General features: G+C 66.5%; 48 protein-coding genes and 1 rRNA gene. 36 read left to right on the top strand and 13 right to left on the bottom strand.

Translation table 11 applies throughout. The features are described 5' to 3' along the window. Positions 1-25 precede the first annotated feature (25 nt). The 3 genes from L1892_RS08190 to L1892_RS08180 are packed head-to-tail and all read left to right on the top strand — an operon-like array spanning position 26 to position 2,666. Positions 26-940: an ABC transporter substrate-binding protein gene (locus tag L1892_RS08190; RefSeq protein ID WP_235723258.1), complete on the top strand. Its 915-nt coding sequence runs from the start codon at positions 26-28 to the stop codon at positions 938-940. A 3-nt stretch (positions 941-943) separates the two neighbouring features. Further along, a complete protein-coding gene (locus tag L1892_RS08185) occupies positions 944-1,906 on the top strand; it encodes an amino acid ABC transporter permease (RefSeq protein WP_235723098.1) in 963 nt (320 codons plus the stop codon). After that, positions 1,893-2,666, top strand: a complete 774-nt coding sequence (locus L1892_RS08180) for an amino acid ABC transporter ATP-binding protein (RefSeq protein ID WP_272492741.1) — start codon at positions 1,893-1,895, stop codon at positions 2,664-2,666. Before L1892_RS08185 ends, L1892_RS08180 begins: the two co-directional genes overlap by 14 nt. Before the next feature lie 89 nt (positions 2,667-2,755). Here L1892_RS08180 and L1892_RS08175 read toward each other — a convergent pair whose 3' ends face one another. Then, positions 2,756-3,598, bottom strand: a complete 843-nt coding sequence (locus L1892_RS08175) for a class I SAM-dependent methyltransferase (RefSeq protein ID WP_235723097.1) — start codon at positions 3,596-3,598, stop codon at positions 2,756-2,758. Positions 3,599-3,669: 71 nt separating this feature from the next. Between L1892_RS08175 and L1892_RS08170 the strand changes: the two genes are divergently transcribed. Next, complete coding sequence (locus tag L1892_RS08170; protein WP_235723096.1) at positions 3,670-6,624, top strand: ATP-binding protein; 2,955 nt, start codon at positions 3,670-3,672, stop codon at positions 6,622-6,624. Here the strand turns inward: L1892_RS08170 and L1892_RS08165 are convergent. Next, entirely contained in the window at positions 6,611-7,765 is a 1,155-nt protein-coding gene (locus tag L1892_RS08165) for a class I SAM-dependent methyltransferase (protein ID WP_235723095.1), read from the bottom strand. The two genes, L1892_RS08170 and L1892_RS08165, sit on opposite strands and share 14 nt — an antisense overlap. Before the next feature lie 57 nt (positions 7,766-7,822). Then, the gene (locus L1892_RS08160; RefSeq protein ID WP_235723094.1) at positions 7,823-8,380 is read right to left on the bottom strand and encodes a 2'-5' RNA ligase family protein; all 558 of its coding nucleotides are present in this window, start codon (positions 8,378-8,380) and stop codon (positions 7,823-7,825) included. A 384-nt stretch (positions 8,381-8,764) separates the two neighbouring features. Between L1892_RS08160 and rpsA the strand changes: the two genes are divergently transcribed. Next, entirely contained in the window at positions 8,765-10,228 is a 1,464-nt protein-coding gene (gene rpsA / locus L1892_RS08155; protein WP_235723093.1) for a 30S ribosomal protein S1, read from the top strand. Between the two features lie 140 nt (positions 10,229-10,368). Here the strand turns inward: rpsA and L1892_RS08150 are convergent, their stop codons facing one another. After that, positions 10,369-10,809: an Rv1443c family protein gene (locus tag L1892_RS08150; RefSeq protein ID WP_235723092.1), complete on the bottom strand. Its 441-nt coding sequence runs from the start codon at positions 10,807-10,809 to the stop codon at positions 10,369-10,371. A 135-nt stretch (positions 10,810-10,944) separates the two neighbouring features. Between L1892_RS08150 and aztD the strand changes: the two genes are divergently transcribed. The 4 genes from aztD (at position 10,945) to L1892_RS08130 (ending at position 15,071) form a co-directional block, all read left to right on the top strand. Continuing rightward, on the top strand, positions 10,945-12,186 hold the full coding sequence (gene aztD, locus L1892_RS08145; protein WP_372474985.1) for a zinc metallochaperone AztD: 1,242 nt from the start codon (positions 10,945-10,947) through the stop codon (positions 12,184-12,186). Between the two features lie 116 nt (positions 12,187-12,302). Then, positions 12,303-13,490 (top strand): dephospho-CoA kinase, encoded by a 1,188-nt coding sequence (coaE, locus tag L1892_RS08140; protein ID WP_235723091.1) that lies wholly within the window; start codon positions 12,303-12,305, stop codon positions 13,488-13,490. A 266-nt stretch (positions 13,491-13,756) separates the two neighbouring features. Further along, complete coding sequence (locus L1892_RS08135; protein ID WP_235723090.1) at positions 13,757-14,170, top strand: hypothetical protein; 414 nt, start codon at positions 13,757-13,759, stop codon at positions 14,168-14,170. Between the two features lie 460 nt (positions 14,171-14,630). Next, positions 14,631-15,071, top strand: coding sequence for a hypothetical protein (locus tag L1892_RS08130; RefSeq protein WP_235723089.1), 441 nt, complete (start codon positions 14,631-14,633; stop codon positions 15,069-15,071). A gap of 4 nt (positions 15,072-15,075) precedes the next feature. Here the strand turns inward: L1892_RS08130 and L1892_RS08125 are convergent, their stop codons facing one another. Beyond that, complete coding sequence (locus tag L1892_RS08125; RefSeq protein ID WP_235723088.1) at positions 15,076-15,621, bottom strand: DUF402 domain-containing protein; 546 nt, start codon at positions 15,619-15,621, stop codon at positions 15,076-15,078. Positions 15,622-15,690: 69 nt separating this feature from the next. Here L1892_RS08125 and uvrB point away from each other — a divergent pair, with 69 nt between their 5' ends. Both uvrB and L1892_RS08115 read left to right on the top strand, forming a co-directional pair. After that, the gene (gene uvrB, locus L1892_RS08120) at positions 15,691-17,847 is read left to right on the top strand and encodes an excinuclease ABC subunit UvrB (protein ID WP_235723087.1); all 2,157 of its coding nucleotides are present in this window, start codon (positions 15,691-15,693) and stop codon (positions 17,845-17,847) included. Positions 17,848-17,976: 129 nt separating this feature from the next. Beyond that, a complete protein-coding gene (locus tag L1892_RS08115) occupies positions 17,977-18,420 on the top strand; it encodes a universal stress protein (protein WP_235723086.1) in 444 nt (147 codons plus the stop codon). Between the two features lie 56 nt (positions 18,421-18,476). On the opposite strand, the gene L1892_RS08110 is transcribed toward L1892_RS08115, so the two are convergent. Beyond that, positions 18,477-19,376, bottom strand: coding sequence for a hydroxymethylglutaryl-CoA lyase (locus tag L1892_RS08110; RefSeq protein WP_235723085.1), 900 nt, complete (start codon positions 19,374-19,376; stop codon positions 18,477-18,479). A 129-nt stretch (positions 19,377-19,505) separates the two neighbouring features. Here L1892_RS08110 and L1892_RS08105 point away from each other — a divergent pair, with 129 nt between their 5' ends. The 5 genes from L1892_RS08105 to L1892_RS08085 all read left to right on the top strand — a co-directional run bounded on the left by L1892_RS08105 (position 19,506) and on the right by L1892_RS08085 (position 26,097). Then, complete coding sequence (locus L1892_RS08105; protein ID WP_235723084.1) at positions 19,506-20,198, top strand: GntR family transcriptional regulator; 693 nt, start codon at positions 19,506-19,508, stop codon at positions 20,196-20,198. 1 nt (position 20,199) lies between these two features. Then, positions 20,200-21,399 (top strand): CaiB/BaiF CoA transferase family protein, encoded by a 1,200-nt coding sequence (locus L1892_RS08100; RefSeq protein WP_235723083.1) that lies wholly within the window; start codon positions 20,200-20,202, stop codon positions 21,397-21,399. Between the two features lie 37 nt (positions 21,400-21,436). Further along, complete coding sequence (locus L1892_RS08095) at positions 21,437-23,506, top strand: hydantoinase/oxoprolinase family protein (RefSeq protein WP_235723082.1); 2,070 nt, start codon at positions 21,437-21,439, stop codon at positions 23,504-23,506. 72 nt (positions 23,507-23,578) lie between these two features. Then, the gene (locus L1892_RS08090) at positions 23,579-25,468 is read left to right on the top strand and encodes a hydantoinase B/oxoprolinase family protein (RefSeq protein ID WP_235723081.1); all 1,890 of its coding nucleotides are present in this window, start codon (positions 23,579-23,581) and stop codon (positions 25,466-25,468) included. After that, the gene (locus L1892_RS08085) at positions 25,465-26,097 is read left to right on the top strand and encodes an isochorismatase family protein (RefSeq protein WP_235723080.1); all 633 of its coding nucleotides are present in this window, start codon (positions 25,465-25,467) and stop codon (positions 26,095-26,097) included. The genes L1892_RS08090 and L1892_RS08085 overlap by 4 nt, the downstream gene beginning before the upstream one ends. 13 nt (positions 26,098-26,110) lie before the next feature. Here the strand turns inward: L1892_RS08085 and L1892_RS08080 are convergent, their stop codons facing one another. The 4 genes from L1892_RS08080 to L1892_RS08065 form a co-directional block, all read right to left on the bottom strand. After that, positions 26,111-28,417 carry a HelD family protein gene (locus tag L1892_RS08080; protein ID WP_235723079.1) on the bottom strand — a complete coding sequence of 769 codons (2,307 nt, stop codon included), beginning with the start codon at positions 28,415-28,417 and terminating at the stop codon, positions 26,111-26,113. Continuing rightward, positions 28,414-29,049 carry a hypothetical protein gene (locus L1892_RS08075; protein WP_235723078.1) on the bottom strand — a complete coding sequence of 212 codons (636 nt, stop codon included), beginning with the start codon at positions 29,047-29,049 and terminating at the stop codon, positions 28,414-28,416. Before L1892_RS08075 ends, L1892_RS08080 begins: the two co-directional genes overlap by 4 nt. A gap of 83 nt (positions 29,050-29,132) precedes the next feature. Then, the gene (locus L1892_RS08070) at positions 29,133-30,239 is read right to left on the bottom strand and encodes a DoxX family protein (RefSeq protein ID WP_235723077.1); all 1,107 of its coding nucleotides are present in this window, start codon (positions 30,237-30,239) and stop codon (positions 29,133-29,135) included. A 132-nt stretch (positions 30,240-30,371) separates the two neighbouring features. Then, positions 30,372-31,055, bottom strand: coding sequence for an MBL fold metallo-hydrolase (locus L1892_RS08065; RefSeq protein ID WP_235723076.1), 684 nt, complete (start codon positions 31,053-31,055; stop codon positions 30,372-30,374). Positions 31,056-31,291: 236 nt separating this feature from the next. Here L1892_RS08065 and uvrA point away from each other — a divergent pair, with 236 nt between their 5' ends. Then, entirely contained in the window at positions 31,292-34,174 is a 2,883-nt protein-coding gene (gene uvrA, locus L1892_RS08060) for an excinuclease ABC subunit UvrA (protein WP_235723075.1), read from the top strand. Positions 34,175-34,236: 62 nt separating this feature from the next. Here uvrA and L1892_RS08055 read toward each other — a convergent pair whose 3' ends face one another. The 3 genes from L1892_RS08055 to L1892_RS08045 form a co-directional block, all read right to left on the bottom strand. Beyond that, positions 34,237-35,118: a DUF559 domain-containing protein gene (locus L1892_RS08055; protein WP_235723074.1), complete on the bottom strand. Its 882-nt coding sequence runs from the start codon at positions 35,116-35,118 to the stop codon at positions 34,237-34,239. 102 nt (positions 35,119-35,220) lie between these two features. Continuing rightward, entirely contained in the window at positions 35,221-35,532 is a 312-nt protein-coding gene (locus L1892_RS24865; protein ID WP_235723073.1) for a PspA domain-containing protein, read from the bottom strand. Positions 35,533-35,541: 9 nt separating this feature from the next. Next, the gene (locus tag L1892_RS08045) at positions 35,542-35,985 is read right to left on the bottom strand and encodes a DUF1844 domain-containing protein (protein WP_235723072.1); all 444 of its coding nucleotides are present in this window, start codon (positions 35,983-35,985) and stop codon (positions 35,542-35,544) included. A 299-nt stretch (positions 35,986-36,284) separates the two neighbouring features. Between L1892_RS08045 and infC the strand changes: the two genes are divergently transcribed. From infC to L1892_RS07950, 19 genes are all read left to right on the top strand, one after another. Next, on the top strand, positions 36,285-36,881 hold the full coding sequence (infC, locus tag L1892_RS08040) for a translation initiation factor IF-3 (protein WP_235723255.1): 597 nt from the start codon (positions 36,285-36,287) through the stop codon (positions 36,879-36,881). A gap of 107 nt (positions 36,882-36,988) precedes the next feature. Further along, positions 36,989-37,183, top strand: a complete 195-nt coding sequence (gene rpmI / locus L1892_RS08035; RefSeq protein WP_235723071.1) for a 50S ribosomal protein L35 — start codon at positions 36,989-36,991, stop codon at positions 37,181-37,183. Positions 37,184-37,245: 62 nt separating this feature from the next. Further along, entirely contained in the window at positions 37,246-37,626 is a 381-nt protein-coding gene (gene rplT, locus L1892_RS08030) for a 50S ribosomal protein L20 (RefSeq protein WP_235723070.1), read from the top strand. A 31-nt stretch (positions 37,627-37,657) separates the two neighbouring features. Next, positions 37,658-38,455: a TrmH family RNA methyltransferase gene (locus tag L1892_RS08025; protein WP_235723069.1), complete on the top strand. Its 798-nt coding sequence runs from the start codon at positions 37,658-37,660 to the stop codon at positions 38,453-38,455. A gap of 100 nt (positions 38,456-38,555) precedes the next feature. Next, positions 38,556-39,875 (top strand): acyltransferase family protein, encoded by a 1,320-nt coding sequence (locus tag L1892_RS08020; protein ID WP_235723068.1) that lies wholly within the window; start codon positions 38,556-38,558, stop codon positions 39,873-39,875. 105 nt (positions 39,876-39,980) lie between these two features. Beyond that, positions 39,981-41,042 (top strand): phenylalanine--tRNA ligase subunit alpha, encoded by a 1,062-nt coding sequence (gene pheS, locus L1892_RS08015; RefSeq protein ID WP_235723067.1) that lies wholly within the window; start codon positions 39,981-39,983, stop codon positions 41,040-41,042. Between the two features lie 61 nt (positions 41,043-41,103). After that, positions 41,104-43,575 carry a phenylalanine--tRNA ligase subunit beta gene (gene pheT, locus L1892_RS08010; RefSeq protein WP_235723066.1) on the top strand — a complete coding sequence of 824 codons (2,472 nt, stop codon included), beginning with the start codon at positions 41,104-41,106 and terminating at the stop codon, positions 43,573-43,575. Between the two features lie 187 nt (positions 43,576-43,762). Beyond that, positions 43,763-44,800 (top strand): N-acetyl-gamma-glutamyl-phosphate reductase, encoded by a 1,038-nt coding sequence (argC, locus tag L1892_RS08005; RefSeq protein ID WP_235723065.1) that lies wholly within the window; start codon positions 43,763-43,765, stop codon positions 44,798-44,800. Beyond that, entirely contained in the window at positions 44,797-46,035 is a 1,239-nt protein-coding gene (gene argJ / locus L1892_RS08000; protein WP_235723064.1) for a bifunctional glutamate N-acetyltransferase/amino-acid acetyltransferase ArgJ, read from the top strand. Before argC ends, argJ begins: the two co-directional genes overlap by 4 nt. Further along, the gene (argB, locus tag L1892_RS07995; RefSeq protein WP_235723063.1) at positions 46,032-46,934 is read left to right on the top strand and encodes an acetylglutamate kinase; all 903 of its coding nucleotides are present in this window, start codon (positions 46,032-46,034) and stop codon (positions 46,932-46,934) included. The genes argJ and argB overlap by 4 nt, the downstream gene beginning before the upstream one ends. Then, entirely contained in the window at positions 46,931-48,118 is a 1,188-nt protein-coding gene (locus tag L1892_RS07990; protein ID WP_235723062.1) for an acetylornithine transaminase, read from the top strand. The genes argB and L1892_RS07990 overlap by 4 nt, the downstream gene beginning before the upstream one ends. 2 nt (positions 48,119-48,120) lie before the next feature. Further along, entirely contained in the window at positions 48,121-49,041 is a 921-nt protein-coding gene (gene argF, locus L1892_RS07985) for an ornithine carbamoyltransferase (protein ID WP_235723061.1), read from the top strand. Continuing rightward, positions 49,041-49,586, top strand: coding sequence for an arginine repressor (locus L1892_RS07980; RefSeq protein WP_235723060.1), 546 nt, complete (start codon positions 49,041-49,043; stop codon positions 49,584-49,586). The genes argF and L1892_RS07980 overlap by 1 nt, the downstream gene beginning before the upstream one ends. 132 nt (positions 49,587-49,718) lie before the next feature. Further along, on the top strand, positions 49,719-50,918 hold the full coding sequence (locus tag L1892_RS07975; RefSeq protein ID WP_235723059.1) for an argininosuccinate synthase: 1,200 nt from the start codon (positions 49,719-49,721) through the stop codon (positions 50,916-50,918). Next, on the top strand, positions 50,915-52,357 hold the full coding sequence (gene argH, locus L1892_RS07970; RefSeq protein ID WP_235723058.1) for an argininosuccinate lyase: 1,443 nt from the start codon (positions 50,915-50,917) through the stop codon (positions 52,355-52,357). The genes L1892_RS07975 and argH overlap by 4 nt, the downstream gene beginning before the upstream one ends. Positions 52,358-52,437: 80 nt before the next feature. Further along, on the top strand, positions 52,438-55,449 hold the full coding sequence (locus L1892_RS07965; RefSeq protein ID WP_235723057.1) for an AMP-binding protein: 3,012 nt from the start codon (positions 52,438-52,440) through the stop codon (positions 55,447-55,449). 66 nt (positions 55,450-55,515) lie between these two features. Continuing rightward, a complete protein-coding gene (locus L1892_RS07960) occupies positions 55,516-55,743 on the top strand; it encodes a Trm112 family protein (protein ID WP_235723056.1) in 228 nt (75 codons plus the stop codon). Between the two features lie 49 nt (positions 55,744-55,792). After that, entirely contained in the window at positions 55,793-57,088 is a 1,296-nt protein-coding gene (gene tyrS, locus L1892_RS07955) for a tyrosine--tRNA ligase (protein WP_235723055.1), read from the top strand. A gap of 464 nt (positions 57,089-57,552) precedes the next feature. Further along, positions 57,553-57,671: ribosomal RNA gene (locus L1892_RS07950) — 16S ribosomal RNA — on the top strand; the annotation flags it as partial.

The raw sequence follows: 57,671 nt of genomic DNA, 5'->3' as shown, positions 1-57,671 counted from the left end.
GGGAAGAGAACAGATGGGGTATCTGATGCGTTTTCTGCGATCGTCGCGACCGGTCGGTGTGCTCATCGCACTGTTGTCGATCCTGGTCCTCGCACTGGCGGGTTGTTCGAACAACGAGGAGAGTGAGGGCCTGGGTGCCGACATCTCGCCGACCAGCGTCGAGGTGGAACCGGTGGCCGAGATCGCCGACCTGGTGCCTGCCCCGATCCGTGAGTCCGGACAGCTGATCGTCGGCGTCAATGTGCCGTACGCGCCGAACGAGTTCAAGGACGCCAATGGCGACATCATCGGCTTCGACGTCGATTTGATGAACGCGGTCGGCAGCGTGCTCGGCCTGACACCGCAATACCGAGAAGCTCAGTTCGACACCATCATTCCGTCGGTCCAGGCCGGAACCTACAACGTGGGCATGTCGTCGTTCACCGACACCAAGGAGCGCGAAGCGCAGGTCGACTTCGTCACCTATTACAGCGCGGGTGTGCAGTGGGCCCAACAGGTCGGCGCGGGTATCGATCCCAACAATGCCTGCGGCAAGCGGGTTGCGGTGCAGTCCACCACTTATGAGGACACCGACGAGATCCCGGCGAAGAGCCAGGCCTGCACCGACGCCGGTCAGCCCGCCATCGAGAAGGTGCGTTACGACAGCCAGGACGAGGCGACCAACGCACTGATGCTGGGCCGCGTCGACGCGATGTCGGCGGACTCGCCGGTCACCTCGTACGCGATCGAGCGGTCCAACGGCGAGCTCGAGCCGGCCGGTGGTGTGTTCGACTCTGCGCCGTACGGCTATCCCGTGCAGAAGGGATCGCAGCTGGCGCAGGCGCTGCAGCAGGCGGTCCAGTACCTGATCGACAACGGCCAGTACCAGACGATCGCCGAGCACTGGGGTCTCGGAGCGGGCACGATCCCCACGTCGGTCATCAACGGTGCGGTCAGCTGACCGGTGACGGCACCAGCGACTGGTCCGAGCGGGGCCGACCGCGTCTCCGCTGAGCCCGAACCCATCAAGGCGGTGCCACTGCGTCACCCGGGCCAGTGGTTCGCCGCCGCCATCGTGCTCGTGCTGGTGGTGCTGTTCGTCTACGGCGCGGCCACCAACAGCGCGTACGCGTGGAACACCTACGCCAACTATCTCTTCGACACCCGCATCCTCACGGGCATGTGGTACACGCTGGTGCTCACCGTGCTGTCGATGATCATCGCGATCGTGCTGGGCGTGCTGCTCGCCGTGATGCGACTGTCGTCGAATCCGGTGTTGCGGTCGACCGCGTGGGTCTATCTCTGGGTTTTCCGCGGCACACCGGTGTATGTGCAGTTGGTGTTCTGGGGGCTGTTGCCGGCGATCTACAAGCAGATCGACCTCGGCATCCCGTTCGTCGTGCAGTTCGCGCATTTCGATATCCAGGCACTGTATTCGGCGTTCATCTTCGCGATGATCGGCCTCGCGCTCAACGAGGCGGCCTACATGGCCGAGATCGTGCGGGCGGGTGTCTCGTCGGTCGGTGAGGGTCAGATGGAGGCCTCCGTCGCATTGGGTATGTCATGGTCGCTTGCCATGCGGCGCACGGTGCTACCGCAGGCCATGCGCGTGATCATCCCGCCGACCGGCAACGAGGTGATCAGCATGCTCAAGACGACGAGCCTCGTGGCTGCGGTGCCCTTCACCGGGGATCTGTACGGGCGTGCGCGGGACATCTCCGGGGTGAATTTCGAGCCGATTCCGCTGCTGCTGGTGGCGTCCACCTGGTACCTGGCGATCACCAGCATCCTGATGGTCGGCCAGTACTACCTCGAGCGGTACTACTCGAAGGGTGCCAGCCGGCAGATGACCGCCCGACAGCTCAAGGCCATGGCTGCCAAACCGAACACAACGATCGCGGAAGGGGAGAGCGATGAGCGTCGCTGAACGCCCCATGGTCTACGCCGACCGGGTCTGCAAGAACTTCGGCTCCCTGCGGGTGCTCAAGGGCATCACTCTCGAGGTGGGCCGTGGCGAGGTGCTGTGCCTCATCGGGCCGTCTGGTTCCGGGAAGTCGACGTTCCTGCGCTGCGTCAACCATCTCGAAGTGGTCAATGCGGGACGGCTTTACGTGGATGGTGATCTCATCGGCTACCGCGAACGTGGTGACAAGCTCCACGAGATGAGCCCGAAGGACGCAGCCAAACAGCGCCGCGACATCGGCATGGTGTTCCAGCACTTCAACCTGTTCCCGCACCGCACCGCGTTGGAGAATGTGATCGAGGCGCCGACACAGGTGAAACGGAAGAGCAAACGGGAGGCCACCGAGAGTGCCCGCACGTTGTTGGCCCGGGTGGGCTTGGCCGACAAGGCCGACACCTACCCCGCCCAACTGTCGGGCGGACAGCAGCAACGTGTCGCCATCGCCCGTGCGCTGGCGATGGAACCCAAGCTGATGCTGTTCGACGAGCCGACGTCCGCGCTGGATCCGGAGCTCGTCGGGGAGGTGCTCGGCGTGATGCGTGAACTCGCGGCCAGCGGGATGACGATGGTGGTCGTCACCCACGAGATGGGCTTCGCTCGTGAGGTCGCCGACCAACTGGTGTTCATGGACGGCGGTGTGGTGGTGGAGCAGGGTGATCCGCGTGAGGTGCTGGCCAACCCGCAACACGAACGTACTCAGGGCTTCCTGTCAAAGTTGTTGTGAGGCAACTGCTTCCGAGCGCGTCCTGTGAGTGTCACCAACTGTTGCCTGAGGAACGAGGCGCCAGCCGAGTGTCACGAAGGGCCCCGACCTCACACCTTTCGGCAGCAGAAGATCGCGGTGCCCGGGAAGTATTGTCCGCGAAAAGGACTCCACTGCCCCCACACCTCCTCGAAACCCTCCGGCCACTCCGGTTCCACGATGTCGTCGAGCACCAACCCGGCCGCGCGGATCTCCCGGACGCGATCGCCGATGGTCCGATGGTGTTCCACGTAGGTGATGGCGCCGGCGTCGTCGACCTCGGTGTAAGGGGTGCGGTCGAAGTAGGGGATCTGCACGATGAGGCCGTCGGGTCCAGGGTCGTCGAGGAACATCCAGCGCATCGGATGATTGACCGCGAAGACCCAGCGTCCTTCGGGGCGCAGGACCCGGGCCACCTCGGCCATCACATGCGCCGAGTCGGCTACAAACGGTACCGCGCCGAAGGCCGAGCACGCCACGTCGAACGAACTGTCCGCGAAGGGAAGTGCCTCGGCGGTCGCCTGCACCAGCGGGACCCGGCTGCGGTCTTGCTCCATCGCGGCGAGTCCGATGCCGAGCATGCGACGCGACAGATCGACGCCGACCGCACGAGCGCCCTGTCCGGCCAGCCACCGGGCACACGGTGCCGAGCCGCAGCCGACCTCCAGGATGTCGCGGTCTGCGATGTCACCGAGCAGGCCGATGTCAGCTTCTCGCAGGCCTTCCGGGCACCACACGAAGTCCCCGCCGGCGGCATGGGTTCCCAGGAAGGCGCCGTGTTCGGCGTGATAGTTGTCGGCGTCGTGGTCCCACCACCATCGGTTGGCGCGGTCACTCGTCGGTGAGTCGACGCGCCCGAGAATGCGCGGAGGTCGATGCGTCGAGCCGGCATCGTCGGTGCGCTCCTCACTCATGCCGGTGAGTCTAGCGACTGGTATCGGCTGGATCGGAGCCGCCAGCAGCGCACACGGTGATAAAATCGCGCGTGGTCAGCCTCCTGCTCCTGGGCCCGATCGATGTGTCGGGACCGACGGAAGCGCGCGCTGCTCAATTCGGTAGTCCACGGCTGCGGTGCCTGTTGGCCGCGCTCGGCGCCCGTGCCAATGTCGCTGCCGACGCCGACTGGCTCGCGGAGATCCTCTGGGGGCAGAGTCCGCCGACCAATCCGGAGGCTGCGCTGCACAACCTGGTGTTCCGCTTGCGTGCGCAACTGCGCGAGCACGGCGTGACAGACAAACTGGCGATCGTCACCGCCGCTCCCGGCTACTCGCTTCGGGTCGACCGCGACGAACTGGACCTCCTCGCGTTCGCCGACCGCTTCCATGCCGGGTGTGCGGTGACCGAGGCCGACCCGGGCGCTGCGGTGGCGCTGTTCGATTCTGCGGAGAGTCTTTGGCGTGGAAGACCATTCGGCGAGTTCGCCGATGAGCCATGGGTGCGTGGCGATGTCGAGGCGCTGCAGGAAACCCGGGTACGGATCGTCGAGGCGACCGCCGATGCGCTGCTGCGTTCGGGACGACCGGCAGATGCCGCGAGTCGACTCGAGCCCGCCGCCGCGGCACACCCGTACCGGGAAAGTGTGCACCAGGCGCGGATGCTCGCCCTCTGGCAAGCCGACCGCCCCGCCGAGGCGCTCGCGGTGTTCCGACGACTGCGGGCACGGCTGGCGACCGACCTCGGCACCGAACCCACCATTCGGCTCGGTGACCTGCACCAACGTATCCTCGCCGGCGAACGGGCGCCGACACCCACCGCCCCTGCAACGCCCACGGGCACCGCGCCGCCGACACGCCGCAGACCCGCACCGGAGGCGTCCGTGAGAGTCATCGGCCGTGATGTTGAGCTGGCCGATCTCGCGGCTCGAATCCGCCCGGGAACGGTGGTCACGGTAGTGGGGCCCGGCGGAGTGGGCAAGACCGCGCTGGTGCGCGAACATGCTCGTCACCAAGGGGCCACCTGGATCGCAGAGCTGTCGGGCGTGGCGTCGCCGGCCGACGTGGTACACAGCGTCGTGTCGGCAACCGGGGCCGCTCCGCGGCGGGATCTCGGCGATCTCGAGGCGCTCGTCGAAACACTCTCGGGCCGAGTCGGTTTGCTTGTCCTCGACAACTGCGAGCACGTGGTCGACGCGGCCGCCGAGCTGGTCGAATCGGTGATCAGTCGATGTGCCGACCTATCGGTGGTGGCGACGTCGCGTGTTCCGTTGGGGTTGACCGCCGAGCAGGTCAGCGTGCTGGAGCCGCTGACGGTGCCGGCGGCGAACGCGTCGTCGGCCGCCATCGCCGAGAGCCCGTCGGTGCAGCTCTTCTGTACTCGTGCGCACGCCCGCAACGATCGATTCGTGCTCACCGAGGAGAACGCCGCAGCAGTGGCCGAGATCTGCCGACGACTCGACGGGCTGCCGCTCGGCGTGGAACTCGCCGCGACCAGAGCCCGCGCCATTGCTCCGGCGGCGCTGGTGGACCGCCTTCAGTGGCGATTCCGGATTCTGCACAGTCCCCGGGACACCGACCGCCGGCACCGGAGTCTGCATGCGCTGGTCGACTGGTCGTATGCGCTGTTGAGTGATGCGGGTCGCGCTTTGTTCGATGCCCTGGCGGTGTTTCCGGCGCGCTTCGACCTCGACGACGCGGAAGCGCTCGCGGGGCACAGTGAGGTGGTACCGCGTGACGAGGTGGCCGATATCGTCAGTGAGCTCGTCGACAATTCGATGCTCTCGGCCGACGACTCCGGCTACCGAATGCTCGAGACTCTGCGCGCCTTCGGACTTCGACGACTCGACGAGAACGGTCGCCGCACATCGGCGCGAGCGGCGCATGCGCACCTGGTGGCCGATCGGATCGCGCCACTGGTCCGGGATCTCTTCGGCCCCGGCCACGTCGCGGCAGCCGGTCTGGTCGCGGCGCGCCTCGACGATGTGAGACAGGCGGTCGACCATGCCTGCGAGGTCGATCCGACGCTCGGCGACCGGATGATGGCGGGGGTGATCCCATTTCTGGAGCTGACCATGAGCACCGAGGCCACCGCCTGGTCACGCCGGCTTCGCGCAGCCGCCGATGTGTCGGTGGAAGATCCTCCGAAGTTGCCCGCGGCGTGGGCGGTGGCCGCCGCCGGGGCCCGCTTCGACGGGAATCTGTTGACCGCCAAGGAGTATGTTCGGTGTGGGCTGGCGTGCAGCCCCGCACCCGCCGTGGAGGTCTACCTGCGGATGATGCTCGTGGAGGTCGGCCTGTTCCAAGGGGATGTGACGGCGACGTCGCAGTTGGCCCGCGATTTCCGGGCAGCGGGAACGGTCGCGGGGATGGCCGGCGCGGGCCGCATGGCCGACCTCTGCGTGCTGCTGATGAACGCCTACGCCGGCGACGGGCCCGCCGCGCATCGGGCTTCGCTGCGGATCGCCGATTTATGCACCGCGGCAGGGGAGACCGTCGTCGAAGGATGGGCGCGCTACGGTGCCGGTGAGTGCATTCTCGACGACGATCCGAGTCGAGCCGGCGAGCTGCTCGACGATGCGATCGCTTCTGCTGCGCACACGGGTGACCGCTATCTGATGGGTGTGGCACTGGTGTCCCGGGCATCCATCGAAGCCCGTTGCGGGACACCGGAGGTGGCCGCTCGTCTGTTCACCGATGTGCTCAACCACTGGCGCGACGCCGGCAACTGGACACACCAGTGGGTGTCGCTGCGCACGGTAGTCGATGTGCTGCTACAACTCGATCGGCCCGAGGCGGCGGCCGAGTTGTTGGGCGCGATGCGCCGGGCCGATGAGATCACCGGGGCGGGGGCCTACGGCACCGACGCCCAACGACTCGACGCCGCGCATCGTCGATTGCGGGAGCGTCTCGGGGACCCGACGCTCGACGAGGCGATGATGCGCGGCGCCGATCGACCGCGGGTCGATGTGGTGGCCGCGGCGCTGGCAGCGCTCAGCCCGGCGTGAGTTGGTAGAACCGGAAGAAGCTGAACTCCTCGATCGGCAGCACCTCCACCTCGGCGAACCCGGCCTGCTGGGCGTAGGTGCGCAGTGTCGATGCGCGCATCACCGTTCCGGTGCCTGCCGACGGTGTCGAACTCATCCCGTCGGGCAGACAGACGAACAGCGAGAAGGCGTACATGATCTTGTCCAGATCGTCGGCGGGGCCGGCGAACTCATCGGAGACCGCCTCGTCCATGATCACCATGACACCGTCGGGCGCCAGCGCCGCCCGCGCCGCGGCCAACACCTCCACCGGGCGGGGCATGTCGTGGACGCACTCGAAGGCGAACACCACGTCGAACGGTCCGCGCTGCCCTGCGTCGGAGGCGTCGGCCAGCACGAACTCCACCCGATCGTCGACGCCGGCCTCCGCTGCTGCGTGACGCGCCATCTGCACCGACGCCTCGTCGACATCGAGGCCCACGAATGTCGCCTCCGGATAGGCCTTGGCCAGCGCGATGGTCGAGTAACCGGCGCCGAATCCGACGTCGGCGATGCGGGCGCCGGAACGGGAGAGCCGCGCGTGCAGGCCGTCGACGCCGGCGAGCGCAGGCGCGAGTTGACGGTCGAACCACGGGCGGTTGAGTGCCGCCTGGCATTCGCGGGCGTCGGCGCCCAGTTCTGCCCAGCTGACACCGCCGCCGGTGCGGTAGGCGTCGAGCAGGGCCGGAAGCTGGCCGAACGATGCGGCGAACATCCGCGGCAGCGTGCCCAAATAGGCGAGGCTGGCGGTGTCGGTGAGGGCTTCGGCCACGCCCGGTTGGATGCCGAAGCGGATCGGGTCGGCATCTAGGTCGGCGTCGAGTATCCCGAAGGCCGACTGCATCTCCAGCCATTCTCTGGCGTAGCGCCGATGAGTGCCGGTGCGGTCGGCCAACTCGTCAGCCGACACCGGGCCGTGCTGGACGAGGCAGTCGTACCACCCGAGGCGTTCGCCGAGATAGATACTCATCGTCTCGGCGGTCGCCAGTGCTGAGGTGAAGATGCGCTCGGCGAAGGCGTCGGCCGTGACCGGCCGGTCGTCGGAGTGCGTCGGTCCGGGGGAGGGGGAAGTCGTGGTCGTTGATGTGGAGGGTGTCGTTGTCGAAGGTGTTGTTGTGCTCATGGGGCAACGATGCGTCTCCTCGCTCTCAGTTCGCTCTCACGCGGTGGTGAGGTTCTCTCACGGTGTCGTCGCGGCCGGTCCGCCTGCGACGATGTGGTCGCGACGGTTGTCGGGATCCCAACGACGCACCGTGGTGAATGAGCCGGAATCCTCGAGCGAGCCGACGGCGTCGAGGACGTCGAGGACCGCGGCGAGCTGCGTGGTGTCGACGCGCCGGGCGAGTGTGATGTGCGGAGTCCAGTCGCCCGGGGCGGCATGAGCGAAGGCGCCGTTCTCACCGAGGAAAGGTGTGGCGATGTCGCACACCCGGCGGTGCACCGCCAACAGCGTGGCGCTCGGCACCACCACTCGAGCCAACGTGCGGCGGGTCCCGTGGCCGAACAGCACCGGAGCGCCGATCCGGCACGGCAGAGGCAGGTCTTTCGCACAGGCCCCGAGTGCGTCATCGACACCGCTGTCGATGTGCCCGGCCGCGATCAATGTGACGTGTGGGCGATTGGTCGAGGCGCGGATACGGGCTGCGCTGGGCAGCCCGGCGTCGGCCAGCGCCTGCCATTCGGCGCGGACACGGGCGTCGATCGACTCATCGGGCAGGAGCTCGATGGAATGCGCCACGGCGCCAGTCAACCAGAATGGCGAGCACCTGGGTATCGAGTGGGTATCGAGGTGAGGGAGCAGGCAGTGCCGGTGAGCGGTTCGTCGTGGCCGGTGAGTGTTCTCAGCCGCGCCCGATAGCTGCTGACCAGCCGAAATGAGGGACCGCCCACCTCGAGGACGGTGACCCTTCGCCTGCGAGAAGACCCCGCGGCACCGGGTCGTCGGGCGTCACCGGACCGGCCGAGGAGAGCGTATTTGCCCAGGGCAAGCGGACTGGCGTAACCTTCTACGCGCATGCGCCCTCGGCGCGTGCGGCCGTCGTGCCCGGAGTTCAGCATCCGTTCACCGACGGCGGCAACTGAACTGTACCTACAACACACCTGTCCGGAGCAACTCACAAATATGTCGTCCCCCACGATCACCTCGCCGCAAGTAGCCGTCAATGACATCGGCTCGGCTGAGGACTTCCTCGCCGCCATCGACTCCACGATCAAGTACTTCAACGATGGCGACATCGTCGAAGGCACCATCGTCAAGGTCGATCGGGACGAGGTTCTGCTCGACATCGGTTACAAGACCGAAGGCGTGATCCCGTCGCGCGAACTGTCGATCAAGCACGACGTCGACCCCAACGAGGTCGTCAACGTCGGTGACGAGGTCGAGGCCCTGGTTCTCACCAAAGAGGACAAAGAAGGCCGCCTGATCCTGTCCAAGAAGCGTGCGCAGTACGAGCGCGCCTGGGGCACGATCGAGGAGCTCAAGGAGAAGGACGAGGCCGTCAAGGGCACCGTCATCGAGGTCGTCAAGGGCGGCCTGATCCTGGACATCGGTCTGCGCGGCTTCCTCCCGGCGTCGCTGGTGGAGATGCGTCGCGTCCGCGATCTGCAGCCGTACATCGGCAAGGAGATCGAGGCCAAGATCATCGAGCTCGACAAGAACCGCAACAACGTGGTCCTGTCGCGTCGTGCATGGCTCGAGCAGACCCAGTCCGAGGTCCGCAGCGAGTTCCTGCATCAGCTGCAGAAGGGACAGGTCCGCAAGGGCGTCGTGTCCTCGATCGTCAACTTCGGTGCGTTCGTCGATCTCGGCGGCGTCGACGGTCTGGTCCACGTCTCCGAGCTGTCCTGGAAGCACATCGATCACCCGTCCGAGGTCGTCGCCGTGGGCGATGAGGTCACCGTCGAGGTCCTCGACGTCGACCTGGACCGCGAGCGTGTGTCGCTGTCGCTCAAGGCCACCCAGGAAGATCCGTGGCGTCAGTTCGCCCGCACCCACGCGATCGGTCAGATCGTGCCGGGCAAGGTCACCAAGCTGGTGCCGTTCGGTGCGTTCGTCCGCGTCGACGAGGGCATCGAGGGCCTGGTCCACATCTCCGAGCTGGCCGAGCGCCACGTCGAGGTGCCCGATCAGGTCGTCTCCGTCGGCGACGACGCGATGGTCAAGGTCATCGACATCGACCTGGAGCGTCGCCGGATCTCGCTGAGCCTCAAGCAGGCCAACGAGGACTACACCGAGGAGTTCGACCCGTCGAAGTACGGCATGGCCGACAGCTACGACGAGCAGGGCAACTACATCTTCCCCGAGGGCTTCGACGCGGAGACCAACGAGTGGCTCGAGGGCTTCGAGCAGCAGCGTGAGGCATGGGAGGCCCGGTACGCCGAGGCCGAGCGTCGCCACAAGATGCACACCGCTCAGATGGAGAAGTTCGCCGCTGCCGCCGCCGAGGCCGCCAACGCCCCGTCGGATTACTCGTCGGCATCGGAGAGCCGCAGCACCGGCAGCAGCGCTCCGGCATCGTCGGGTGGCTCGCTGGCCAGCGACGAGCAGCTCGCCGCACTGCGCGAGAAGCTGTCGGGCAACGCCTGATTCGAATCTCACTGACACAGAACTCCCCGGCTCATCACGAGTCGGGGAGTTCTGTTCTTCGTGCTGATCGTCCTGAGCCCAGGTGTCGTCGGCAGCAGCGGAGATGACCCTGATGGTGGTTGCGTCTGTACCCGACGCACTCAACCGCCAAAGTGCGCGGCCAACCGCCGGTGTCGGTGCCGGAACAGATGCTCGACGAACCGGGCGAGCAGGGGTGCGGCCGGCCTCAGCAGCAGACGTGGGCGTAACGCGACGGTGTCGACAACCTCGGTGCGCTCGAGAGTGAGCGGTGTCAGTGTTCTGGCGTGATGCCACACCCGCATGGAGGCCATCGAGGACTCTTCGCGAAATCCGCGCCCAGGTGTGAGTTCGACGATGGTCAGTTCGTCGTAGTCGAGCGGCAACAAACCGCCGAACAGCAAGCGCACCTTGCCCACGCTCGTGCCGACCTCGATGTCGGCCAGTGTTTTCCCGCGATGCCGGCGCGGCAGCATCATCTTGAGGTAGGGCATCAGCTCATCGTTGATGCCCTCCATTCGGCTGACGCGATCCCACACCGCGTCGATCGGTGCCGGTATCACGGACCGCTGAGTTAGTGACCGGAGCGGAGCATCGCTACCCACTCGACCAACCTGCCAATGCTGGTCGACCTGGGTCAGCGGAATCGAACCATTAGCAGTTGACAATAATTTTCATTAACACGTTGACTGTCTCCCGTGCATGTGAAGAAGACAAATCTGACAAGGGTGGCGGCGCTGTGTGCTGCCGCATCGTTCGCGCTGGTCGCGTGTGGCACCGATAGCACCGACGATGCTGCGCCGAGCAGCACTGCCGACGCTTCTGGTGAACGAGTTGAACAGCAGAGCGCCACACCGCGTCTGGCGCTCACCTACGACGGCGGCATCCTGGTGCTGGACGCGGAAAACCTGGAGCAGGTGGCCGACATCCCCACCGAGGGGTTCATCCGACTCAACAGCGCCGACAACGGACGCAACGTATTCGTCTCGGAATCGGGCGGTTTCCGCGTTCTGGACATGGGGACCTGGACCGTCCAGCACGGCGACCACGGGCACTACTACACATCAGAACCCGAGCTGACCGACATGACCTTCGGTGGCGAGGAACCGGGCCATGTGGTGCCGCACGATTCCCGCATCACGCTGTTCAGCGACGGCACGGGGGAGGTCGACATCGTCGAACCGGCGGAGCTGCTGCGCGGCAATGCGAAATCGACCGAGTACACGGTGCCTGAGCCTCATCATGGCGTGGCGGTCTTCCGCGCGGACGGCAGCCTGGTGGTGACACGAGGAAACGAGGATGAGCGCAGCGGCATCGCGATCCTCGACAAGGAGCGCAACGAGATCGCGAGCACCGACGAGTGCCCCGGGGTCCACGGTGAGGCCGCCGCCGCCGACGGTGTCCTCACCTTCGGCTGCCAGGACGGCATTCTCGTCGTGCGCGGCAACGAGATCGAGAAGGTGGCCAGCCCCGACGGCTACGGACGCATCGGCAACCAGGCCGGCTCGGCAACATCGCCGATCGTCCTGGGTGACTACAAGACCGACGAGGACGCCGAACTCGAGCGGCCGAACCGGTTCACTCTCACCGACACTCGGACCGGCGATCTTCGCATTGTCGACTTCCCGGCCAGCTACAGCTTCCGGTCGATCGAACGCGGACCCGATGGTGAAGCCGTGATCCTCGGCACCGATGGTGCACTGTACGTCTATGACCCGATGACCGGGGATCAGGTGCGCAAGATCGACGTCATCGACGCGTGGACCGAGCCCGATGAATGGCAGTCGCCGATGCCGAACGTTCATGTGCAGGAGGGCGTCGCCTACGTCACCGACCCGAATGCGAGGACCGTGACCGCGGTCGATCTGGCCACCGGAGAGCAGACGGCGCAGGCCGAACTGCCGCAGCCGACCATCGAACTCACCGGTGTCACCGGCTGAGCTCGAGCAGCGCTGATCGTCGCCCCCTCCTTTCGTTCCACCTGCTCGGAACGATGCAGCGCGAACGAAACGAGGGAGCGGTGATCGGTTCGCGGAGGATTTGTCAGACTGGTCGGGTGATCAGACTGGGGCTGTCCGGCGGAATCGGGGCCGGCAAATCAACCGTGGCCACGACATTCATCCACCGCGGTGGCTACCACATCGACGCCGACAAGATCGCGCGTGAAGTGGTGGAACCGGGGACACCGGGACTGGCCGCCCTGGTGGAGGCATTCGGCGACGAGATCCTGGCCGATGACGGCAGCCTGGATCGACCCGCGTTGGCCGCCCGGGCCTTCGTGGACGACGAACAGCGCCAGAAGCTGAATTCGATCACCCATCCGCTGGTGGGTGCGCGCACCCAGGAGTTACTCGAGGCCGCGCCGGACGACGCCATCGTGGTGCAGGACATCCCGTTGCTCGTAGAGGGCAACATGGCTCCGTTCTTCCATCTCGTGCTGATCGTGCACGCCGACGCTGAGACACGTGTGCAGCGTCTGACCACGGCGCGCGGCATGCCAGAAGATGACGCGCGTGCGCGAATTGCGGCGCAGGCCAGCGATGAGCAGCGCCGAGCGGTGGCCGATGTGTGGCTCGACAACTCCGGTAGTCCCGAGGATCTCGCCGCTGCGGCGGCAGCGCTCTGGGAGGAACGTCTGGTTCCCTTCGAGCAGAACGTCCGGTCGCGGACGGTGGTAGCAGGTCCGTTGGAGTTGGCCGATCCCGATCCCGGCTGGGCCGCCGAGGGCATCCGCCTGGTGAACCGACTGTGGGCGGTGGTCGGCGACAAGGCGTCGGCCGTTGATCACATCGGATCGACCGCGATTCCGGGTCTGGCCGCCAAGCCCACGATCGATCTGCAGATCACTGTCGCCGACCTTGGTGTCGCGGATCAACTGGCCGAAGTGCTCGCCGACGGCGGATTTCCCCGAGTGCCCGGTATCGACGGCGACAATCCGAAACCCGATCCGGCGACCGGGTCGGTGGACGAGGGGGATTGGGGAAGACGGCTGCACGGATCGGCCGACCCGGGGCGACCGGTGAATGTACACCTGCGTGCCGCGGACTCGCCGGGCCGCGCGTTTGCGCTGGATTTCCGCGATTGGCTCCGTGACGACGCCGCGGCCCGAGCGGAGTACGCCGAGGTCAAGCGGGTGGCGCTGCAGGCGGCCGACAGCGATCTCGGTCGCTATGTCGCGGCCAAAGAGCAGTGGTTCGACGATGCCTACCGGCGGGTCACCGCCTGGAAGGCCACAAAGTCTTGACGCCCGGCGTGCCCATCGTGCGTTGTTCGTGTTGCTTGCGGACCGGGGAACCCACCGCGCGTTGTTCCTGATCCCTGAGGAGCGAGGCGCCAGCCGAGCGTCACGAAGGGCTCGCACCTGCACCGATTCACACAATCGGATGAACTCTGGCAACGGGTGTGCGCAGAAACCCATTTCGGCATCGTGCATGACGTGAACCTTTGCTAGCGTGAAGCCGCACCCACGGGTGCGACCTACATCACTGCTCTAGTCGAGGGAGAACAGCCATGGGTGCACGCACGAAGGGGCGCGCCGCGGCGGCGACCGTAGCGTTTGCCGGTGTTGCGGCCGCGGGGGCGGTGATGGCCGCGCCTGCGAGTGCGGACGTCAGCAAGCTCGAGATCGACAACTCTGCGCTACTCGGGTCGCTCGATCAGCGGTATGGAGCGAGCTGCGGGTACGGCGTAATTGCCACCGTGCCCGAGGACAGCACTGAAAACGTCGTGTTCAGGATCAACGGCAACCAGGTCGGTTCAATCAAGCCCGACGGCGGCAAGGCGGTGTATCCTTGGTTCCCATTCAATCCGGGGCAATACACGATCAAGGCGACTCAGGGCGCGGGCGATGAGGGCGAGTCGATCGGCCCACTCAACGTCGGAGTCGGTGTCTACACCGGCAGTTCATGCATCATCCTCTACTGATGCGCTAGCAGCTTGCGTGAACACTCAGGAACGAAACGGCGATTCTGCCGCTTGAAAGTTGCCGAATCGTGATACCTGTGGAATACCTAAACTGATCGCAATCGTCGGGACGACCACCGGACGGACTGCAGGTCGGAAGTGGCTTCGAGGTTCCGGCTCCGGAACTCGGGAAGATCACCATCCAGCTGCCGCTCGCGGGATCGTGCATCGTCACGTCCTCCTGACGCCGAACCGCTCATGACGCCGTGCGGGGCGTCTCGGACTACACAGGTCCGAGGCGTCCCGCTTTGGCGTTGGGACTAATTGCGACATCTGGTTACGATTGTGACCCAATGTGTCATATTTCATATTTGTGCCTGCTAGCGTCATCATCGCGCCCGCTGGAGGCGCGATCTGACAGTGCAATCGCAGTGAAGTGGAGTTGAGCATGACTGGTCGGGGAAGTCGGAATCGGTTGCGCATGGTCGGGGGTGCAATCGCTTTCAGTGCGGCAGCGATGAGCGGGGTGGCCTTCGGGGCGCCGGCCGAAGCGGCAACGCTGCAAGGTGTCGCGGTCGACACGCCCGCCGGCTATGGTTCGTCGGCGACAGGCTCGTTGAACTACAACGTTTATGGCGCGGGGTGCGCCTATCGACTCGACGTGCCGGTGGCCGGCCCGCGGTCGGCGAAGGGGAATCTGAAGCTCACCTCAACGGTGAACGGCAAGACCGTGACGCTCTACAACCAGAAGCCGACCAGCATGATGGAGCATCCGGTCTGGCGCCCGACCCAGCCGGGTCGACACGTGCTGACGGCCACCTTGGACGGCGTCACCAAGAAGCGCACGGTCACCGTCGGACCGGGTGTGCAGTTCCCGGACTTCATCCGGGCCGGTGCTTGCTTCGTGTTGCCGATCTACTGAGCGTTCAGGCGGGCCGGTCTCGGAAAAAGACCGGCCCGCCGGCCGCGGCGTCGAGCCAGGCCTGAACGTCATGCTGGCGTTCGGCCGCACCGACTAGCGCGCGTGTCGCGCTCATGATCGCCTGCTCACACGCTTCGGCGCCGAGGTACCCGGCCACACGGGCGTCCAGTAACTCGTCGACATCAAGCAACTCCAATGGCTTACCGGGCACGTCGACGAGATCGAGATACCAATCCTCGGCATGCCAGCGGCCATGCTCGTCGGGCCCGGAGAATCGGCCCACGTCCAGATACAGGCGCTGACCGTCGCGGTAGCCACCCTGATAGTGGAAGATGTTGGCCCGCAGCCCGAGCGCGGGCAGCAGCCAGGACTCCAGGCGGTTGAACCGAGGATGATCCGCGGTGCGCGACATGTACAGGCCGTGGTCGGTCACCTCGTAGCGCTCCACCGGTCGCACGAAGCCCTTGTTGTCGGTGTTGGTCATCGCGGGGACGTCGAATACCTCGCGCTTGGGTGGATGGCGCTTGGGGGTAGGCGGTCCGCTGGGCATGGCCAACACCTTAACCCGCAGGTCAGGCGACGGAACACAACTGTCATAGCCCGCGTTTACCCTGGCACTATGGCTTTTGCAGCAGAACGTCCGGTCGTCGCGCACTCCGAGTTCCGGCCGGTCGGGGAGATCGAACGGACCGGTGGCCACTTCGAGGTGGTCAGCGAGTACGAACCCGCGGGTGATCAGCCCACCGCGATCAACGACCTCGAGAAGCGCATCACCAGCGGGGAGAAGGACATCGTCCTGCTCGGCGCCACCGGTACCGGCAAGTCGGCGACCACCGCATGGCTCATCGAACGCGTGCAACGCCCTACGCTGGTGATGGCGCCCAACAAGACCCTGGCCGCACAGCTCGCAAACGAACTGCGGGACATGCTGCCCAACAACGCCGTCGAGTACTTCGTCTCGTACTACGACTACTACCAACCCGAGGCGTACATCGCGCAGACCGACACCTACATCGAGAAAGATTCGTCGATCAACGACGATGTCGAGCGGTTGCGGCATTCGGCCACGTCGAGTCTGCTCTCCCGTCGCGACGTGGTGGTGGTCGCCTCGGTGTCGTGCATCTACGGTCTCGGTACCCCGCAGTCCTATCTGGACAGGTCCGTCGAGGTCAGTGTGGGCGACGAGATCGATCGCGACGCCCTGCTACGGCTGCTGGTCGACGTGCAGTACACGCGCAACGACACCGCGTTCACCCGTGGTAGCTTCCGCGTGCGTGGGGACACCGTGGAGATCATTCCGTCCTACGAGGAACTCGCCGTCCGCATCGAGTTCTTCGGCGACGAAGTGGAAGCGCTGTACTACCTGCATCCGTTGACCGGCGATGTGGTCCGCGAGGTCGACAACCTGCGGATCTTCCCGGCCACTCACTACGTCGCGGGTCCCGAGCGCATGGAGCGGGCGATGAAGAGCATCGAGGAGGAACTCGAGGCGCGTCTCACCGAACTCGAGAACAAGGGCAAACTTCTGGAGGCCCAGCGGCTGCGCATGCGCACCAGTTACGACCTGGAGATGATGCGGCAAGTCGGTTTCTGCTCGGGTATCGAGAACTACTCCCGGCACATTGACGGTCGTGGTCCGGGCAGCGCCCCGGCGACCCTGATCGACTACTTCCCCGAGGACTTTCTCCTCGTCATCGACGAATCACACGTCACCGTCCCGCAGATCGGCGGCATGTACGAGGGCGACATGTCGCGCAAACGCAACCTCGTCGACTACGGTTTCCGGCTCCCGTCGGCGATCGACAACCGGCCACTGACCTGGGATGAGTTCGTCGATCGCATCGGACAGACGGTGTACCTGTCGGCGACGCCGGGCCCCTACGAGCTCGGGCAGGCCAACGGCGAGTTCGTCGAGCAGGTGATCCGGCCCACCGGTCTCGTCGACCCGGAGGTCGTCGTGAAACCCACCAAGGGGCAGATCGACGATCTCGTGCACGAGATTCGGGAACGCACTGAACGCGACGAGCGTGTGCTGGTCACCACGCTCACCAAGAAGATGGCCGAGGACCTCACCGACTACCTGCTGGAACTGGGTATCCGCGTGCGATACCTGCACTCCGAGGTGGACACCCTCCGCCGCGTCGAACTGTTGCGGCAGCTGCGATCCGGTGAGTACGACGTGCTCGTCGGCATCAACCTGCTGCGTGAGGGACTCGACCTCCCGGAGGTGTCGCTGGTGGCGATCCTCGACGCCGACAAGGAGGGCTTCCTGCGGTCCACCACCTCGCTGATCCAGACGATCGGCCGCGCCGCGCGCAACGTGTCCGGACAAGTGCACATGTATGCCGACACGATCACCGATTCGATGCGCAACGCGATCGACGAAACCGAACGTCGCCGCGAGAAGCAGATCGCCTACAACAAGGAGATGGGCATCGATCCGAAGCCGTTGCGCAAGAAGATCGCTGACATCCTCGACCAGGTGTACCGCGAAGCCGAGGACGAAGCGGTCACCGTCGGTGGTTCCGGGCGCAACGCCAGCCGCGGTCGCCGGGCCCAAGGCGAGGTGTCCAAGGCGGGCAGTGCGGGCGTCATCGAGAAGCGCGACACATCGGCGATGCCGCGCGCCGAACTGGCCGATCTGGTGTCTCAGCTGACCGATCAGATGATGTCTGCGGCCCGGGACCTGCAGTTCGAGTTGGCCGGACGGCTCCGCGACGAGATCGCCGACCTGAAGAAAGAACTCCGTGGGATGGATGCCGCGGGTATCAAGTAAATGTGCCGATCCCCACGAACGGCGGACAAACCGGGCGCCGCAAACTAATCTGCCGGATCAGGGGTTCTACAGTGTGGGGATGACACCTGCCTCGACGCCGGTCGAGGCGGACTGACACGTGGAGGATGGATGAGCGCATATCAGACGATCGTCGTCGGCACCGATGGCTCCGAGTCATCGCTCAAGGCGGTCGACCGTGCGGGGGCAATCGCCGGCGAGTCGGCCACGTTGGTCATCGCGTGCGCCTACTTCCCGAATGATCGTGGTGCGGGCGGGGCAGCCGACGTGCTGAAGGACGAGGCCTATCAGGTGATGGGTTCCTCGCCGACCGAGGAGATCCTGCGCACCGCCAAGGAGCGGGCTTCCAAGGCCGGCGCAGGCAACATAGACCCGCGTTCGGTGAAGGGCGCTCCGGTCGACGCGCTGCTGCAACTCGTGACCGATGCCAAGGCGGACCTGCTGGTAGTGGGCAACCGAGGATTGAACTCCATCGCTGGACGACTGCTCGGATCGGTGCCCGCAGACGTGGCGCGCAAGTCGGCGTGCGACGTACTGATCGTGCACACGACCTAGTAACGCAACTTTTCGCGAACCGCTCACCGGCCACCGGTGAGCGGTTCGTCTTTGCCTCAGGCCGGGCCCGGGAACGGTCCCGCCCGACCCAACAAGGCCGGGACGTCCTGACCCAGCTTGCCGGCGAGCCATTCGGCCGTCTCGACCATCGCGGCGAGGTCGATTCCGGTGGACACTTCGGACCGTTCCAGTGCGTACACCAGATCCTCTGACGCGATGTTGCCGGTCGCGGCGGGAGCGAACGGGCAACCCCCGTAACCGCCGACGCTCGAATCCAGTGCAGCGGCGCCCAAGTCGAACGCGGTGAGAGCATTCGCATACCCGGTGTTGCGGGTGTTGTGGAAATGCCACCGCAGCGGGATCTCCGACGCCACCCGACTCGCACCGGCGGCCAGCGCACGCACCTGCGCGGGGACACCGACGCCGATCGTGTCGGCCAGTGCGATCTCATCGGGTCCGGCCGCGGCCACCTGACGCACTATGTCCACCACGTGATCGGCAGCGACCTCGCCGGAGAACGGGCAACCGAACGACGCGGCGATGGTCACCGTGCTGAACACGCCTGCCGCACGCGCCTCCTGCACGATGTCGAGGGCCGCGGAGATCCCTTCGGCGACAGTGCAACCCTGATTGCGGGTGCTGAACTCGTCGGTCGACACCACCACCACGTTGACTTCGTCGACGCCGGCGGCCAACGCCCGATCGAGTCCACGTCGGTTGAGGACCAGGCCGATGTAGGAGGCCCCCGCATCCCGCGGGAGCTGTTCCATCACCTCCTCGGCGCCGGCCATCTGCGGAACACGTTTCGGATTGACAAAGCTGACGGCCTCGACGCGCCGCGCCCCCGCGGTGACGAGTCGGGTGATCAGCGAGACCTTGTCGTCGACCGACAGCGGTGTCTTCTCGTTCTGCAGTCCGTCGCGCGGACCCACCTCGACCACAGTGAACTCACTCATCGCTCCATCTTGCGGTAGGCGCCAGTTGTATGCAATAGAGGCCATCGAAACACATTGTTTACGAAAACTCCCAGCGTCCGAGGTGCGTAGCGTTTACATTGTGAACAATTCGATGAGCGGAGGTACTACATGGCCCGCGCCGTGGATCGCGTCTACGCCCACATCCGGGACGGCATCATCGATGGCACCTACGGCCCCGGAACTAGGCTGGGGGAGGTCGAGATCGCCGACCTCACCGAGGCCAGCCGGACACCGGTCCGCGAGGCGCTGCGACAACTCGAGATGGAAGGTCTCGTCGAGGTGTTGCCCCATCGCGGCGCGCGGGTCTGCGCGTGGACCGCGGAGGATCTGGAGGAGATCTACGACCTGCGGATGACGCTCGAGGCGATGGCCGCCGAACGAGCGGCATCACGGATCGCCGGCAAGGACATCGATCGACTCGAGGAGCTCTCCGGCCTGATGGAGGACGCCGCGTCGGGTCCCCGGCCGCAGCTCGATCTGGTGGCGCAACTCAACGACGAGTTCCACGCGATCGTTCGTGCGGCGGCGGCCAGCAGCCGGCTCACCACGATGCTGGGCGCGGTGATCCAGCTCCCGTTGGTGCTGCGCACATTTCATCGATATTCGCCAGCGGACCTCGAACGCAGCGGCGCACACCATCGTGATCTGATCGCCGCGCTGCGGGCCGGTGACGCGGTGTGGGCCGACTCGGTGATGCGGTCCCACGTGCGTGCGGCCAAGCATGTTCTCCTGCAGTCGCTTCCGGATGGACCCGGGCCAGCGGCCGCGGATCACGTCGACGACGACGAGAGAGGCAGATGACATGACGACAACCGGGCCGTTGGCCGACCTGCGGGTGGTGGAGATGGGCCAGCTGCTGGCCGGGCCGTTCTGCGGGCAGCTGCTCGCCGACTTCGGTGCCGAGGTGATCAAGCTGGAGCCGCCCGGCAATGGGGATCCGATGCGCCAGTGGGGGAGGGAGAAGGCCCACGGAAAGTCACTGTGGTGGCCGGTCGTCGCCCGCAACAAGAAATCAGTCACCTGCAATCTGCGCAGCACCGAGGGGCAGGAGCTCGCGCGGTCGCTGATCGCACAATCCGACATCGTGATCGAGAACTTCCGGCCCGGCACCCTCGAGCGGTGGGGGCTGGGCTTCGCCGAGCTCCGCGAGCTCAATCCGCGACTCATCATGGCGCGGGTCAGCGGTTACGGACAAACCGGGCCGTATGCGTCGCGGGCCGGCTTCGGCTCCATCGGCGAGGCGATGGGCGGGATCCGCTACGTGACAGGCGATGCCGACAGCACCCCCTCGCGTGCGGGGATATCCCTCGGTGACTCGCTCGCTGCGGTGTTCGCGACGATCGGAATCCTGGTCGCGGTGCACAACCGCACCACCACCGGACGCGGTCAACTCGTGGACTCCGCGATCTACGAGGCCGTTCTGGCGATGATGGAATCTCTGCTGCCGGAATGGGAGGTCGGCGGATATCAGCGCGAGCGCACCGGGTCGGTACTGCCGAACATCGCGCCGAGCAACGTCTATCCGACCAAAGGAGGTGAGATGGTGCTGGTGGCGGCCAACCAGGACACCGTGTTCGCCCGTCTCGCAACGGCGATGGGACGCTCGGATCTGATCGATGATCCGCGGTATGCCGACCACGCCTCCCGCGGTGTCAACATGGCCGAACTGGACGCGCTCGTCGCGGACTGGACCGCCGACCTCGGCACCGATGAGGTGCTCGACATCCTGCACGAGGCCGGTGTCCCGGCGGGCCGGATCTACACCGCCCGTGACATGTTCGACGACCCGCACTTCGCCGCCCGAGATGCGATCGTCCGTGTGGCCCACCCCGATTTCGGTGAGCTGCCGATGGCTGGGGTGTTCCCGAAACTCGGCGACACCCCGGGGTCGGTCCGGCACGCCGGACCCGAACTGGGCGAGCACAACTCCGACATCTACGGCCGGGTTCTCGGCCTGTCCGATGACGAGCGCATGGCGTTCACCGAGCGCGGCGTCATCTGAAAACCACCCCTGCACAACCGAACACCTGGAGAATCACATGCGCTATCGATTGGGCGTCGACGTCGGAGGAACCTTCACCGACGTGCTGCTGCTCGAGGAGACCTCCGGCACCACCTACCGGGCCAAGACTCCGTCCACCCCGGCCGACCAGTCGATCGGCGTGCTCAACGGCATCCGCAAGGTGTGTGCCGAGGCTGGTATCGCCCTCGCCGACGTCGGGCAGATCTTCCACGGCACCACCGTTGCCACCAACGCGATCCTGCAGGGACGGGGCGCGCGAGTCGGGCTGGTCACCACCGACGGGTTCCGGCAGGTGCTGCAGATCGCGCGGTCGTTCGTCCCGGGCGGCCTCGCCGGGTGGATCATCTGGCCGAAACCCGAGCCGCTGGCACGACTGGAGCACACGGTGGAGGTGGTGGGGAGAATCGGTGCCGACGGCGCGGAGGTGACCCCGCTGGACGAGCACCAGGCGCGCGATCAACTGCGCAGCCTCTCCGGTGCGGGTATCGAGGCGCTGACTGTCTCACTCATCAACTCCTACGTCGACGACACGCACGAGAAGCAGGTCGCGCAGTGGGCGGGCGAAGAGCTCCCCGGTATCCCGGTGTCCATTTCGAGTCATGTGCTACCCGAGATGCGCGAGTACGAGCGCACCCTCACTACGGTGGCCAACAGCTATGTGCAGCCGGAGGTCTCGAGATACGTCAACAATCTCGCACGGTCTCTCGCCGACGAGGGGATCGATGCGCCACTGTCGATCCTGCGGAGCGACGGGGGCCTGGTGCAGGCGGAGAAGGCGGCCGAGGATCCCGTATCGCTGTTGCTGTCCGGACCGGCCGGGGGCGTCACCGGCGCGGCATGGTTTGCCGAGCAGGCCGGCTACACGGACTTCCTCACCTTCGACATGGGCGGAACCTCCACCGACGTCGCCCTCGTGCTCGGCGGTGAACCACGGATCGGTCGGGAGACCAAGGTGGGGGACCTCGCCGTGCGCGCCACCAGCGTCGACGTCCGAACCGTCGGTGCGGGTGGCGGTTCGATCGCCCACGTGCCCGAACTGACACGCGCACTGCGCGTGGGCCCGCAGTCGGCCGGAGCCGATCCCGGCCCGGCCGCCTACGGCAACGGCGGCACCGAACCCACCGTCACCGACGCCAATGTGGTGTTGGGCTACCTGCCCAGCGAACTCGCCGGCGGTGAGGTCGAACTCGACACGGCTGCCAGTCGAGCCGCCGTGGCGTCCATCGCGGATGCGATGGGACTCGACGGCCCGGAGGCTGCGGCTGCCGGCATCGTGGACATCGTCAACGAGAACATGTTCGGCGCGCTGCGGTTGGTGAGCGTTCAACAGGGATACGACCCGAGGGATTTCGCACTCGTCTCATTCGGCGGTGCCGGGCCGCTGCACGCCAATGCGCTCGGCCGGCTCACCGGATCGTGGCCGGTGATCGTGCCGCCGTCGCCGGGCGTACTCTGCGCCTACGGCGATGCCACCACTTGCGTCCGGGACGAGAGCGCACGAACCCTCATCCGCGCATTCTCCGAGACCTCCGATGATGAGGTGCGTCAGGCGCTTTCGGAGCTGGCCGACTCGGCCGCCAAACGGCTCGCGGCCGAGGGGGTCCCGCGCGAGCAGCAGACCGTGCGTTTCCAGGTCGACCTCCGCTACCACGGTCAGGGCTTCGAGATCCCGGTCGATCTCGACGCCGACGCACTGACCGGCGGCGATGTCCTGTCCCGTCTTGGGGAGGCCTTCGACGCCGAACACCAGCGACTGTTCTCGTTCCTGCTCAAGAACGAGCGGGAGGTGATCAATCTGCGCGTCACGGTGAGCGGTCCGCGGCCCGACGTGGCCTGGCAGCCGCTCACCGAAGGCGACGCCGATCCGTCGGCGGCGCTCATCCGCACCGGCAAGGTGTGGATGGATGGCGCGATGGTGAGTGCGGGCATCTACGACCGGGCAAAACTGTCTGCCGGCAACGTGATCGAGGGTCCGGCGGTGATCACCGAGATGGACTCCACCACGCTCGTGCTCAGTGGGCACGCGGCCACCGTGCATCCCAACGCCAGCCTGCTCATTCGGCCGTCCGGCGGCGCCACGGCCTGACCCGGCCAGCTCCGCCCGAACGACCTCCCGGACCCACCAGAGCATTTCGACCTCTCACCCCCAGGAGCCACGATGGCCACCATCATCGAGACAACCACCGACCCCGTCACCAAGGTGCCGGTTGACCCGGTCACCCTCGACATCATCGAGAACGCGCTGCGCAACGCCCGCTACGAGATGGATGAGGTCCTGTTCCGCACCGCGCTGTCGCCGGGGATTCGGGAGCAGCACGATGAGTTCCCGCTCATCGCCGACCCGAGCGGCAAGATGGTCGTCGGACAGTTCGGGCTGTCGGTGCCCGACTTCCTCGACAACTTCTCCGGCACCGTGGGCGAGGGCGACATCCTGCTCACCTCCGACCCGTACGCCTGCGGGGCGGCGATCAGCCACGCGAATGACTGGCTGATCGTGCTGCCGATCTTCCACAGCGGACGCGTCGTCGGCTGGTCGTCGATGTTCGGGCACATGTCCGATGTCGGCGGGAAGACACCGTGTTCGATGCCGGCCGATGCGCACACCATCTACGAAGAGGGCGTGGTGATCCCGCCGTTCAAGCTCTACCAATCCGGTGAGCTCAACGAGACGGCGCTCGACATTATCCTCAATCAGGTGCGGATGCCCGACTGGAACCGCGCCGACCTCAACGGCCTCGTCGCCGCGTGCACCACGGCTTCGCGCCGCATCGTCGAACTGTGCGACCGGTTCGGGGTGGAGGTGTACCTCTCGGCGCTCGACGCGCTGCTCGACCGCAACTATCAGGCGATGAAGGTGTTGCTGGCCACACTGTTCGACGACGGCGAGACCATCGAGTTCAGCGATTTCATCTGCGACGACGGGTGCGGCTACGGGCCGTACGAGCTCACCATCAAGCTCACCCGCACCGGCGAGAAGATCCATCTCGACTTCAGCGAGGCCGCCCCGCAGGCCGTCGGGCCGGTGAACTACTTCATCAACGAGAACCTGGTCCGGATGTTCTTCGGCATCTACGTGATCACCGTTGCCGACCCGCAGATTCTCTGGAACGACGGTTTCTATCCGCTCATCGACGTCACCATCCCGGAGGATTCGTTCTGGAAGCCGAGATACCCTGCGGCACTGAACGGTCGTAACCACGGGATCGGGCGGGTGTTCGACCTGTTCGGTGGCCTGCTCGGCAAGAAGAACCCGGAGATCCTGAACGCCGCCGGCTTCTCGTCGTCGCCGCATTTCATGTACTCGGGACATTACGACGGCGGACCGCGCGACGGCGAATGGTTCCAGCTGTACTCCATCGGATTCGGCGGCATTCCCGGCCGGCCCATGGGGGACGGCCCGGACGGCCATTCGCTGTGGCCGTCATTCGTCAACATCCCGTGTGAGTACCTCGAGTCGTACTATCCGCTGCGCATCGAACGATGGGAGACGATCGCCGACACCGGCGGTGCGGGTCTGCATCGCGGTGGCAACGGCGTCGACGTCGCCTACCGCTTCGGCGAGCCGGGCACGATCGCGATCCACGACGACCGGTGGCTGACCTATCCGTGGGGCGTCAACGGTGGGAAACCGGGTGCGCGGGGCCGCAAGTGGATTCAGCGCGCCACCGGTGAGGTGGAGATCCTGCCGAGTAAGATCCACGACGTCCCGGTGGCGCGCGGCGATGTCCTGCACTTCGTGACCTGGGGCGGTGGCGGGTGGGGCGATCCGCTCGAACGCGATCCGGAGCTCGTCGCCCTTGAGGTCCGCCGCCGGCTGGTGGGTGCGGACGCCGCGGCCGACGCCTACGGCGTGGTGTGCGACGCCGACGGAACCGTCGACGTGGCCGCCACCGGCGCACGCCGCGAAGCGATCCGCGCCGAGCGCGGCGAACTGCCCGTATTCGACAAGGGGCCGTCGATCCCCGAGCTGCTCGAACGGTGCGAGGAGGAGACGGGGTTGCCGGCACCACGCCCACCTGTGAACGTGCGCAAGGCGGTCGGGGCGTGACCGATACCCTCGGGGACTACCGGGCGTCGGGGTTCGCCGGGCGGTTGGGTCCCGGGGCGCGGGCCGCGGTGGTGGTGATCGATCTGACGATGGCCTATCTCGACGATTCATCACCGCTGCGGGCTCCCGTCGAGGACGCCGTGACCGCCGCCACCACGCTGGTGTCGGTGGCACGGGAGGTTGCGGTACCGGTGATCTTCACCCGTGTCAGCTATCGGCCGGGCGGTGCGGATGGTGGTCTGTTCATGCGGAAGATTCCGTCGCTCAACGTGTTCGAGGAGGGATCACCGCTGGCCGACCACGTTCCGGGGTGTCGCCCGGAGCCAGACGACGTAGTGGTCACCAAGCAGTACGCAAGTGCCTTCTTCGGGACGTCGTTGGCGTCCACGCTGACCGCGCAGGGCATCGACACCGTTTACCTGTGTGGGCTGTCGACCAGCGGCTGTGTACGAGCGACCGCCACCGACGCCATGCAGCACGGGTTCCGACCGTTGGTGGTGGCCGATGCGTGCGGCGACCGCGAACCCCGGCTGCACGAGGCGAATCTGCTGGACCTGCAGGCCAAATACGCCGATGTGATCGACCTCGAGGAGGCGGTGTCGCAGCTGCGGGCAACCGGGGCAGCCTGACCGACGGGGAATGTCAGACTTGCCCGGCAGGCATGTCGGCGAGTTCCGCGGGCAGATCGTCGGCGTGCACCACCACGAGTCGCTGCGTCGCGCGGGTCAGCGCGACGTACAGATCGGACAGGCCCAACGGTGAGTCGGCGACGACGGCGCTCGGCTCGACCAGCACGACGTTGTCGAACTCGAGACCCTTGCACGCGGCAACGGTGAGCACTCGTGGTGGGTGCCCGGAGTCGTCGGCCGCCGCATCGGCGACGGCTCGGACCTGCTCGTGCAGCTCCGACGGAACGATCACGACGCTGAGACCCGTGAGATCGGGTCGTCCGGTGGCGGCAACGGCGGTTGGCGCGCGATCAGCAGCTTCGGTACGAATCGCGACCGGCTCCACACCGTTGCTGCGCAAAGACGTCGGCGGGGTCATCTGCGGATCGATCGCGGCAAGGACCCGGGTCGCGTAGGTCATGATCTCCGCGGGCGTCCGATAGTTCACGGTGAGCTCCCGCAGTTGCCACCGTGCGGCCACATAGGGGCTGAGCACCTCGCCCCACTCGCGGGTGCCCGCGAGGTCGCCGGTCTGGGCGGTGTCGCCGATAATCGTCATCCATCGGTTCGGGATGCGCCGCATCACCATTCGCCACGCCATCGTCGAGAGTTCTTGTGCCTCATCGACGATCACATGTCCGAAGGCCCAGTTACGGTCACCGTGCGCGCGTTCGGCCGTGGTCAGGCGTTGGGTGTCGGTCTGCCGGGCGGCGAGCTGTTCGGCGTCGATGAGGTCGTAGGCCATCAGGATCTCCGGATCCAGTTCGTCCTCGAGATCCTGCGGGGCCGATCCGGTGAGGATGTCGAGCGCATCCTGGGCATCGGCGAGCTGTCGGCGCCAGCGTTCGCGTTCCGCGCGCTCGGCGTCATCGGTGCCGAACCCGATCAGTTCGGCCAACTCGTCGAGCAACGGCACATCGGCAGGGGAGAAGTCGCTGCCATCATCCTGTCGGAACGTGGTGTCGCGCTGTAGTGCTGCCCGGTCCGCGTCCGACCATCCCGGGCTGGCTTTCCGGACTGCGGCGGGATCGCCGTACAGGTCGCGCAGCATCTCCTGCGGGTGCAGCGTGGGCCAGAACTGCAGCAAGGCCCGTCGGATCTCCGGATCCTGACTCATCTCGGTCCGGATGTCGGCGATATCGGCACCACTGAGCAACTGTGAGCCGTCCAGCAGACTAGAACCGATCGTGCCGGCGTGCGCGCGGGCCAGACCGTCCAGTGCGGCACGAAGGAATGTCGGCTGCGCAAGGTTGTGCGCCTTGCGCGTGCTGCGGGCCTTGGCGCGTGCTTCCTTGACGAGGGCGGAGTCGATCATCACCTCATAGGTGTCGAAATCCACCGGGACCGGCTTGGCGGGCAACGACTCACGCGCCCGCACCGCACGTTTGAGCATGTCGACCATTCGCAGGTCGCCCTTGATCGCCGCCGCTTGGCGGTCGTCGCGCGCGGTGGCGTGGACGCCGGGGAACAGGTCGCCGACGGTCGACAGGAGCACCCCGGACTCGCCGAGCGACGGCAACACCTGGCCGATGTAGGTGAGGAAGTCGTCGTTGGGTCCGATGATGAGGATGCCGCTGCGCGACAAGATGTCTCGGTGGGTGTAGAGCAGGTAGGCGGCACGGTGCAGGGCCACCGCGGTTTTTCCGGTCCCCGGGCCACCTTGGATGACGGTGACGCCGCGATGTGTCGACCGGATGATCAGGTCCTGCTCGCGCTGGATCGTTTCCACGATGTCGGTCATCTCGCCGGTGCGTGCGGCGTTCAACGCCGCGACCAGCGCGTTCTCATTTACCACGTCGCCATGTCCCACGTCGTCGGCGGAGGCCTCACCCAGGGTGAGGAATTCGTCGTTGACCGCGCGGACACGACGGTTACGGGTCCGGATGTGCCTGCGCCGGTCGACGTCCTCAGGTGCGGCCGGGGTGGCGAGATAGAACGGCCGTGACAGCGGCGCGCGCCAGTCGAGCAGCAGTGTGGTGTCGGCGGCGTCGTCGAGGACACCGATGCGGCCGATGCGGCGGGTCTCGCCGTCGTCCAGGTCGAGGCGCCCAAAATACAGGTTATGTTCGGCCGCATCGAATTTGGCGAGGTCGTCGGTGTACATCCGTTCGTAGGACTCGCGTTCCGAGCGGGCCTGGGGGGTTCCGCCGCTCTCGCGCAGTGTCGACGAGAGTCGTCGCTGGGTATTCGAGCGCATTCGGTCGAGCCGCGCATACACCTGGTCGAGGTGTTCCTGTTCCTCGGTGATGCGGGTGTCGACGTCGGTCTCTGTCGAACTCACCGCGGTGCTGGTCCTGTCTCGGGGTCGTGGATGGGGAGTCCGGCCGGTCGCGACAGGCCGGCCGATCGCATGGACGCCGATACCCGTGCCCCCACACGAGGGTCGGCCAGGCGATGGCACGCCTCCGCTGTCGGACCGTGTAACGCGTTGTCGCAGATGCGGGAGCCGAGCCAGTCGACGATCTCGCGCTGGGCACCGAGAGGCACAGGTTCGGCATCGGGATCGGCGAGCACGCCGTGCAGCGACACATACACCGAGAACGTCGCGCCGATGCCGCTCGGATGGTCGATGCCCGGATGATCGCCGACGGCCAGCTCGACGCGACGGTAATTCGGCTCGGTGTGATCGAGCATCGACACCTCGGCCGGGGTGAGCCAGGCGCCCACGCTGTGCAGCACGGCGCCCGGCGAGTGATAGGGCGCCGCCGGGATGTAGCCCCGCGCCGAGACGTGCGCGGAATGACCGACAGCGACGTGCGACACCGTCACCCGGGCCATCGGCGGGCCGGGGTCACCGGTGGCGATGCGGGCGAGTTTGGTCCGCATCACCTCCGGTGACGCGTTGGATCCCACCGCCACGACGAGGTCGCGGCCCTCGATGTCACGGGGCCGGGTGAGTAGGTCGCCGTCCATATCGGGTGCCGCCCACGGATACTCGTGGGCGGGCAGCCGAGGTGACGAACCCCGGCCCGAGTGGGCGGGATCAGATGACGGAGCTATGAGCGGGCCTCTCGCAACCGGCGCCGACCCTCGTCGGCGCCCTTGGACGCCTTGTCGCGCGCGGTATCGGCGAGCGAGCTGACCTCGTCGGCCCACTCCGGAGCCCGGTCCCGGACTACGCCGGCAGCCTTGTCGGAGCGTCGCTGAGCTTCCGCGATCGCCTTGTCGGCTCGCTTCTGCGCGGTCTTGGTGGCCTTGTCGGCACGCTTTTGCGCAGTCTTGGCCGCCTTGTCGACGCGTTTCTGCGCAGTCTTGGTGGCCTTGTCGGACTTCTTCTGTGCTGCCTTGGCGGCCTTGCCGGCCTTCTCCGACTGCTTATGCGCCGCCTCGATGAATTCGGTCGAATGCTTTTGTGCGGCCTCGGCGAGCTCGGGGGCGCGCTGACGGATCAGTTCGGCCGCCTCGACGGACCGCTCGCGGGCGGCCTCGGCAAGTTCGGGTGCCCGGCTGCGGATGAGGTCAGCTGCCTCTGTGGACCGTTCGCGTGCCAGCTCGGCGAACTCCGGTGCCCGCTGGCGAATCACGTCGGCCGCTTCGGCCGAGCGCTCACCGATGACATGCGCACCCTCCTGGGAGCGTTCCACCAAGGAGTCCCAGCCGGATTCCGATGCGGCTGCGGTCAGCGGCAAGGCGGCCGCGATCGCATGGCTGGCGTCGGATGCCTTGCGCTTTCCACGCCAGGCCAACGAAGGTTTGCCTTCGGTGTCGACAGCGGCGATCAGCAGGCCGCCGACGAGGCTGACGTTCTTGAAGAACTGGGTCTTCTGTCGCGCCCTGGCCTCGGGATCGGTCTCCTCCCAGAACGCGTGGCCGGCGATCGTGGTGGGAACCGTCGACCCGGCGAGCGCCAATGCCGCGATCCGCGGAAACTTGCCGGTGGCCAACAGGATTCCGCCACCCACTTGTACCGCACCGTTGATCCGGACCAGCGTCTCCGGGTCGGTTGGCACCTTCTCGGTCACATCGTCGGGCAGGGTCTCGACGGACTTGTCGATGAAACCGCGTGCCGTCTCGGCCTTCGCGGTCGGGCTCCGCAGGGCGTCGATGCCGGAGGCAACGAACGCAGTGGCGAGCATGGGTCGGGCAATTCGGCGGATCAACACTGACGGCCTCCTCGTGACATGACTCGGATGCTCACCCCCATGGCTTGAGTGGCGAACCTTATCGAGGTTACCGGTCACCGGCAGCGTCTGCAGGTGCCCTGTTCGGAGGTCCGGTCAGGGTCTGCCCCGGGGTCACCAGCCGCGTTCGCGCCACTCGGCGAGGGCCGGTCGTTCGGCGCCCAGCGTGGTGTCGGTGCCATGGCCCGGGTACACGACGGTGGAATCCGGGTAGCGGTCGAACACCTTCGCGCTGACGTCGGCGAGGAGCGTCTCGAAGTCGCCGGGCTGCCAGGTCTTGCCGACGCCACCCGGGAACAGGCAGTCGCCGGTGAACAGATGCACCACGTCGCCGTCGCGGAGGGCCAGCGCGATGGATCCGGGAGTGTGTCCCACCAGATGGATGGCCTCCAGGGTGAGGTCACCCACCGAGATGGTGTCGCCGTCGTCGATCAACCGATCCGGCGTCACCGGCAGGGGGTCGGCGTCGAGCCGGCCGGTGGCGGTCGGGACATCGAGTCGGGCGGCCACCTCCGCGAGTGCCTGCCAGTGGTCGGGGTGCTGGTGGGTGGTGAAGATGAGTTCAGGTGTTCCGGGCAGCCCATCGACAACCGCCAGAATCCGGTCCGCGTCGTTGGCGGCGTCGATGACGAGCTGTTTCCCGGTCGCGGAACAGGTGATGATGTACACGTTGTTGTCCATCGGGCCGACCGACATCTTGACGATCGACGCAGAGGAGAGGTTCCTGCGCTGCGGGGATGGCGATTCGGACAGGTCGCCGCTGTAGCTGTCGCTGATCGAAACATCCTGAGGGCTCATGAGGCCAGGCTATGCCACCGGTGCGGCGCCGTGGTCGGTGTGCCCGACGGTTCTGCCCCGATCAGCGGTCATGCCACGCGCGTATCGTGGAGCAGTGGTCGACGGCACGACGTAGTTGTCGGAGTCCGTCGATAAGGTACGCGCGGAGCGGTCCAACCAGCAGGCCGACCGCCTCCACCCAGCTCACCTGCCAGCACTTCCGGCATGCCGGACAGCAACGAACGAGGACTTATCCAGTGGTTGACCGTCTCATTGTCCGCGGCGCCCGAGAACACAATCTGCGTGGGATCGATGTCGACCTCCCGCGCGACAGTCTCATCGTGTTCACCGGGTTGTCGGGGTCGGGGAAGTCGTCGTTGGCCTTCGACACCATCTTCGCCGAGGGCCAACGTCGCTACGTCGAATCGTTGTCGGCGTACGCCCGGCAGTTCCTCGGCCAGATGGACAAGCCGGATGTCGATTTCATCGAGGGGCTGTCGCCGGCGGTGTCGATCGACCAGAAGTCGACCAACCGCAACCCGCGGTCCACCGTCGGCACCATTACCGAGGTCTACGACTACCTGCGGCTTCTCTACGCCCGTGCCGGCCGTGCGCACTGCCCGGAATGCGGCGAGCTGATCGCCAAGCAGACGCCGCAGCAGATCGTCGACCAGGTGCTCGAGATGGAGGCCGGTGTCCGGTTCCAGGTGCTCGCGCCGGTGGTGCGCACCCGCAAGGGTGAGTTCGTCGATCTGTTCGCCGAACTGCAAACCCAGGGTTTCTCCCGCGCCCGCATCGACGGCGTCGTCCACCAGCTGACCGATCCGCCGAAGTTGAAGAAGCAGGAAAAGCACGACATAGAGGTTGTCGTGGATCGATTGGCCGTCAAACCGACGGCCAAGCAGCGTCTCACCGATTCGATCGAGACCGCGCTGCGGCTGGCCGACGGCATCGTGGTGCTGGACTTCGTAGACCTCGAGGAAGATGACCCGCACCGCGAACGACGCTTCTCCGAGCGCATGGCATGCCCCAACGGTCACCCGATCGCGATCGACGACCTCGAACCGCGGTCGTTCTCGTTCAACTCGCCCTACGGTGCGTGCCCGGAATGCGACGGCCTCGGCATCCGCAAGGAAGTCGACGAGGAACTCGTCGTCCCGGACCCTGAGCTGTCGCTGGCCGACGGCGCCATCGCGCCGTGGTCGACTGGTCACAACGCCGACTACTTCCTGCGACTCATGGGCGGCCTGGCCGATCAGATGGGCTTCTCGGTGGACACTCCGTGGAAGAAACTGCCGGCCAAGGCGCGTACCGCCATCCTCAAGGGCAGCGACCATCAGGTGCACGTCAAGTTCCGCAACCGCTACGGCCGAACCCGCTCGTACTACACCGAGTTCGAAGGTGTGCTCTCGTTTCTCGCGCGGCGGATGGATCAGACCGAGTCCGAGCAGATGAAGGAACGCTACGAGGGCTACATGCGCGACATCCCCTGTCCCGCGTGTCAGGGCGCACGCCTGCGGCCCGAGATCCTGTCGGTGACCCTCGACCATCCCAGCTACGGCGCGATGTCCATCGCCGAGGTGTGCGCACTGTCGGTGGCCGAATGCGCCGACTACCTCAACGGCCTGAAACTCGACGAACGGCAGGCGGCCATCGCCGGGCGGGTGCTCAAAGAGGTACAGGCGCGAATCACCTTCCTGCTCGACGTCGGTCTCGAATACCTGTCGCTGTCGCGTGCGGCGGGTTCGTTGTCCGGCGGCGAGGCGCAGCGCATCCGACTGGCGACCCAGATCGGTTCCGGTCTGGCCGGGGTTCTCTACGTCCTGGACGAACCGTCCATCGGTCTGCATCAGCGCGACAACCGTCGCCTCATCGAAACCCTCACGCGCCTGCGTGATCTCGGCAACACGCTGATCGTCGTCGAGCACGATGAGGACACCATCCGCTCGGCCGACTGGATTGTCGACATAGGCCCACGCGCCGGTGAACACGGCGGTGAGGTGGTGCACAGTGGAAGCTACAAAGATCTGTTGAAGAATCGTCGTTCGCTGACCGGTGCCTACCTGTCGGGCCGCGACGAGTTGCCGATCCCGGCGATCCGCCGTCCGATCTCACGCAAGAAGCAACTGACCGTGGTGGGTGCGCGCGAACACAACCTGCAGGGTATCGAGGTCGGGTTCCCGCTCGGTGTGCTCACCGCCGTCACCGGGGTGTCCGGGTCGGGTAAGTCGACGCTGGTCAACGACATCCTCGCGACTGTGCTGGCCAACAAGCTCAACGGCGCACGACAGGTGCCCGGTCGGCACACCCGGGTCAAGGGACTCGACCAACTCGACAAGCTCGTCCGGGTCGACCAGTCACCGATCGGGCGCACGCCGCGGTCCAACCCGGCGACCTACACCGGAGTCTTCGACAAGATCCGCACGTTGTTCGCCGCAACCACCGAGGCCAAGGTGCGCGGGTACCAGCCGGGCCGATTCTCGTTCAACGTGAAGGGCGGTCGCTGCGAAGCGTGCACCGGCGAGGGCACCATCAAGATCGAGATGAACTTCCTGCCCGACGTCTACGTCCCGTGCGAGGTGTGCCACGGTGCGCGCTACAACCGCGAGACCCTCGAGGTGCACTACAAGGGCAAGACCATCTCCGAGGTCCTCGACATGCCGATCGAGGAGGCCGCCGAGTTCTTCGAACCGGTCACGTCGATCCACCGGTATTTGAAGACGCTGGTCGACGTCGGCCTGGGCTACGTCCGGCTGGGTCAACCTGCCCCGACGCTGTCGGGTGGTGAGGCGCAACGCGTGAAGCTGGCGTCCGAGTTGCAGAAGCGGACCAACGGTCGGGCCGTCTACATCCTCGATGAGCCGACCACCGGTCTGCACTTCGAGGACATCAAGAAGCTGCTCGCGGTGATCAACGGTCTCGTCGACAAGGGCAACACGGTGATCGTCATCGAGCACAACCTCGACGTCATCAAGACCGCCGACTGGATCATCGATATGGGTCCTGAGGGCGGTACCGGGGGCGGCACCGTGGTAGCCGAAGGCACCCCCGAGGACATCGCACTCGAGCCCGCCAGCCACACCGGAAAGTTCCTCGCCGACATCCTCGACGTCGACGAGACGGTCGCCTCCGCTGGCTAACCCCGATTTCGTAGTACGAACCGTCGATATTTCACACGTTCGTACTACGGATCCGGGGAGGCTTATGCCGCGGTCGCCTGCTTGACGGCGGCCCGGATCTGGGCGAGGACCCACAGCGGGCGCGTGGTGATGTCGTGCCACGTGAACCGGAGCACGGTCCAGCCGTTGGCAATGAGGTTGTTCTGTCTTTCCCGGTCGTGTTGGAACGCGTCGGCATCGCTGTGGAAGGCGAAGCCGTCGATCTCGATGTCGATCTTGTGGTCGGGGATCGCGATGTCGAGCACGTACCCACACGCGGGATGGTTCTGCGTCCATCCGACGATGTCCGACGACTCGAGCAGGGCCACTGTCTTGCGTTCGCCCTCCGAGCGCGCACCGGACGACATGGCGGCCAACATCGCACGCGAACGCGGCGAGCCTCGTCGTCCCGCGTTGCGCTTCTGCGCCTCAATGAGCGCAGACAGTGTTGTGTGCTGATTGAGCAGCGCGTTGTCCATCACCCGCACGCCGATGTCGACGGCGGCGTCGAGCACAGTCAGCGGCACCTGCGTCACAGGCAGGCCGTCGATGGCGGTCAGATCTGCGGCGTGCAGCGTGCGGTGCCAAACGCGGGCGCCCGGCACCGGCCGACCGCGTCGGCCGTGCGGCGTGATCACCGTGATCGTCGACCGTGGGTGGGGGATCAGGCCGTGCCACCACGCAGCGCTTCCGCTGCAGAGCGCCGCGCCCGGTCCCGCGGAGAGAACCGCGATTCGGGCACGCATGCGGTCGTCGAGCAGCCGGTCCGCGACGCGATAGACCGAGCGGGTCACGCGAATCCACTCACCGGAAGCGACACGACGTCGGGCACCGTCGGCGCTGCCGCCGCAGGCAGTCGCCTGGGTGAGGCTGAACACCCCGTCGTGATCGGCGATCATCCTGCGCAACGCTGCCAAATCCGTCATGCGGATTGGACGCACCGGCGCCACTGACGGTTCCACCTCAGTTCTCGTAGTCCGAACTGTACGAAAAACGCCGGTTCGTACTACGAAACCGGGGGCTGGGGGCTACTTGCCCATGGACTTGCGGATCTCGTCGAGCTTGCGTTTGGCGGCCTCGTCGCGCGTGCGCATCATCTCGTCGACTTGCCGGCCCTCGGGGCTGGCATGGGCCAGTTCCTCGCTGCCGATAGCGGTGGAGATGCGGTTCTCGATCTTGTCGCGGACGAAGTCGAAGGTGGGCACGCCCGACTCGGAGTAATAGGGGTCGGTGACCGGTGGGACGGACTCGGACGTCGCCGGGGGAGCCGATGCCGGGTCGGCGACGACCTCACCCTCGATGACGTCCGGGTTCGGGTCCTTCGGTGTGTGGCTGGTCACCCCTCCAGCCTACGTCGCGCCTCCGGGTGAGCGACGTCGGTCGCGCACCGGACCGGTGTACTTCTCTCCCGGACCCTCGCCCGGCTCGTCCGGATAGGCGCTCGCGTCGCGGAACGCCAACTGCAGTTGCTTGAGGCCGTCGCGGATGGGCGCGGCATGAACCCCGAGGTCGGCCTTCGACGCATCGACGAGCCCGGCCAGGGCGGTGATCAGTTTGCGTGCTTCGTCGAGGTCCACGCTGTCGGGGTCGGCACCCTCCGCCAGACCGAGCTTCTCCGCGGACGCGCTCATCAACATCACGATCGCGCGCGTGATGACCTCGATGGACGGAATATCGGCCAGATCGCGCACGTTATCCATGTCGGTCTGCTCCGGACCGAGTGCCCCGTCGCTCCCTCCCGGATCGCCCTCACCGGGCATCTGCGCAGGTGACGAATAGGAGTTCTCGGCCATGGCTGCTAGACTCCCACAGTACGACCGCCCCGGTTCGCGCCGGGGTCGCAAGTGGAGTTCCGCTCCCACCGTCACGACGCGGCCAGTCCGCAGTTGTACGGTCCGGTTCACGCCGATGGTCGCGAAGCTGCTGAGCTGCGCGAACGCGTCGGTTCGACGTGTGCGTCGGCGAACCGGTCGGTATCGGAGCCCTGCGGATGCGATCAGCGTCCCGGGGCTCTTCTGCTGAGAGCGATCCTCCTGCCACCGGAGTCACGACTCCTGGCGGTCACCAGAGAAGAACTGATCAAGGAGGCCCCATCAGCACTGAGACCCGCATCAACGAGCGCATCCGCGTCCCTGAGGTCCGACTCGTCGGACCCAACTCGGAGCAGGTGGGCATCGTGCGTGTTGAAGATGCGCTTCGCCTGGCCTACGAGGCCGATCTCGACTTGGTCGAGGTCGCGCCGGACGCACGGCCACCCGTGTGCAAGATCATGGACTACGGCAAGTTCAAGTACGAAGCCGCCCAGAAGCAGCGCGAGTCGCGTCGCAACCAGCAGATGACCGTCATCAAGGAGCAGAAGCTCCGCCCGAAGATCGACGACCACGATTACGAGACCAAGAAGGGTCACGTCGTCAGGTTCCTCGAGGCCGGATCCAAGGTGAAGGTGACCATCATGTTCCGCGGTCGCGAGCAGTCGCGCCCCGAACTGGGCTACCGACTTCTGCAGCGCCTGGGCAACGACGTCGCCGACTACGGCTTCATCGAGACCTCGGCCAAGCAGGACGGCCGCAACATGACCATGGTGCTGGCACCGCACAAGGGTGCGAAGACGCGACAGAAGGCCCAGCAGGGTCGCGACCGCGGTCCCAAGCCTGCGGCCGCCGCCCAGGACGAGAAGACCAGCCAGTAGCCGATCGGATGGCTCAGAGCCGTCCGGTCGCTCAGACACTGACCGCAGCGTGCGAGACACACCCGTGGCGACACGGGTGGTTTCGTTCGCCCGAATGAAGGAAGAACATGCCGAAGAGCAAGACCCACAAGGGTACCGCCAAGCGTTTCAAGGTGACCGGCAGCGGCAAGGTCGTTCGCCAGAAGGCCAATCGTCGCCACCTGTTGGAGCACAAGTCCTCGCGGCGCACCCGCCGCCTCGACGGCATCGCCGTCGTGAGCGACAGCGACGCCCCGCGCATCAAGCGACTGCTGAACAAGTGACCCGACCGGGGGATCCCCCGGCGACGGTCGACACCGACATCTGACGAACAAAGGATTGACACATGGCACGCGTGAAACGGGCGGTGAACGCCCAGAAGAAGCGTCGTTCGACCCTGGAGGCCTCCAAGGGTTACCGCGGACAGCGTTCGCGTCTGTACCGCAAGGCGAAGGAGCAGCAGCTCCACTCGATGACCTACGCCTACCGGGACCGTCGTGCCCGCAAGGGTGAGTTCCGCAAGCTGTGGATCTCGCGTATCAACGCCGCGGCCCGCGCCAACGACATCACCTACAACCGGCTGATCCAGGGCCTCAAGGCCGCCGGTGTCGAGGTGGATCGCAAGGTTCTCGCCGACATCGCCGTCACCGATCCCGAGGCATTCACCGGTCTCGTCGAGGTCGCCCGCAAGGCGCTGCCCTCCGACGTGAACGCACCGGCTGCCTGATCGCGACCGCCACACCCGCACACGACCCGTGATGGAAGTTCTCTCCGAACGTTCCACACGGGTCGTGTCGTATGCGAAGCTCCATCGCACCTCGGTTCGTCGGGCCGAGGGACGGTTTCTGGTGGAGGGACCAAATTCCGTCGGTGCCGCGCTGGCGACCGGACGCGCCGAACGAGTACTCGTCGGCGAGGGCGATGTCGAGCGCCACGCGCCTTTGATCGACGAGGCCCGGTCCGCCGGCGTGGTGATCGAGATGCTGTCCGACCGCGCGGTAAACAAGCTCTCCGAATCCACCACGCCACCGGGGATCTTCGCGGTCTGCACGTTGCTGGACCGGACCCTGTCGGCGGTGCTCGACGCGCAGCCGGCGCTGCTCGCGGTCGCCATCGAACCACGCGAGCCCGGCAACGCAGGAACATTGATCCGCTGCGCCGACGCCATGGGTGCGGACGCGATGATCCTGCTCGGCGACGCGGTCGATCCACACAACGCCAAATGCGTGCGGGCCTCGGCGGGCAGTGTGTTCCACCTCCCGGTCGTACGCCACCGCGACGTGGCCAGCGGTCTGGCCGGAATCCGGTCCGCTGGCATCACCACCCTGGCGACGGCCGCCGACGGTGAACTATCCCTCGACGACGCCGACGACATCCTCTCCGGGCCGACCGCATGGTTGTTCGGCAACGAGGCCCACGGATTGCCCGACGATGTCGCAGCCGCTGCCGACCATCGTGTCGCCATCCCTATCCGCGGTCGAGCCGAGAGCCTGAACCTGGCGTCGGCAGCCGCGATCTGTCTGTACGCGAGCGCCCGACAGCATCACCTCGCGTGATCCCCGCGTCCCGGCACCTCACACAGCGGCGGGTGTTTGCGCGGCCGATCTGAGTAGTTGTGCTCAGGTCCGGCAGCTCACGACAGGCCACGCTGGCACCATGACCAGCACCGACACTGCGCGCCGTCGTGGGCGTCTGCCCTCCGCATCCGATCTCGACGCACTGACCGGTGACCGAGACCGGGTGATCGATCTGATCCGATTGACGTCGCTCGTCGTCGTCATCGCAGGTCATTCGGTGATGTTGACGGTCACCGTCGACGCCGGGGGCCTCACACTCGGAAATCTGCTCGCCGACTTCCCGATGCTGCAGGCCGCCACCTGGTTGTTGCAGGTCCTGCCGCTGTTCTTCTTCGCAGGCGCGGCAGCGGCCACCTACGGACTCTCCGCAGGACCCATGCCCGCCGCCGGCCACTGGCTGTTCACCCGGGCCCAACGGTTGCTCCGGCCGGTGTTCTGGTATCTGCTCGCGGTGCTCGCCACGAGCATGGCGACGTCCGCGGTCGGCGCCCACGCCGCCGCCGATGTGGTCGCCCGTCTCGGTGTGCAACTGCTCTGGTTCCTCGGCGCGTACCTCCTTGTGCTCGCCGTCGTCCCACTGCTGCAACGCATCTGCGTACCGGTGCATGTTGTGGTCGCACTCGCGACGGCGTGGGGGATCACCGCAGTGGTCGACGTGCTCAGACTCGCCGTGGGTTGGCCGACAGTCGGCTATCTGTCGTTTCTGACGGTGTGGTCGATTCCCGCGATCCTCGGTGTCGCGTACGCCAAAGGGTTGGTGTCACCACCGCAGGCCGCTGCCGGTGCACTCGGGTTACTCATCGTCGACATCGCACTGGTCTCCGTTGGTCCGTACGAGACGTCGCTGGTGACCGTGCCGGGGCAACAGGTGTCGAACATGAACCCGCCCAGTCTGTTGCTCGCCGGTCACGCGATCGTGTTGTGTGGCGCCGCGATCGCCGTGCGCCGCCCGTTGGCGAGGCTGGCCTCGAGGGCTCGCATCTGGTGGTGGGTGGTGTCGGGCAACCGGGGTGCGATGACCCTGTACCTCTGGCACCTGCCGATGCTTGCGCTGCTCATCGTCGCCGGGCAGTCGATCGGACTCAGCCGTGACCCCGCGCAGGGTGCTGTCCTGTTCGGAGCGGTCGTCGGCACCCAGACGGTGCTGCTGCTGGGTGCCATGGTTCCGGCGGTCGCTGCCTTGTCCGTGTTCGAGAACCGCCTGTTGCCCTGGTGGGATGGGCCGGTTGCGACCGGCGCCGCCCGGTCGCGTGACCTCATGGTGTCGGGTGCTCTCGTCGTCACCGGTGGCGCGACGTTGATGACTGCGCGCAACGGTCTCGTCGACGACGGGCTCGTGTGGGCTGCAGTCGCGGTTACCGGCGCTCTACTCGCGAGAGCGATGGCCGGTCGGCGTTGAAGCGGGCCGCCGGCGAGGAACCTGCGCCGCGGCACCACCAGCGGCTCGTCTACTGTTGTAGCCGCACCTAGACGCCCGTTTTCGATCCCGAGGAGACCGCCGACCGTGGCCAGCTCTGCCGACGACGCCCCAGAGATCCGGTTCCCCGAACCGCAGGAACTCGACGCCGCAGCGGCGGCCGCCGTCGCGGCATTCGACGCCGCCGGAGATCTCGACGAACTCGCGCGGGCCAAGACCGCGCACCTCGGCGATCGGTCTCCCGTCGCGCTGGCGCGGCGGGCGCTCGGCAGCCTTCCAAAGGACCAGCGTTCCTCAGCGGGCAAACTGGTCAACGAGGTCCGCGGTCGCGTCAGTGCCGCGCTCGATCTGCGCACCACATCGTTGCAGGCCGAACGCGATGCCGCCGTTCTGGTCGCCGAGGCCGTCGACGTCACCCTGCCCAGTGCGCGGCGCCGCGTCGGCGCGCGCCATCCCATCACGGTGATCGCCGAACAGGTCGCCGACGTCTTCGTGGGGATGGGCTGGGAAATCGCCGAAGGGCCCGAGGTCGAGACCGAGCACCACAACTTCGACGCACTCAACTTCCTGCCCGACCATCCCGCCCGCTCTATGCAGGACACGTTCTACATCGCACCCGAAGGATCGCGCCAGGTCCTGCGCACGCACACCTCGCCGGTGCAGGTGCGTTCGATGCTCAGTCGCGACCTGCCTATCTACGTGGCCTGCCCGGGCCGAACCTTCCGCACCGACGAACTCGACGCCACGCACACCCCCGTGTTCCATCAGATCGAGGGACTGGCCGTCGACAAGGGGCTGACCCTGGCGAATCTGCGCGGCACCCTCGAGGTGTTCGCCCGCGCACTGTTCGGTCCGGAGACCACCACGCGGATGCGGGCGAGTTACTTCCCGTTCACCGAGCCCTCGGCAGAGGTCGACGTGTGGTTCCCCGGTAAGAAGGGTGGACCCGGCTGGGTCGAGTGGGGCGGTTGCGGCATGGTCAATCCGAATGTGCTGCGGGCCAGCGGAATCGACCCCGACGTCTACTCCGGTTTCGCCTTCGGCATGGGGCTCGAGCGGACCCTGCAGTTCCGCAACGACATCTCCGACATGCGCGACATGGTCGAAGGTGACATTCGCTTCACCGTCCCCTTCGGCCCGGCAGTCTGACCGACGCCACCGCCCGGAAATCCGTCCCACGAGACCCGATCGATGAAAGTAGTTGGTTGACGTGCGTGCCCCACAGTCCTGGTACACCGAGGTCCTCCGGCAGGGCGATCCGCAATGGTCGGCGACCGCCGACGAGATCGACCAGGCCTTTGTCCGGGTCGGATTCGAGATCGAGGACATCGACGCATTCCCGACGATCACCGGCCCGCTGGTGATCGGTCGGGTGGAGACCATTGAGGAACTCACCGAGTTCAAGAAGCCGATCCGGTTCTGCACGGTGGCGGTCGGGGAGGACGAACCCCGTGGCATTGTCTGCGGCGCACGCAATTTCGCTGAAGGTGATCTCATCGTCGCGGCGCTGCCGGGTGTGGTGTTGCCCGGTCCTTTCGAGATCGCCTCCCGCAAGACCTATGGGCGTATCTCCGATGGCATGATCTGCTCGGTCTCCGAGCTCGGGATCGGCAACGATCACAGCGGAATCCTGGTGTTGGCGCCGGGCACCGCCGAGCCGGGTGCGGATGCCCGTGAGGTGCTCGGCCTCGATGACGCGGCCATCGACGTCAACGTCACGCCCGACCGCGGATACGCATTCTCGATCCGCGGCCTGGGTCGCGAACTCGCCGGCAGCTTCGGTGTGCCGTTCGTCGATCCTGCGCTCGCCGCCACCGCCTCGGACGCGACGGGTGACGCCTGGCCGGTCGCCATCGACGACGACTCGTCGGCCACCCGCTACACGGCGCGCGTCATCTCCGGTGTCGACGCGACGGCGGTGTCGCCGTGGTGGATGCAGAAACGCTTGATGGTCGCCGGTATCCGCCCGATCTCCGCGATCGTGGACATCACCAACTACGTGATGATCGAGCTCGGCCAGCCGCTGCATGCGTTCGACGCCGACAAGCTGACCGGCACCATCACGGTGCGCTCGGCGCAGCCGGGGGAGAAGCTCACCACTCTCGACGGTGTCGATCGGGTACTCGACACCGAGGACGTGGTGATCGCCGACGAGAGCGGTCCGGTCGCGCTCGCCGGGGTCATGGGCGGCGGAGCCACCGAGGTCGGTGCCGCCACCACGACGGTCCTGCTGGAGTCGGCCACCTTCGATCCGGTCCGTGTCTTCCGCACCGGTAAACGCCACAAACTCACCTCGGAGGCGAGTAAGCGCTTCGAACGCACCGTCGACCCCGAGGTCACGGCGGCGGCGTCGGATCGCGCGGCACAGCTCATCGTCGACATCGCGGGCGGTTCGGTGACCTCGCCGTTGAGTGAGGCGCGGGCGGTTGTGCCGACACCGTCGGCGATCTCGATCCCCGCCGACGAACCCGACCGGACCGCGGGCCTGACCTATCCCGCCGGCACCACTGCGGTGCGGCTGCGGGAGGTGGGATGCGTGGTCGAGGGTGGCGAACGCCTCGAGGTGACCCCGCCGTCCTGGCGGCCGGATCTTCGCCAGCGTGCGGACCTCGTCGAGGAGGTCCTTCGGCTCGAAGGGCTCGAGGACATCCCGGCTGTGGTGCCGCGCGCACCGGCCGGCACCGGCCTGACCGCCCCGCAGCGTCGGCGCCGCGCAGTCGGGCGCACGCTTGCGCTCGACGGTTTTGTCGAGGTCCTGCCTTATCCGTTCATGCCGGCCGGGGTGTTCGACGTCTGGGATCTGCCGGCCGACGACGATCGCCGGCGTACCGTCACGGTGCTCAACCCGCTGGAATCCGAACGCCCCGAACTGAACACCACACTGTTGCCGGGGCTGCTGGAAATGGCGGCACGCAACATCGCGCGCGGCCAGCGCGATCTCTCGCTGTACACGATCGGGCAGGTTGTTTTCGCCGGCGACAATGTCGAGCCGGTTGGCGCTCTTGATGTCTCGCAACGACCCGCCGAATCCGATATCGCGGCTCTCGACGCGTCGCTACCGCATCAGCCCTTACATGTGGCGGTCGCCCTCACCGGACTGCGCGATCCCGCCGGCCCATGGGGCCCCGGGCGAGTGGCCGACCATGTCGACGCCTTCGAGGCCGCCCGCACGATTGCGCGCGCAGCCGGGGTCGAGGTACAGCTGACCTCGGCCGAGCGTCGTCCATGGCATCCGGGTCGGTGTGCACGGATCAGCGTTGACGGCACAACCGTAGGATTTGCCGGTGAACTGCATCCGGCGGTGCTGGAACGTGCGGGCCTACCCAAGCGGTTGTGCGCGGTGGAGATCGATCTCGATGCGGTGCCCATCGTCGAACAGCTGCCCGCCCCGCAGGTGTCACCATTCCCGGCCGTCCTGCAGGACGTGGCGGTGGTGGTCGACGACACCGTTGCCGCCGCCGACGTACAGGCCGCGTTGCGCGACGGCGCCGGAGAGCTGCTCGAGGCGATCGACTTGTTCGACGTGTTCACGGGCGAACAGGTGGGTACGGGCAGCAAATCGCTCACGTTCGCGCTGCGTTTCCGCGCCGCCGACCGCACGCTGACCGAAGACGAGGCCAACGAGGCGAAACTCGCCGCCGTCGCCCATGCAGGTGCACAGGTCGGCGCGCGTATGCGCTGACGCAGACCTGCCCATCTGCTCGTGACGTGATCGTGACTGGAGTGGGCTGCCCCTTTTTGCTGGTGGTGTGACTGTGAGTGAAGTGGGCTGGCCCTTTCTGCTGGTCGAGTAGCCGCGCGAGCGAAGCGAGCCGGCGTATCGAGACCCCGCCGCTGAATTGATTTGCATCAGCGTGCATAATCATCATATGACGATCAGGGTGGCAGTCGCCGGTGCGAGCGGCTATGCGGGTGGTGAGATCCTTCGGCTTCTCTGCGGGCATCCGCGCCTGCGCACCGGGGACCTCGAGATCGGTGCACTGACCGCCGGGGGCAACGCCGGTAGCACGCTGGGTTCCCTGCATCCGCACCTGTTGCCGCTGGCCGACCGGATCCTTGAGGACACCACCCCCGAGGTGCTCGCCGGTCACGACGTCGTGTTCCTCGGTCTGCCGCACGGTACGTCCGGCGAGATCGCCGATGCCTTGCCGCCGTCGACGCTCATCATCGATTGCGGCGCCGATCATCGGTTGCAGAACGCGCAGGACTGGCTCGACTACTACGGCAGCGAACATGCCGGGACCTGGCCATACGGTCTGCCCGAACTGCCCGGCAACCGTGACCGACTGCGCGACGCCTCGCGGATCGCGGTCCCGGGCTGCTATCCCACCGTGTCGATTCTGGCGTTGCGGCCGGCCATCGCAGCCGGTCTGGTGGACCCGCATGTCACGGTGGTCGCGGTGACCGGGGCGTCGGGCGCCGGCCGGTCCCCCAAGGTGGATCTGCTCGCCTCGGAGGTCATCGGCTCGGCACGGGCGTACGGCGTGGGTGGCGTCCATCGGCACACCCCCGAGATCTCTCAGGCGTTGTCGGAGGCGGCCGGCACGCCTGTCACCGTGTCGTTCACCCCGGTGTTGGCGCCGATGGCGCGAGGTATCCTCGCCACCTGCACCGCGCGCACCTCCGCGTCGACTGCTGAGGTGCGGGCCGCTTACGAGAAGGCCTACGGTGACGAGACATTCGTGCACCTACTGCCCGAAGGCGCACTGCCGAGCACCGGGTCGGTGATGGGTGGCAACGCCGTCCAGCTGGCGGTCACCGTCGACGAGCGAGCCCAGACGCTGGTTGCGGTGGGCGCCATCGACAACCTGACCAAGGGCACCGGCGGCGCAGCAGTCCAATCGATGAACCTCGCGCTCGGCTGGGATGAGGCCGAGGGTCTGAGCACCGTGGGGGTGGCACCGTGACCGCAGACGATCGGATCACTCCGGGAGCCCCGCTCGACGCGCCCCGCCTCGTGCGCGCGCAGGGTGTCACCGCGCCGTTGGGATTCCGGGCGGCGGGAATCGCCGCCGGCATCAAGGCTTCCGGCGCTCCGGACCTCGCGCTGGTCTTCAACGAGGGACCGGAGTACGCCGCGGCCGGAGTCTTCACCCGCAATCAGGTGCAGGCGGCGCCGGTGCTGTGGAGCCGACAGGTGCTCACCGCCGGCCGGTTGCGTGCCGTCGTCCTCAACTCCGGCGGCGCCAACGCCTGTACCGGCCCGGGTGGCTTCCAGGACACTCACGCAACAGCCGAGGCGGTCGCCGATGCGCTCAGCAACTGGGGGACCGAGACCGGTGCCGTCGAGGTTGCGGTGTGCTCCACCGGACTGATCGGTGATCGGCTGCCGATGGATCGTGTGCTGGGCGGGGTCACCGAGATCGTGCACGAGATGGGCGGGGGACTGTCCGGCGGAACCGACGCCGCGCACGCGATCATGACCACCGACACCGTTCCGAAACAGGCTGCCCTGCATCATCCGCAGGGATTCAACGTCGGCGGCATGGCGAAGGGGGCGGGCATGCTCGCGCCCTCGCTGGCCACCATGCTGTGTGTGCTCACCACCGACGCACAGGTCGGTGCCGAGCAACTCGACGCCGCGTTGCGTCGCGCTACCGCACTGACATTTGACCGACTCGACGTCGACGGCTCGTGCTCCACCAACGACACCGTGTTGCTGCTGAGTTCCGGGGCCAGCCAGATACCGGTCGACCAGGCCGATCTCGACGCCGCGGTACTCGCCGTGTGCGACGACCTGGCCGCGCAGCTGATGGCCGACGCCGAGGGCGTCACCAAGCGCATCGTGATCACCGTGGCCGGCGCCCGGACCGAGGACGACGCCGTGACGGTCGGGCGGAGCGTCGCACGGGATTCCCTGGTCAAGACGGCGCTGTTCGGATCCGACCCCAACTGGGGTCGCGTGCTGGCTGCAGTGGGCATGGCATCGGTGACGATCGACCCGGACCGGATCGCGGTGTCGTTCAACGGGACCCCGGTCTGCGAGGCCGGCTGTGGAGTGGCCGGCGCACGCGATGTCGACCTGTCGGGTGAGGACATCGCGGTCCGCATCGAACTCGGGCAGGGAGACGCGTCGGCCAGTATCCGCACCACCGACCTCTCGCACGCGTACGTCGAAGAGAATTCGGCGTATTCGTCATGAGCGGGAAATCAGAGCTGAGCGCTCTCGACAAGGCGATGGTGCTCGCCGAGTCGTTGCCGGCACTGCAGTCACTCCACGGTGCGACCGTGGTGGTCAAGTACGGCGGCAACGCGATGGTCGACGACGACCTCAAATGTGCCTTTGCCGCGGACATGGTGTTGTTGCGCGCCTGCGGAATTCATCCTGTCGTGGTGCATGGCGGGGGACCGCAGATCTCGGCGATGCTCAAGCGACTCGGCCTCGAGGGTGAGTTCCGCGGCGGGTTCCGCGTCACCACTCCCGAGGTGATGGACGTCGCCCGGATGGTGTTGTTCGGACAGGTCGGACGTGAACTCGTCGGCCTGATCAACTCGCATGGCCCGTACGCGGTCGGTATCACCGGCGAGGACGCGCACTTGTTCACCGCGACCCGGCGAACCGTGCGGGTGGATGGTGTCGCGACCGACATCGGTCTCGTCGGCGACATCACCTCGGTCAACACCTCGGCGGTGCTCGATCTCGTGGCCGCCGGCCGGATTCCGGTGGTGTCCACCATCGCCCCGGATCGTGACGGAGTGGTGCACAACATCAACGCCGACACCGCCGCGGGTGCGCTCGCGGAGGCGCTAGGCGCGTCGCGGCTGGTGGTGCTGACCGACATCGAGGGCCTTTACACCGACTGGCCAGACCGTACGTCGCTGGTCGCGCAGATCGGCACCGACCGCCTCGCGGCGCTGCTGGGATCACTCGACGCTGGAATGGTGCCGAAGATGGAGGCCTGCCTGCGAGCCGTCACCGGAGGGGTGCGGGCGGCCCACGTGATCGACGGGCGCGTACCGCATTCGGTGATCGCCCAACTCCTGACCGAGAGCTCGACCGGCACCACCGTGACCGCCGACAACGAGGGGGAACTCGCATGACAGAACCGTTGCAGCAGCGGTGGTCGGCCGCACTGATGAACAACTACGGCACCCCGGCGATCGCGTTGACCAGTGGGTCCGGTGCCGTGGTGCGCGACGCCGACGGCAAGGAGTACCTTGATCTGCTCGGCGGGATCGCGGTCAATGCACTCGGACATGCCCACCCGGCCCTGATCGACGCCGTCACCACCCAGCTGCAGACCCTGGGGCACGTCTCCAACCTCTACGTCAGTGCGCCCGCAGTGGAACTGGCCGAGCGCCTGCTCGACAAGTTCGGCCATTCCGGTCGCGTGTTCTTCTGCAACTCGGGCACCGAGGCGAACGAGGCGGCGTTCAAGCTCGCCCGGCTGACCGGTAGGCCGGAGATCATCGCCGCCGAGCGGGCCTTCCACGGTCGCACCATGGGTGCGCTCGCGATGACCGGTCAGCCGGCGAAACGTGCTCCGTTCGAGCCCATGCCGCCCGGTGTGCGGTTCGTCCCCTACGGAGATGTCGCGGCGCTCGACGCCGCGGTCACCGACCGCACCGCGGCGGTCATCCTCGAACCCATTCTCGGGGAAAGTGGTGTCGTGGTGCCGCCCAACGGTTTCCTCGCCGAAGCGCGGCGGATCACTTCCGAACGCGGAGCGCTGCTGATCTTCGACGAGGTGCAGACCGGAATCGCACGTACCGGCGCGTTCTTCGCCCACCAGTCCGCAGGCGTGGTACCCGACGTGATGACCCTGGCGAAGGGGCTCGGCGGCGGGTTGCCGATCGGGGCCTGCATTGCCACCGGTCGCGCCGCCGACCTGTTCGAGCCGGGCCAGCACGGCACCACCTTCGGTGGGAATCCGACGTGTACGGCTGCGGCGCTTGCGGTTCTGCGGGTCATCGAGGAAGAGGGGCTCGTCGATCAGGTGGCCGCGGTGGGCAAATCGATCGCGACGGGCATCGAGGAACTCGATCATCCACAGGTGTCCCATGTGCGCGGGGCGGGTCTGCTGCTCGGTGTCGTGCTGCGCAACCCGCTCGCCGCGCGGGCCGAGAGGGCCGCGCGTGACGCGGGATTCCTGATCAACGCGCCCGCGCCGGATGTACTGCGGTTGGCGCCACCGCTGATCCTCACCGAAGAACAGGGGGCAGGCTTCGTCGCCGCTTTGCCCGCGATCCTGGACCAGGCGGCCGCAGACGAGCAGGGGGAGTAGGAATGACGAGGCACTTTCTGCGTGACGACGACCTGTCGCCGGCGGAGCAGGCCGAGGTGTTGGCTCTGGCCGCCGAGCTCAAGGCATCGCCGTTCGCACAGCGGCCCCTCGAGGGGCCGCGCGGGGTGGGGGTGATCTTCGACAAGAACTCGACCCGTACCCGCTTCTCCTTCGAAATGGGGATAGCGCAGCTCGGCGGGCACGCTGTCGTCGTCGACGGCACCACCACCCAACTGGGGCGTGACGAGACCATCGAGGACACCGGGCGGGTGCTCTCGCGATTCGTCGATGCGATCGTGTGGCGGACCTTCGGTCAGGACCGCCTCGAGGCGATGGCATCCACGGCGACGGTGCCGGTGATCAACGCGTTGTCGGACACCTTCCATCCGTGCCAGGTACTCGCGGATCTGCAGACCATCATCGAACGCAAGGGGCCCCCCGCCGGCTTGGCGATGACCTACCTCGGCGACGGCGCAAACAACATGGCCCATTCGCTGGCACTCGGTGGCGTCACCGCGGGGATGCATGTGACCATCAGTGCGCCAACCGGTTTCGAGCCGGCAGCCGAGGTGCTGGAGGCGGTTCGGGCGCGTGCCGAGCAGGCTGGCGGCTCGGTGCGGGTCGTCGCCGACCCGGCGACCGCGGTGGCCGGCGCCGATGTGCTGGTCACCGACACCTGGACATCGATGGGTCAGGAGACCGACGGGAAGGATCGCAAAGGACCCTTCCGGCCGTACCAGATCAACGACGAGCTGCTGGCACAAGCTGACCCCGGCGCCATCGTGCTGCACTGTCTGCCCGCACACCGCGGCGAGGAGATCACCGACGCCGTGATCGATGGCCCGGCCAGCGTGGTCATCGATGAGGCGGAGAACCGGCTGCACGCCCAGAAGGCGCTGCTGGTCTGGTTGTTGAGGCAGTGATGACCGCAGAACGCACTCCCACGGCCCGGTCGGCAGCCCCCTCGTCCCGCCTCACCGCGGGCGAGACCCGGCTGGCGGCGACCAAGGCCGGACGGCACGCGCGCATCGTCGATCTGTTGGCCGCCCACCAGGTACGCAGCCAAGCCGAACTGCAGCACCTGCTCGCCGACCAGGGCATCGAGGCCACCCAGGCGACGCTCTCCCGGGATCTGGACGAACTCGGTGCGATCAAGTTACGCGGCGCCGACGGCGGCATCGGTCGCTACGTGGTCCCAGAGGACGGGTCGCCGGTGCGCGGCGTCTTCGGCGGTACCGACCGTCTCTCCCGACTGCTGGCGGAGTTGCTCGTGTCCACCGACTCCAGTGGCAATCTGGCTGTGCTGCGGACCCCGCCCGGCGCCGCCCATTACCTCGCCAGCGCCATCGACCGCGCGAGCCTACCCGACGTGGTAGGCACGATCGCCGGGGATGACACCATCTTCGTGGTGGCCCGGGAACCGATCGACGGTGCCGAACTCGCCCGACGAATCGAGGGCCTCGTGTAACCACGCGGCCCGTTCCGGACAGCTTCAGATAGTGGCCACGCGCCACAGCCCACAAGAGAACAATCAACTCACAACGCGCCACGAGCGGGAGGACGCCCGCGCCGGCGCGCAGCACACAGAGGAGACAAACACATGGCGGAACGCGTCGTACTCGCGTACTCGGGAGGTCTCGACACCTCGGTCGCGATCAGCTGGATCGGCAAGGAGACCGGCAAGGAGGTCGTCGCGGTTGCCCTCGACCTCGGCCAGGGCGGCGAGGACATGGATGTCGTCCGTCAACGTGCGCTGGACTGCGGTGCGGTGGAGGCCGTCGTCGTCGACGCACGCGACGAGTTCGCAGACGAGTACTGCCTGGCGACGATCAACTCCAATGCGCTCTACATGGATCGTTATCCGTTGGTCTCGGCGATCTCACGCCCGCTGATCGCCAAGCACCTCGTCACCGCCGCCCGCAATCACGGCGGCACCGTCGTGGCCCACGGATGCACCGGCAAGGGCAACGATCAGGTGCGTTTCGAGGTGGGTTTCGCCACCCTGGCTCCCGACCTGCAGGTCCTGGCACCGGTCCGCGACTACGCGTGGACGCGTGAGAAGGCGATCAGCTTCGCCGAGGAGAACGACATCCCGATCAACGTCACCAAGAAGTCGCCGTTCTCGATCGACCAGAACGTGTGGGGCCGAGCAGTGGAGACCGGGTTCCTCGAGGACCTGTGGAACGCGCCCACCAAGGACGTCTACGACTACACCGACGACCCGACCATCAACTGGAACTCGCCCGACGAGGTCATCATCACCTTCGAGAAAGGTCGCCCGGTCGCCATCGACGGCCGTCCGGTCAGTGTCCTCGAGGCCATCCAGGAACTCAATCGCCGCGCCGGTGCACAGGGTGTCGGCCGTCTCGACGTCGTCGAGGACCGACTGGTGGGCATCAAGAGCCGTGAGGTCTACGAGGCCCCCGGCGCCATGGTGCTGATCCGCGCCCACGAGGAACTCGAACATGTGACGTTGGAACGAGAGCTGGGCCGCTACAAGCGGCACACCGACCAGAAGTGGGCCGAACTGGTCTATGACGGACTGTGGTTCTCTCCGTTGAAGCGGTCGTTGGACGCTTTCGTCGCCTCCACCCAGGAGCACGTCAGCGGCGACATCCGCCTCGTCCTGCACGGCGGGCACATCGCGGTCACCGGCCGGCGCAGTGGTGAGTCGCTCTACGACTTCAACCTCGCCACCTACGACGAGGGCGACAGCTTCGACCAGTCCGCCGCACGCGGATTCGTCGAGCTGCACGGCCTGTCCTCGAAGATCGCGGCCAAGCGAGATCTCGACCTGTGAGCTCGCACGGCACCAACGAGGGCTCGCTGTGGGGCGGTCGGTTCGCCGACGGACCCGCCGCCGCCATGGCCGCCCTGAGTAAGTCCACTCACTTCGATTGGGCGCTGGCACCTTTCGACATCGAGGCGTCGATGGCGCATGCGCGGGTCCTGCATCGCGCCGGCCTGCTCAGCGACGCGGACCGTGCGGCGATGCTCGCCGGGTTGTCGCAGCTCGCCGCCGACGTCGCCGACGGCACCTTTGTCCCAGCACAGAGTGATGAGGACGTGCACGGAGCGCTCGAGCGCGGGCTGATCGAGCGGGTCGGGCCGGAGCTCGGCGGGCGTCTGCGCGCCGGTCGTTCACGCAACGATCAGGTTGCCACGCTGTTCCGGATGTGGCTGCGCGCCGCGATGCGTCGTGTGGCCCTTGGCTTGCTCGATGTCGTCGACGCCCTGGCCGACCAGGCCGAGTCGCACCCGGACGCGGTGATGCCGGGTAAGACGCATCTGCAGGCCGCGCAACCGGTTCTGCTGGCGCATCATCTGCTCGCACACGCGCACCCATTGCTCCGCGACATCGATCGGCTGGCCGACGCAGACCGGCGAACCGCGGTGTCGCCGTATGGTTCCGGCGCGCTGGCCGGGTCATCACTGGGACTGGATCCGGCGGCGATCGCGACGGACCTGGGGTTCGACCGCGCGGCCGAGAACTCCATCGATGCCACCTCGTCGCGCGATTTCGCCGCTGAGGGAGCCTTCGTTTTGGCGATGATCGGGGTCGATCTGTCCCGGCTGTCCGAAGAGATCATCCTGTGGAGCACACCGGAATTCGGGTATGTGACGCTTGCTGACGCCTGGTCGACGGGCAGTTCGATCATGCCGCAGAAGAAGAACCCGGATGTCGCCGAACTCACTCGCGGCAAGTCCGGCAGGCTCATCGGAAACCTAACCGGTCTGCTCGCGACGCTGAAGGCCCAACCGTTGGCCTACAACCGCGATCTTCAGGAGGACAAGGAGCCGGTATTCGACTCGGTGGCCCAGTTGGACCTGCTGCTACCGGCGATCACCGGCCTGGTCGCGACGCTGGAGTTTCACACCGACCGCATGGCCGAACTCGCCCCGGCTGGTTTCACCCTGGCCACCGACATCGCTGAATGGATGGTGCGCCAAGGAATTCCGTTCCGGGTAGCGCACGAGGTGGCCGGTGCGAGTGTTCGTGCCGCCGAGGAGCGCGGAGTCGGCCTGGCCGATCTCGACGATGCCACGCTCGCGTCGATCAGCCCCGATCTCCGGCCGGAGGTGCGTGAAGTGTTGACCGTCCGGGGTTCCATCGAATCACGCAACGCCCAGGGCGGGACGGCCTCGGTTCAGGTCGCCCGTCAGTTGTCCGATGTCCGCGCCGACGTGGCCCGGCGGCGCGCCGAATGGTCGAGAGGCGTGGAGACGCCAACCATCTGAGTACGCTGATGACGCCGCCCGCGGGGAGGTCGGTACAGTGACGTGCATCACGTGAACGACTACGGGAGGGGAACGACGTCATGGTGGGCCTACCCGCATTGCCCGACGTCGGCGCCGCGGTGGACCGGGTTCTCGCCACCGCGCAGAACGGCCTCGAGGTGCTGCGTTTCGGCGGACTCGACACCGGAACCGAGCCGGCGCCGTTCAACGTGGTGGAGACATCGAAGATGTTCCGGCTCCGCCGGTATTTCCCGGACACCCCCAGCACCGGACCGCAGATTCTGCTCGTCCCGCCGATGATGGTGTCGGCCAACGTTTATGACGTGACCGAACACAATGGTGCGGTCTCGGTGCTGCATCGGGCGGGGATCACCCCGTTCGTGATCGACTTCGGCTCACCGGACTCCGAAGAGGGCGGCATGGAGCGGACCCTCGCCGACCACATCGTGGCCGTGAGCCGTGCCATCGACCTGATCATCGAGTCCAGTGGGAAAGACGTCCATCTCGCGGGTTACTCGCAAGGTGGCATGTTCGCGTATCAGACCGCGGCGTATCGCCAGTCCACGGGCATCGCGAGCCTGATCACCTTCGGTAGTCCGGTCGATGTGCTCGCGGCGCTGCCGCTCGGGCTGCCGCCGGCCCTGGTGGTCCCGAGTGCCGAGATCCTCGCCGACAAGGTGTTCAACCGTCTGTGGGTACCCGGCTGGATGGCTCGAGCCGGATTCCAGCTGGTCGACCCGGTGAAGACCGCGCGCAGCCGGATCGACTTCCTGCGCAAACTACACAACCGGGACGCGTTGCTGCCGCGGGAGGACCAGCGGCGCTTCATCGAGGCCGAGGGGTGGGTCGCGTGGTCGGGCCCGGCGGTCGCGGAACTACTCCGGCAGTTCGTGGTGCACAACCGGATGATGTCGGGTGGGTTCGTGATCAATGGAGACCTGGTTTCACTCACCGAGATCACTTGCCCGGTACTGGCTTTCGTAGGTGAGGCCGACGACATCGGTCAGCCTCAGGCGGTACGTGGAATACGCCGCGCGGCACCGGCTGCCGCCGTCTTCGAGTCCCGCGTACCGGTCGGACATTTCGGTTTGGTGGTGGGTAGTACCGCAGGGGCACATACCTGGCCGACCACCTCGGACTGGGTGTTGTGGCAAGCCGGACTCGGCGAACGTCCGCCGCTCGTCGAGGACATGACCGACGACGATGATCCGCACGGCTCGGGCGTGAGCCTGTCGTCGCGGATCACCCACGGGCTCGGCTCACTGGCAGACGCCGGCGGTGGCGTCTCGCGCGAACTGCTGGTGATGGCCAACTCGCTGCAGCGCACCACGCGGGCAGTGGCACAGGAATCGGTGCGCACCGTGCCGCGCCTGTTCCGGCTCGGCCAGATCCAGTCGGGTACCCGGATCTCGCTCGGAAAGTTGATGTCGGAGAACTGCAAGCGTGCACCCGAGCAGGAACTGTTCCTGTTCGAGAACCGTGTGCTTTCCCATGCGGACGTCAACACGCGAATCGACAACGTGGTCGCCGGCCTCGTGTCTTGCGGGGTGCGGCCGGGCCAGCACATCGGCGTGCTGATGGAGACGCGCCCCAGTGCGCTGGTGGTGGTGGCGGCCTTGTCACGACTCGGCGCGGTCGCCGTCATGCTCGCCGCCGATGGCGACATGCGGGAGATGCTGCGGCTGGCCGACGCTTCGGTCGTGGTCACCGACCCAGGACATCTGTCGGAGGCGTCCGGTGTGTGCGACCGGGTGTTGGTGCTCGGTGGCGGCAGTGGCGGGTCGCGGTCGATCTCCGAGGCGGACGGCACATCGGTGATCGACATGGAACAGATCGATCCCGCCGAAGTGGTGATGCCCACGTGGTATCGACCGGACCCCGGTCTGGCCGGTGACCTCGCGTTCATCCTGTTCACCCGCAGCGCGGGTCAGTTGGCTCCGTGGCCGGTGACCAACCATCGGTTCGCGCAGTCGGCATTCGGAGCGGCATCGGCGGCGGGTCTCACCGATCGTGACACCGTGTACTGCCTGCCGCCGCTACATCACGCATCCGGCCTGCTCACCACGCTCGGCGCCACCGTGGTGGGGCGGTCACGGATCGCGCTGTCCAACGGAATAGATCCTGACACCTTCACCGCCGAGGTCAACCGCTACGGGATCACCGTGGTCTCCTACACGTGGACGATGATGCGGGAGATCGTGCGCGCCGAAGGGTTCCGCATCAACCAGCACAACCCGATCCGGCTGTTCATGGGTTCGGGAATGCCGGTGGGACTGTGGGACGACGTCATGGAGCATTTCCCCCGCGCACGCGTGCTGGAGTTCTTCGCCACCGCGGACGGCTCGGCGATTCTCGCCAACGTGTCCGCGAACAAGGTCGGGTCGATGGGGCGTCCGCTGCCGGAGACGAACCCGCTGGAGGTGGCGGCCTATGACCTCGCCGCCGATCGGCTCGTGATCGATGACCATGGTTTCGTCCGCAAGGCTGCGGTGGGCGAGCCTGGGCTGCTTCTGGCCCGCGCCCGGCATCGATTCGACACTTCGGCGACAGTGCTACGCGACGTCTTCACCCCTCAGGACCGGTGGGAGGTTTCCGGACATCTGTTCGTCCGCGACGTCGATGACGATCTGTGGTTCCTGGGGTCGCTGGACAACATCATCCGAACCTCCGACGGCCCGGTGTTCATCCCGCCGATCGAGGCGATCCTGTCGCAAATGGAACCGGTCGATCAAGCGGTTGCCTATGGAGTCGGTGCGCCGGGCCGGCAAGTGGCGGTAGCCGCGTTGACGCTACGCGCAGATCACCCGGCGGAATCCTTGACCGTGACCCAATTGCGCATTGCCCTCGGCGAATTCGTCGCCGAACAGCGTCCCCATCTGATCCACCTGGTCGATGAGATTCCCGTCTCCGACGCCTACCGCCCACTGTCGTCCGGCTTCGCGCAACGCGGTCTACCGCGACCGGGCTCGAAGGTGTGGTACCGGGACAGCGAGGGGCGTTATCGCAGGTACACGCGGTCGGCGGCGGCGACGATGGGGTGGTCGGTACAAGCCGGCGCCGGTGGCAACGCCCCGGCTGCCAGTGATCACTGAGGTCAGCGCGGCGGGCGATAGAGTGAAGCCCTAGTACACGGTGAACGACGAGGGGACTGCGCGGACATGGCGACACGAGCCGAATCCATCGATCCGATCACGCGGGAGCGGCTGGTGTGCCCGCAGGATCGTGGTCCGCTGCTCGATGCCGGCGATGAGTTGTACAACCCACGGCTGCGGGTGGCCTACCGGATCGATTCCGACGGCATCCCGGTCATGCTCGCCGACGAGGCGCGTGCCGTGGCCGACGACGAACACGCCCGGATCACCGGCGACGCATCCGGGTCTGTCTGACCTGTGGGTAGGTGATCGCGACGGACCGCCCAGGTGACAGGATCGAGTCGTGAGTACCGAGACGTCTGACCGGCCGACGACCGACATCCTCTCCGAACTCGAGTGGCGTGGCCTGATCGCGCAGTCGACCGACCTCGACGATCTCCGCGCTGAGATCGCGCGCGGACCGATCACCCTGTATGCCGGATTCGACCCGACGGCATCGAGCCTGCACGCCGGACACCTCGTCCCACTGCTCACGCTGCGCCGGTTCCAGGAGGCGGGGCATCGACCGATCGTGCTGGCCGGTGGCGCGACCGGACTCATCGGTGACCCACGCGATGTCGGCGAACGCGCGATGAACGCACCTGACACCGTGGCCGACTGGGCCGACCGGATCGGCGGACAGCTGCGCCGGTTCGTGAGCATTGACGACTCGCCCACCGGCGCATTGGTGGTCAACAACCTCGACTGGACTCAACAGCTCAGTGCCGTCGAGTTCCTCCGGGACCTGGGCAAGCACTTCTCCGTCAATGTGATGCTGGCTCGCGACACCGTCAAGCGCCGGCTTGAGTCGGACGGAATGAGCTACGCCGAGTTCAGCTACCTGCTGCTGCAGTCCAATGACTTCGTGGAACTCAACCGCAGGCACGGATGTGTACTCCAGGTCGGTGGTTCCGATCAATGGGGAAACATCGTCGGCGGTGTCGATCTCGCGCGCCGACTGGACGCGACGTCACTGCACGGGATGACGGTGCCACTCGTCACGTCGTCGGACGGCAAGAAGTTCGGGAAGTCCACCGGCGGCGGCAGCCTGTGGCTGGACCCGGAGCTGACCAGCCCATATGCCTGGTATCAGTACTTCGTGAACACCGCAGACGCCGACGTGGTGCGGTACCTGCGGTGGTTCACCTTCCTCGGACGAGACGAGATCGACGACCTCGCGCGGGCTACCGAGGAAACGCCGCACCTCCGGCTCGCGCAAAAGCGTCTGGCCGCGGAGATGACCACGCTGATCCACGGCGCCGCGCATACCGCCGCCGCCGAATTGGCCAGTCAGGCTCTGTTCGGTAGGGCTGAATTGGCTGATCTCGATGAGGGCACGCTCGCCGCGGCCGTGGGTGAGACCACGGTCGCCGATTACGCGGGAACGAGCCCCACACTGGTGGAGCTGCTCGTCGACACGGGTTTGTCCGAGAGCAACAAGGCGGCGCGCCGTGCGATCGGTGAAGGCGGCGCATACGTCAACAATGTGAAGATGAGCGACGCGGATTGGCGGCCGGAGGCAGGCGATTTACTACACGGTCGCTGGTTGGTGATCCGCCGAGGCAAGAAGAGTTTCGCTGGAGCACGCGTAGTCCTCTGACCAGGCGATTTGACGCGTTGTTCTCGTCTGTGTAACTTAATCGACGCACCGCAGAGAGCAACTTCCCGGAGCCGACAGGAACCGGGCAGAAGCAGAGTGTCCGAACCTAGCCGTTTCGGAATATTGCGGAGCCGGCCAGGGGTCCGGGACGCAAAGACTTGCGCACCGGAATCCGACCGGGTAGGCTAGAAGAGTTGCCTCGGAGACGAGAGTAACACTTCTGAACATCAGCTCGCAGATGAACGCCTCTTAGTAGGGGACGTATCAGCGGGTGTGTGTTCTTTGAGAACTCGATAGTGTGTTGATGGATTGTCTGATGCCATTTTTTTGGTGGCATTGGTTTTGTGGATGTCCTGCACTCCTCGTGTGTGGGATGTCTGTGGAGTTTTTTGCCAGTTTTTTGGATTGTTTTTGTCAGGTTTTGCTTTCCTGATTGTGTTGAAACTTTTTGGTTTCAGTGTTTTTTCATGGAGAGTTTGATCCTGGCTCAGGACGAACGCTGGCGGCGTGCTTAACACATGCAAGTCGAACGGAAAGGCCCAGCTTGCTGGGTGCTCGAGTGGCGAACGGGTGAGTAACACGT

This window comes from Gordonia tangerina (assembly GCF_021556435.1).
Lineage (GTDB): Bacteria > Actinomycetota > Actinomycetes > Mycobacteriales > Mycobacteriaceae > Gordonia > Gordonia tangerina.
The sequence above is the reverse complement of the archived record's forward strand: the minus strand, read 5'-3'. Positions and strand labels throughout refer to the sequence as shown.

Excerpts from the sequence above, each read along its gene's own strand:
- argB (WP_235723063.1), top strand. The coding sequence starts at position 46,032 with ATGAGCGGGAAATCAGAGCTGAGCGCTCTCGACAAGGCGATGGTGCTC.
- argC (WP_235723065.1), top strand. The coding sequence starts at position 43,763 with ATGACGATCAGGGTGGCAGTCGCCGGTGCGAGCGGCTATGCGGGTGGT.
- rplT (WP_235723070.1), top strand. The coding sequence starts at position 37,246 with ATGGCACGCGTGAAACGGGCGGTGAACGCCCAGAAGAAGCGTCGTTCG.
- L1892_RS08190 (WP_235723258.1), top strand. The coding sequence starts at position 26 with ATGCGTTTTCTGCGATCGTCGCGACCGGTCGGTGTGCTCATCGCACTG.
- rpmI (WP_235723071.1), top strand. The coding sequence starts at position 36,989 with ATGCCGAAGAGCAAGACCCACAAGGGTACCGCCAAGCGTTTCAAGGTG.
- L1892_RS08115 (WP_235723086.1), top strand. The coding sequence starts at position 17,977 with ATGAGCGCATATCAGACGATCGTCGTCGGCACCGATGGCTCCGAGTCA.
- L1892_RS08065 (WP_235723076.1), bottom strand. The coding sequence starts at position 31,055 with ATGAGCCCTCAGGATGTTTCGATCAGCGACAGCTACAGCGGCGACCTG.
- L1892_RS08075 (WP_235723078.1), bottom strand. The coding sequence starts at position 29,049 with ATGGACGGCGACCTACTCACCCGGCCCCGTGACATCGAGGGCCGCGAC.
- L1892_RS08105 (WP_235723084.1), top strand. The coding sequence starts at position 19,506 with ATGGCCCGCGCCGTGGATCGCGTCTACGCCCACATCCGGGACGGCATC.
- L1892_RS08025 (WP_235723069.1), top strand. The coding sequence starts at position 37,658 with ATGGAAGTTCTCTCCGAACGTTCCACACGGGTCGTGTCGTATGCGAAG.
- L1892_RS08165 (WP_235723095.1), bottom strand. The coding sequence starts at position 7,765 with ATGAGCACAACAACACCTTCGACAACGACACCCTCCACATCAACGACC.
- L1892_RS08100 (WP_235723083.1), top strand. The coding sequence starts at position 20,200 with ATGACGACAACCGGGCCGTTGGCCGACCTGCGGGTGGTGGAGATGGGC.
- L1892_RS07960 (WP_235723056.1), top strand. The coding sequence starts at position 55,516 with ATGGCGACACGAGCCGAATCCATCGATCCGATCACGCGGGAGCGGCTG.
- L1892_RS08130 (WP_235723089.1), top strand. The coding sequence starts at position 14,631 with ATGGTCGGGGGTGCAATCGCTTTCAGTGCGGCAGCGATGAGCGGGGTG.
- L1892_RS07990 (WP_235723062.1), top strand. The coding sequence starts at position 46,931 with ATGACAGAACCGTTGCAGCAGCGGTGGTCGGCCGCACTGATGAACAAC.
- argF (WP_235723061.1), top strand. The coding sequence starts at position 48,121 with ATGACGAGGCACTTTCTGCGTGACGACGACCTGTCGCCGGCGGAGCAG.
- uvrB (WP_235723087.1), top strand. The coding sequence starts at position 15,691 with ATGGCTTTTGCAGCAGAACGTCCGGTCGTCGCGCACTCCGAGTTCCGG.
- L1892_RS07980 (WP_235723060.1), top strand. The coding sequence starts at position 49,041 with ATGACCGCAGAACGCACTCCCACGGCCCGGTCGGCAGCCCCCTCGTCC.
- rpsA (WP_235723093.1), top strand. The coding sequence starts at position 8,765 with ATGTCGTCCCCCACGATCACCTCGCCGCAAGTAGCCGTCAATGACATC.
- L1892_RS07975 (WP_235723059.1), top strand. The coding sequence starts at position 49,719 with ATGGCGGAACGCGTCGTACTCGCGTACTCGGGAGGTCTCGACACCTCG.
- L1892_RS08020 (WP_235723068.1), top strand. The coding sequence starts at position 38,556 with ATGACCAGCACCGACACTGCGCGCCGTCGTGGGCGTCTGCCCTCCGCA.
- L1892_RS08175 (WP_235723097.1), bottom strand. The coding sequence starts at position 3,598 with ATGAGTGAGGAGCGCACCGACGATGCCGGCTCGACGCATCGACCTCCG.
- L1892_RS08135 (WP_235723090.1), top strand. The coding sequence starts at position 13,757 with ATGGGTGCACGCACGAAGGGGCGCGCCGCGGCGGCGACCGTAGCGTTT.
- L1892_RS07965 (WP_235723057.1), top strand. The coding sequence starts at position 52,438 with ATGGTGGGCCTACCCGCATTGCCCGACGTCGGCGCCGCGGTGGACCGG.
- L1892_RS08055 (WP_235723074.1), bottom strand. The coding sequence starts at position 35,118 with ATGACGGATTTGGCAGCGTTGCGCAGGATGATCGCCGATCACGACGGG.
- L1892_RS08090 (WP_235723081.1), top strand. The coding sequence starts at position 23,579 with ATGGCCACCATCATCGAGACAACCACCGACCCCGTCACCAAGGTGCCG.
- L1892_RS08125 (WP_235723088.1), bottom strand. The coding sequence starts at position 15,621 with ATGCCCAGCGGACCGCCTACCCCCAAGCGCCATCCACCCAAGCGCGAG.
- L1892_RS08045 (WP_235723072.1), bottom strand. The coding sequence starts at position 35,985 with ATGGCCGAGAACTCCTATTCGTCACCTGCGCAGATGCCCGGTGAGGGC.
- L1892_RS08110 (WP_235723085.1), bottom strand. The coding sequence starts at position 19,376 with ATGAGTGAGTTCACTGTGGTCGAGGTGGGTCCGCGCGACGGACTGCAG.
- L1892_RS08180 (WP_272492741.1), top strand. The coding sequence starts at position 1,893 with ATGAGCGTCGCTGAACGCCCCATGGTCTACGCCGACCGGGTCTGCAAG.
- L1892_RS08095 (WP_235723082.1), top strand. The coding sequence starts at position 21,437 with ATGCGCTATCGATTGGGCGTCGACGTCGGAGGAACCTTCACCGACGTG.